We start from the raw sequence: 43746 nt of genomic DNA, 5'->3' as shown, positions 1-43746 counted from the left end.
GCCCGCCACGTCTCTCAGCCCCGGGTGAGCATGCTGCGGGCGAAGAACCGCAGGTTGGCCGGCTTCTCGGCCAGGCGACGCATGAAGTAGCCGTACCAGTCGGTGCCGTAGGCGGTGTAGACGCGCATGCGGTGCCCCTCGGCGGCCAGTCGCAGGTGCTCGTCGCTCCGGATGCCGTACAGCATCTGGAACTCGTACTCGTCCAGCTTGCGCCCGGCCTTGCGCGCGAGCTCCTGGCCGATGGAGATGAGGCGCGGGTCGTGGGACCCGATCATCGGGTACCCCTCGCCCTCCATCAGGGTGCGCAGGATCCGGACGTACGCCTTGTCGATCTCGTGCTTCTGCTGGTACGCGACCTCGGCGGGCTCCTTGTAGGCGCCCTTCACCAGCCGGACCCGGCTGCCGCTCGCGGCGAGCCGGCGGGCGTCGGCCTCGGTGCGGAACAGGTAGGCCTGGATGACACAGCCGGTCTGCGGGAAGTCCTTCCGCAGCTCCTCGTGGATGGCGAACATCGAGTCGAGGGTGGTGTGGTCCTCGGCGTCGAGGGTGACGGTGGTGCCGATGGCGGCGGCGGCCTCGACGACCGGGCGCACATTGGCCAGGGCCAGCTCGTGGCCGGCCTCCAGCGCCTGGCCGAACATCGACAGCTTGACGGACATCTCGACCCGCTCGCCGAGCTCCAGCTCCGCGAGCCGGTCGATCAGCGTCAGGTAGGCGTCCCGGGCGGCGGCGGCCTGCTCGGGGGTGGTGATGTCCTCGCCGACGACGTCCATCGTCAGCTCCAGCCCCCCGGCGGTGAGCTCCTCCACGATCGGGACGACGTCGTCGACCGTCTCACCGGGGATGAAGCGGTCCACGACCTGCTTCGTCACCGGAGCCGCCGAGATCAGGCGTCGCATCCGGTCGCTGCGCGAAGCGGCGAGAATCACGGGACCCAGCACGGGGCACCTCCACATACCAACCCATACGAGGCCGCTGCCCGACGATCGGGGAACGGCACGGAGAACCACCGTGAAACCTAAGGATCCCTCCGATCGTGGGCCATCGACAGCTGTCACGCATCCGTGCCGCGGATCTCAGACAGATGTATGAAGGGGGCGAGGAGATGCGGGAGAATGCCCGGGTGACAGCCGATTACCAGGGTGACCACCAGGAGCTCGTCGACGAGATCTCCGAGCTGCTCGGCGCTCCCGCGACCCTGGAGAACCGGGATTTCGAGCTGATCGCCTTCGGCGCCTACGACAGCGAGGGCGAGCTCGACGCCTCGGCGCTGGATCCGGTGCGCACCCGCTCGATCCTCACCCGGCGCTCCACCAGCGCCGTCCGCACCTGGTTCGAGGGCTTCGGCATCACCCGGGCGACCGGACCGGTCCGGATCCCGCCGACCCCGGAGGCCGGGGTGTACCGGGGGCGCGTCTGCCTCCCGGTACAGCACCGGGGGGTCGTCCTCGGCTATGTCTGGCTGCTCGACGACGACCCCGGGCCCTCGGACGCCCAGCTGGCGGCGGCGATGGAGGTGACCGGCCGGATCGGCGCCCTGCTCGCCGACGAGGCCCAGCACGGCGCGGACCTCACCCGGGAGCTGCGGGCGGTGCTGACCGCGCAGCAGGACTGGCAGCGGGACATGGCGGTGGCGGAGCTGCGCACCGCGCTCGGCGCCCGCGCGGACGGCCCGCACACGGTGGTGTGCGTGACGCCCTGGCCGTCCGCCGACCCGGACGACGCACCCTCGCTGCGCACGCTGCCGGGGGCGACGGCACTGTGCACGGTCCCGTGGGGCACGGAGTCCCAGTCCCTGGCCCTGTTGGTCCGCCTGCGCTCCGCGGACACCCTCACCCCGGCGACGACGGCGGCGGCCCGGCTGCTGGAGCGGGCGGGAGAGTCCGCCGCGGGTGTGGCCGCCGGGCGGGCCGGCCTCGCGGAACTCGGCGCCGCCTGGCGGGAGGCGTCGGCGTCGGCGCGGGCGGCGCTGGCGGAGCCCGGCCTCGGCCCGGTCGCCCGGTGGGCGTCCATCGGCCCCTACCGCCTGCTGACCGCCCTGCCCCGGGAGACCGCCCAGGACCCCGCCGTACGGACCCTGTTGACCCCCGCCCACCACGAACTCGCCCGCACGGCCGAGGTGTACCTCGACTGCGCGGGCCAAGCGGGCCGCACGGCAGCCGAGTTGGGAATCCACCGGCAGACCCTCTACTACCGGCTGTCGCGGGTGGAGCAGCTGACCGGCCTGGATCTGGACGACGGCGAGGACCGGCTGCTCCTGCACATGACCCTCAAGGCGGCCCGGCTGCCCTGAGCCCCACTCCGGGCCCGCCCGGACGGCCCGGACGGCCCGGACGGCCCGCCAGGGTCAGCCCTTGGTGGCGCCCGCGATCACCCGGCGCAGTCCCTCGGTGAGCTGTGCCGCGTCGGTCGCCGAGTCCGGGTCGAAGAGCCACTGGACCATGAGCCCGTTGAGGAGGGTCTGGTAGAAGCGGCCCTCCGTGTCGACGGTCTCCTTGTCGAGCTCGGCCTCCGGGACGCCGTTGAACATGGGCACGATCCCCGACCTGCCCTCCTCCTGCGCCTCGGCCAGCAGCTTGCGCACCTCGGGGAGCCGGTCGCCCTGGAGGATGAGCTCGAAGCTCAGCAGCCAGATGGCCCGCGTCCGCGGCACCGAGCCGATGATGCTCGCCCACACCTCCTGGAAGCGCTCCAGCGACCCGGCGGCCGCCGTCATCTCGTCCCCCGCGCCCCACCCGGGGTCGAACTCGTCGCCGGCGCCCTCGATCAACGAGACGTACGCCTGCACCAGCAGCGCGTCCTTCGACCCGTAGTGGTAGCCGATGGACGCCAGGTTGGTCCCCGACTCCTTGACGATGTCCCGCGCGGTCGTACGCAGGAACCCCTTCTCCAGCAGGCAGCGCTTGGCGCCTTCGAGCAGATCCTCACGGTGTCCCATGTCCGCCACCCTACCCCGATCCATACAACCGTCCTATACGCATGACTTATACATTCGTTCTAGACAACCGTTTAAGACGCTCGTACAGTCACCGTCATGACCAACTCGACGAACGCGAACCCGAACCCGACGGACTCGGTGGGCGCCCCCGCACCCCCGGCAGGCCGCGCCGGCCGCCGTGAATGGACCGCGCTGGGCGTCCTGATGCTTCCGCTGCTGCTGGTCTCCATGGACGTCTCCGTCCTCTACTTCGCGATCCCGGCGATCAGCGCGGACCTCCGGCCGACCGGCACCCAGCAGTTGTGGATCTTCGACATCTACGCCTTCGTCCTGGCCGGCCTGCTGATGACGATGGGCTCGCTCGGCGACCGCGTCGGCCGCCGAAGGCTGCTGCTGATCGGTGCCGCCGCCTTCGGCGCCGCCTCACTGATCGCGGCGTACGCGAACAGCGCCGAGACCCTGATCGCGGCCCGCGCGGTCCTCGGCATCGGCGGCGCGACCCTGATGCCCTCGACGATGGCCCTGATCCGCACGATGTTCACCGACCCGGCCCAGCGCGCGAAGGCGATCGGCCTGTGGTCCGCGGTGATGACGGGCGGCATCGCGCTCGGCTCGGTGATGAGCGGCCTGCTGGTCCAGTACTTCTGGTGGGGCTCGGTCTTCCTGGTCAACCTGCCCGCGATGGTCCTGCTGTTCGTCCTCGGCCCGGTCCTGCTGCCGGAGTCCCGCGACCCCGCCCCCGGCCGCTTCGACTGGCCGAGCGTCCCCCTGTCGATGGCCGCCGTACTGCCCGTGGTCTACGGCCTCAAGGAGATCCCGTCCGACGGCTGGCACGTGGAGTACGTCGTCTCGGTCACCGTCGGTCTGCTCTTCGCGGTCCTCTTCGTCCACCGCCAACGCACCGCGGCCTCACCGATGATCTCCCCGGCCCTGTTCCGCGGCCACGGCTTCACCCCCGCCCTCGCCCTCAACCTGGTGTCCGCCTTCGGCATGCTGGGCTCGGCGTTCTTCACCACCCAGTACCTCCAGTCGGTGCTCGGCAAGAGCGCGCTGGAAGCGGCCCTGTGGGCCCTTCTCCCCTCGGTGCCGATCGGCGTGGCGGCCCCGGTCGCGACCTCGCTGGTCCAGAAGGGCGTCAACCGCGCCTACGTCGTGACGGCCGGCTTCGCGATCGGGGCGAGCGGCTACGCGCTCCTCGCCTTCGCCGGTACGGACTCGATGTGGCTCGTGCTGACCGCCTGCGCGGTCCTGGCCTGCGGGATCGTCATGGTCCTGTCCCAGATGACGGACCTGGCGATGAGCGCGGCCCCGGTCGAACGCGCGGGCTCCGCGTCCGCCCTGCTGGAGACCGGCACCGAGTTCGGCGGCGCCCTCGGGATGGCCGTCCTCGGCTCCATCGGCACGGCGATCTACCGCCACGACATCCCGGCCACGGCCCCGGCGGAGGCCCGCGAGACCCTCGGCGGCGCCCTGGCGGTGGCGGGTCGGCTCCCGGGGCGCACGGGAGACGCCCTGGCGACGACGGCACGCGAGGCGTTCACCAGCGGGATGCAGGGCGCGGCGATCGCCGGGGCGGTCCTGCTCGCCGGAGCGGCGGTGGCGGCTTCGGTGACGCTGCGCAGGATCCGGGTGCAGTGACACGAACGACAGGAGCCGGGCGGGCTGGAGTGATCCAGCCCGCCCGGCTCCTGTCATCAGCCACGTTCAGTGCATCCAGCCCGTCCGGCGCTTGAGGACTAGCCCGTTCAGGGCGAACGGGGGCCTGGGGGGCGGAGCCCCCAGAGGGTGCGGCACCCTCAGACGAGGTTCACCGCACGCGCGGACGTCGCGCCGATCTCCTCGGCGACCTCCGTGAGCACTGGGGCGGGCACCGTGTCGTCAACCGTCAGAACGGCCAGCGCCTCGCCACCCACAGCCGCGCGGGCGACCTGCATACCGGCGATGTTGATCCCCGCCTCGCCGAGGATCCGGCCCACGGTGCCGACGACACCCGGACGGTCCTCGTACTTGAGGACGACCATGTGATCGGCGAGCGCGAGGTCGACGTCGTACTCACCGACCGCGACGATCTTCTGCAGGTGCTTCGGACCGGCCAGCGTGCCGGAGACCGACACCTCCTCGCCGTCCGAGAGCGTGCCGCGCACGGTGACGACGTTACGGTGGTCGGCCGACTCGGAGCTGGTGGTCAGCCGCACCTCGACGCCGCGCTCCTGCGCGAACAGCGGGGCGTTGACGTAACTGACGGTCTCGTCGACGACGTCCTCGAAGACGCCCTTGAGAGCCGACAGCTCCAGCACCTTCACGTCGTGCTGGGTGATCTCGCCGTACACCTCGACGTCGAGGCGGACCGCGACCTCACCGGCGAGCGCGGTGAAGATCCGGCCGAGGCGCTCGGCGAGGGGCAGACCGGGCTTGACGTCCTCGGCGATGACACCGCCCTGGACGTTGACCGCGTCCGGCACCAGCTCACCGGCGAGGGCGAGCCGCACCGAACGCGCGACCGCGATACCGGCCTTCTCCTGGGCCTCGTCGGTCGAGGCGCCCAGGTGCGGGGTGGCCACGACCTGGTCGAACTCGAAGAGCGGGGAGTCCGTGCAGGGCTCCTTCGCGTACACGTCGAGGCCGGCGCCGGCGACGCGGCCCTCCTTCAGCGCCGAGTACAGCGCCTCCTCGTCGACGATCCCGCCCCGCGCGGCGTTGACGATGCGCACGCTCGGCTTGACCTTGCGCAGCGCCTCGTCGCCGATCAGACCGACCGTCTCGGGGGTCTTGGGCAGGTGGACGGTGATGAAGTCGGAGACCTCGAGCAGCTCGTCCAGCGACAGGACCTTCACGCCCATCTGCGCGGCGCGCGCGGGCTGGATGTAGGGGTCGTACGCGACGACCTTCATGCCGAAGCCGGACATGCGCTGAGCGACCAGCGCGCCGATCCGGCCCAGGCCGACGACCCCGAGGGTCTTCTCGGCGAGCTCGACGCCCGTGTACTTGCTGCGCTTCCACTCGCCGTTCTTCAGCGCGGCGTTGGCCTGCGGAATGTGGCGGGCGGTGGCGAGCAGGAGACCGCAGGCCAGTTCGGCGGCGGTCACGATGTTCGAGGTGGGGGCGTTGACGACCATCACGCCGGCCTTGGTGGCGGCGGGAACGTCGACGTTGTCCAGGCCGACGCCGGCTCGTGCGACGACCTTCAGTTTCTTCGCGGCGGCGATCGCCTCGGCGTCCACCTTGGTGGCCGAGCGGATCAGGATCGCGTCGACGTCGGCGATGGCCGGGAGCAGTTCGGCCCGGTCCGCTCCGTTGGCGTGCCGGATCTCGAAGTCCGGGCCAAGCGCGTCCACAGTCGCGGGCGACAGCTCTTCAGCGATGAGTACGACAGGTTTCGAGCTCACGTGAGTCCTCACAAGTCCAAAGCGTGCGGACGGCCGTCCCGACGGCCGCAGGCGGAGGAGGGGCTAGCCGCGTGGAAGACGCACGACGCTGTGGGCCTGACGCGTATGTAGTGCAGCAGTCTAGTGCTGCGACGGAGGTCGCCTCACGCCTCCGCGGAAGGATCACCCGTCCGGGGTTGGACGGGATGGACAACGGGGGCCGGAGCGATCTGCTCCGGCCCCCGTCCCGAGGCCTTACGCCTCTTCGTTCACCCAGCTCATCAGCTTGCGCAGCTGCTTGCCGGTGGTCTCCAGCAGGTGCTCGGAGTCCGCGTCCTTGTACTCGTTGTACTTCTTCAGACCGCCGTGGTACTCGTCCATCCAGTTCTGGGCGAAGGTGCCGTCCTGGATCTCGGCGAGAACCTGCTTCATCTCGGCCTTGGTGGCGTCGGTGATGATGCGCGGGCCGGTGATGTAGTCGCCCCACTCGGCGGTCTCGGAGACGCTCCAGCGCATCTTCTCCAGGCCGCCCTCGTACATGAGGTCCACGATCAGCTTCAGCTCGTGCAGGCACTCGAAGTAGGCGATCTCCGGCTGGTAGCCGGCCTCGACCAGGGTCTCGAAGCCCGCCTTGACCAGCGCGGAGGTGCCACCGCAGAGGACGGCCTGCTCACCGAACAGGTCGGTCTCGGTCTCCTCGGTGAAGGTCGTCTTGATGACGCCGGCGCGGGTGCCGCCGATGCCCTTGGCGTACGACAGGGCCAGCGCGAAGGCGTTGCCGGTCGCGTCCTGCTCGACGGCGGCGATCGCGGGGACGCCGCGACCCTCCTCGTACTGGCGGCGCACCAGGTGACCCGGGCCCTTCGGGGCGACGAGGGCGACGTCGACACCGGCCGGGGCCTTGATGAAGCCGAAGCGCACGTTGAAGCCGTGGGCGAAGAACAGCGCGTCGCCGTCCTTCAGGTTGTCCTTGATGGACTCCTCGTAGACCTGGGCCTGGATCGGGTCCGGGATGAGGATCATGATGACGTCGGCCTCGGCGGCGGCCTCGGCCGGGGTCACCACGCGCAGGCCCTGCTCCTCGGCCTTGGCCTTGGACTTGGAGCCCTCGTGCAGACCGACCCGGACGTCGACACCGGAGTCACGGAGCGACAGGGCGTGGGCGTGGCCCTGGCTGCCGTATCCGATGACCGCGACCTTGCGGCCCTGGATGATGGACAGGTCGGCGTCGGCGTCGTAGAACAGCTCGGCCACTTTGGGTTCTCTCCTTGGGTGCAGGTGTTGCGTCCCACCGTATGACGGCGGGCGGAAGGGAAGTCTCGGGGTCTCGGTATACGGGCGATCGGCGATCACCGACCGCCCGGATCCGTTCGTACGAAGACCGGTTACGTACTTACGCCGACCGGTCGAGAGCGCGCAGCGATCGGTCCGTGATCGAACGGGCGCCGCGGCCGATGGCGATCGTGCCGGACTGGACCAGCTCCTTGATGCCGTACGGTTCCAGCATCTTCAGCATGGCGGACAGCTTGTCGTTGCTGCCGGTGGCCTCGATGGTCACGGCCTCCGGGGAGACGTCGACGGTCTTGGCGCGGAACAGCTGGACGATCTCGACGATCTGCGAGCGCGTCTCGTTGTCGGCGCGCACCTTCACCAGAACGAGTTCGCGGTGAACGGCCTGTCCCGGCTCCAGCTCGACGATCTTCAGCACCTCGACGAGCTTGTTGAGCTGCTTGGTGACCTGCTCCAGCGGCAGGGCGTCGACACTCACCACGATCGTGATCCGCGAGATGTCGGCGTGCTCGGTGACGCCGACGGCGAGCGAGTCGATGTTGAAGCCCCGGCGGGAGAACAGGGCGGCGATCCGGGCCAGGATGCCCGGCTTGTTCTCCACCAGGACGGAGAGCGTGTGCTTGGACATGTCTTCTTACGTCTCTCTCGCTCAGTCGTCTTCGTTGTCGCCGAAGTCGGGGCGGACGTCCCGGGCGGCCAGGATCTCGTCGTTGGAGGTGCCGGCGGCGACCATCGGCCACACCATCGCGTCCTCGTGGACGATGAAGTCGACGACGACGGGACGGTCGTTGATGGAGTTCGCCTCCGCGATGACCTTGTCGAGGTCGTCCGGGGACTCGCAGCGGATCGCGTAGCAGCCCATGGCCTCGGACAGCTTCACGAAGTCGGGGACGCGGGTACCGCGGGCGTCCGGGTTGACGTCGTTCGGGCCGGAGTGCAGCACGGTGTTGGAGTAGCGCTGGTTGTAGAACAGCGTCTGCCACTGGCGGACCATGCCGAGGGCGCCGTTGTTGATGATGGCGACCTTGATCGGGATGTTGTTCAGGGCGCAGGTGGTGAGTTCCTGATTGGTCATCTGGAAGCATCCGTCGCCGTCGATGGCCCAGACGGTCCGCGCGGGCGCACCGGCCTTGGCGCCCATCGCGGCCGGGACGGCGTAGCCCATGGTGCCCGCGCCGCCTGAGTTCAGCCAGGTGGCGGGCTTGTCGTACTGGATGAAGTGGGCGGCCCACATCTGGTGCTGACCGACGCCCGCGGTGAAGATCGTGTCCTCCGGGGCGAGCTGTCCGATGCGCTCGATGACCTGCTGCGGGGAGAGCGAACCGTCGGCGGGCTGGTCGTAGCCGAGCGGGTAGGTGTCGCGCCAGCGGCTCAGGTCCTTCCACCAGGCGGTGTAGTCGCCCTGCTGGCCCTCGCTGTGCTCCTTCTGGACCGCCTGGACCAGATCGGCGATGACCTCACGCGCGTCACCGACGATCGGCACGTCGGCGGCGCGGTTCTTGCCGATCTCGGCCGGGTCGATGTCCGCGTGGACGATCTTGGCGTGCGGCGCGAAGCTGTCGAGCTTGCCGGTGACGCGGTCGTCGAAGCGGGCGCCGAGGGCGACGATCAGGTCGGCCTTCTGCAGACCGGTCACGGCGGCCACCGAGCCGTGCATGCCCGGCATGCCCAGGTGCTGCGGGTGGCTGTCGGGGAAGGCGCCCAGCGCCATCAGCGTGGTGGTGACGGGCGCGCCGGTCAGCTCGGCGAGGACCTTCAGCTCGGCGGTGGCGCCGGCCTTGAGGACACCGCCGCCGACGTACAGGATCGGTCGCTTGGCGGCGGTGATCAGCTTGGCGGCCTCGCGGATCTGCTTGGCGTGCGGCTTGGTCACCGGGCGGTAGCCGGGCAGGTCCATGACCGGCGGCCAGGAGAACGTGGTCTTCGCCTGGAGGATGTCCTTGGGGATGTCCACCAGGACCGGGCCGGGGCGGCCGGTGGAGGCGATGTGGAAGGCCTGCGCGATCACCCGGGGGATGTCCTCGGCCTTGGTGACCAGGAAGCTGTGCTTGGTGATCGGCATGGTGATGCCGACGATGTCCGCCTCCTGGAAGGCGTCCGTGCCGATCGCCTTCGACGCCACCTGGCCGGTGATCGCCACGAGCGGCACCGAGTCCATGTGGGCGTCGGCGATCGGGGTCACCAGGTTGGTGGCGCCCGGCCCCGAGGTGGCCATGCAGACGCCGACCCGGCCGGTGGCCTGCGCGTATCCGGTGGCTGCGTGACCCGCACCCTGCTCGTGCCGGACCAGGACGTGGCGGACCCTCGTCGAGTCCATCATCGGGTCGTAGGCGGGCAGGATCGTGCCGCCGGGAATGCCGAATACCGTCTCGGCGCCGACCTCCTCGAGAGAACGGATGAGGGACTGCGCACCCGTCACGTGCTCGACGGACGCGGAGTGCTGTCCTCCGGATCGGGGCCGCGGCTGCGGATGGGCCCCGGTGGCCTGCTCGGTCATCGGCATTCTCTTCTCGATGCTGAGGGTTTTACTGAGGGTCTTACTGAGGGTTTTTCAGGGCTGCGGCACGAATGCCGCGGCGGGTTTTGTGCAACAAAAAACCCCTCGTGCCAAAAGGCAAGCGAGGGGAGCGCGCCGGGTGTGGGTCGCTGGGAGTTCCGGGTCCGTCCGGAGCGTCACCAACTTCAGCCGACGCGCTTTCCAAGTACGAGAATTCGGGTGCGCATGGCATTGACCCTCCCCCCGGCGCGCACCGACTGTCAAGTGGGTGGGACGGGAGTCTCATTATGTGAGCGAAGGACACTTCCGCTCCCCAGGACGGCCGTGACACCGCCGGCGACGCCACCGGCGTGGACACCACTGGTGTACACCCCCGCGCCACCGCCGGCGAACGCGGGCTCGGCCGGCCCGTGCGGCACCGGATAGCAGCCGGTCGCGAGGGCCCGGCGCAGCCGGTACTCGTCGAGCGGCCCGGAGAACGCCATGCCCTGGCCGTGCGTACAGCCCATCGCGCGCAGGGCGACCACCTGCTCGGGCAGATCCACGCCCTCGGCGACGGACTGGAGCCCGAGGTCGGTGGCGATCCGCAGCAGACCGCTGGTGATCTTGTGCAGCCGTGCGGACTCGACGACCCCCTCGACCAGCGAACGGTCGAGCCTGAGTACGTCGACGGGGAGCCGCCGCAGCGCCGTGAGGGCCGCGTAACCGCTGCCGAAGCCGTCGAGGGCGATCCGCACGCCGAGACGGCGCAGCGCCCCCAGGCGACGCTCCAGCTCGTCCAGCGGCACCCGCGGGTCGGTGTCGGACAGCTCGACCACCAGGGATCCCGACGGCAGGCCGTGCCGCGTCAGCAGTGCCTCCACGGAGCCCAGCGGCATCGACCGGTCCAGCAGCCGTCGGGCGCCCACCCGCACGACCACGGGCAGGGTGAGCCCGCCGGCGGCCCGGTCGGCGGCCTGTTCGACGGCCTCCTCCAGCATCCAGCGCCCCAGCTCGGCCGTCTTGTCGCTGTCCTCCGCCACCCGCAGGAACTCGGCGGGTGTGAACAGCACTCCCTGGGAGGAGCGCCAGCGGGCCTGCGCGGCGACCGACGAGATCCGGCCGTCCTCCAGCCGCACCACGGGCTGGTGCAGCAGCGCGAACTCGCCGTCGTGCAGCGCGGCACGCAGCCGCGTGGCCAGCTCCGCCTTGCGTACGACGTCCTGCTGCATCTGCGGCTTGTACAGCTCCACCCGACCCTTGCCGCCCGCCTTGGCGCGGTACATGGCGAGGTCGGCGTTGCGCAGCAGCTCACCGGTGCCCAGACCGGCTTCCGCGAAGGCGACGCCGATGGAGGCGGCGACACGGACCTGGTTGCCGTCGATGAGGTACGGCTGCGACAGCGTGAGCCTGAGGCGGTCGGCGAGGTCCACTATGTGGCGTTCCCGGGCGGCACGGTCGCGGGTGCCGTCACCGACGATCAGGGCCGCGAACTCGTCGCCGCCCAGCCGCGAGGCGGTGTCTCCCTTGCGGACCGCGTCCTGGAGCCGGCGGGCGGCCTGGACCAGCAGTTCGTCGCCGGCCGCGTGGCCGATCGTGTCGTTGACGGCCTTGAAACCGTCGAGGTCGATGAAGAGGACCGCCGTGTTGCGCAGGGCGGGGCCCCGGTCGGAGCTGCGACGGCCGGACAGGGCCTGCTGGACGCGCCGGGTGAACAGCGCGCGGTTGGGCAGGTCGGTCAGCGGGTCGTGTTCGGCGTTGTGCTGGAGCTGTGCCTGGAGCCGCACCCGCTCGGTCACGTCCCGGCTGTTGAAGATCAGGCCGCCGTGATGGCGGTTGACGGTCGACTCCACGTTGAGCCAGCCTCCCCCGCTCCCGGCATCTCCCCCAGCCTCCGGCCGGGAGGCGCCCCCGTCGCCGGAGCGGAAGCGGCACTCGATGCGCGTGGTGGGTTCCTCCGAGGGGGAGGCGGCGAGGAAGCGGCGCACCTCGTGCACCACGCAGCCCAGGTCCTCCGGGTGGATGAGGTCGGCCAGTTCGGTGCCCACCAGGGCCTCGGCGGGCCGGCCGTAGACCCCGGCGGCGGCCGGGGAGACGTAGCGCAGGACGCCGCTGGGCGCGGCGATCATGATGACGTCGCTGGAGCCCTGCACCAGGGAGCGGAAGTGGTTCTCCTGCTGGGCCAGTTCCTGGGTGAGGGTGATGTTGTCGAGCAGCATGATCGCCTGCCGCACCACGAGGGCGAGCACGACCGTGCCGCCGGTCAGCAGCACCACGCGGTCGACGCTGCGGCCGTTGAGGACGTTGTAGAGGATCCCCAGGGTGCAGACGGCGGCGGCGAGATAGGGCGTGAGGGCGGCCAGGGAACCGGTGATGGGCCGGGTGACCGGGTACCTGCTGTGATCGCCCTCCTGGGGAGGCGCCTGGTCGGACGTCTGCACGGGCGTGTGCGCGGACGTCTGCGCGGTCGCGGCGGCCGCCGTGCGCGACGGCCCGTGGGGGCGCCCGGCGGGACGCTTGCCGGGTACGTGTTCGTGCACCACACGCGTGTGCCCCTCATCCGCGGCCGACCGCTGTCGGCGGGAGGCGGCCCAGGGCGCGTACGCCAGGAGCAGCGAGCCCGCGAACCAGCCCGCGTCGAGGAGCTGGCCCGAGCGGTAGTTGTTGTGCAGCAGCGGCGAGGTGAACAGGGCGTCGCACATGACGGTCAGCGCGAGCGCGCCGACGGCCGTGTTGACCGCCGTGCGGTTCACCGACGTGCGCCGGAAGTGCAGCACCAGCACCATGCTCACCAGGGCGATGTCGAGCAGCGGGTACGCGAGCGACAGCGCGGCGTGCGCCACGCTCGGTCCGTCGAACTTCGCCGCCTGGGCCAGCGCGAGGCTCCAGGACAGGGTGAGCAGCGAGCCGGCGATCAGCCAGGCGTCCAGGGCCAGGCAGACCCAGCCCGCCTTCGTCATGGGCCGGGCGGCGAGCACGAGCAGCCCCACGATGGCGGGGGGCGCGAAGCACAGGAAGAACAGGTCGGCGAAGCTGGGGCTGGGCACGGGCCGTCCCAGGACCACTTCGTACCACCCCCAGACCAGGTTGCCGAGGGCCGCCATCGCCGAGGAGATCGAGAACAGCAGCCAGGCGGGTCGAAACCGGACGCGGCGGCTGCGCGAGTAGAGGAAGCAGGACACGGCCGCGGTGCCCGCCGCCGCGGTCAGCCCGAAGTCGCCCATGATCAGCGCGAGTCGGTCCGAGCCCCAGCCGAGCGCGGAACCGGCGGCGTATCCCGCGCACAGGAGGGCGAGCAGCAGTTGGTGGACCAGGTTCGTGCCGGGGCCGCCGGCGGACGGCGGCGCGGTGCGCGGTGTCCCCGTCGACGGCTGTGTGCGCGGCGCTCCGTCGAGGAGGGGCGTGGAGGTCGGCGGCGGACTCACCAGGTCCTCCCGGTCCGCGTCACTCCCGGATCCCTCGGGTCCCGGGCCGCCGGTGGCGCGTGCTTCTCGTGACCGCCGCACCTGTGGCGCTGAGGGTCGGGGTGAGTGCCGTGACCGTGTCGGCGCGTGGTGGAGCGCCAGGGTCGCCGCCGGCGGTTCTGCCGCGTCGGATCGTTCGTCCATAGGCCGTGCATCGCCCGTCGCCCCCCTCGCAAGTCTGAAATGTCCATCCCTGACGCCGAACATGCGCGGCGTAGCCCCTGTCGGGACGATACACCAGTCTCGTCACTCAGGGACATAGTTCCTCTACGCTGCGTGACGATCATCGGCATATGCGCCCGGATGGGGTACGGACCGCGTCCGGAGGACTGCGGAGGGTGCTCGAACCGGACTACAGGAGCGCCCCGGCCGTCACGATCCGTTCACCGTGCCCGTAGTGAGGATCACGTTCCGCAGTGGCTCCCGGTTCACGAAGCGGCCCAACTGGTCCACCAGCAGGCGCACGGCGCGGGGCAGGAAGGCGGAGGTGGGGCCGCCGACGTGCGGGCTGACGAGGACGCCGGGCGCGCTCCACAACGGGTGGCCGGGAGGCAGGGGCTCGGGGTCGGTGACGTCCAGCGCGGCGGTGAGGCGGCCGCTCTCCACTTCGGTGAGCAGGGCCTTGGTGTCGACGACCCCGCCGCGGGCCACGTTCACGAGCAGCGCGCCGTCCTTCATCCGGGCCAGGAAATCGGCGTCGACCAGGCCGAGGGTGCTCTCGTTCAGGGGCGTGCAGAGGATCACGACGTCCGCGTCGGGGAGCAGGGCGGGGAGTTCGGCGATCGGATGCACGGGACCGCGCGCCGTCGTGCGCCAGGAGCGCGCGACGCGCGCCACCCGCGCCACCTCGAAGGGCACGAGCCGGTCCTCGATGGCGGATCCGATGGAGCCGTAGCCGACGATGAGCACGTTCTTGTCGGCGAGCGCGGGCCGGAACCCGCCGAGCCACTCCCCCCGGTCCTGGGCCCGGACGAAGTCGGGGATCCCGCGCAGGGACGCGAGGATCAGGGTGAGCGTGAGCTCGGCCGTGCTCGCCTCGTGCACCCCCCGCGCGTTGCACAGCCGCACACCCGGCCGCAGCGACGCGAGGGCCGGCACCACGTGGTCGATGCCGGCGGACAGGGTCTGGACGACCTCCAGCGAGGTCATCGCGGGCAGCGGTCGCTGCCCGAGGCCGGCGGGCTTCATGTAGGGGACGACGTAGAAGACGCAGTCGGCCGGGTCCGCCGGAAAGTCCTCCTCACCGTTCCAGAAGCGATAGTTCGGTCCCTGCGGGAGGCCCTCGATCTCCTCCGGGGGGATGGGAAGCCAGACGTCAGCGCTCATGGCCAGGAGGCTATGTCAGGTACGCGCGCGTGCAGAGGTTAGGTTGGGGGCTCGGGAGAGGGAGGGTCACGGGCAGGTGGAGCGCAGGACGATCGGCGCGGGGGCGCTCGAGGTGGGTGCCGTCGGTCTCGGGTGCATGCCGATGAGCTGGGCGTACAGCGGGTCGCGGCAGCGGGGCGACGAGTCGCTCCGGGCGGTGCACCGGGCGCTGGACGCGGGTTCGTCCCTGCTGGACACCGCCGACATGTACGGCCCGTTCACCAACGAGCTGCTGGTGGGGCGGGTGTTGAAGGAGCGGCGCGAGGACGCGTTCGTGTCGACGAAGGTCGGTCTGCTCGTCGGTGAGCAGCACATCGTGGCCAACGGCCGCCCCGGGTATGTGAAGCGGGCCTGCGACGCCTCGCTGCGACGCCTCCAGACGGACGTCATCGACCTCTACCAGTTGCACCGGGCCGATCCCGAGGTTCCGGTCGAGGAGACCTGGGGCGCGATGGCCGAGCTCGTCCGCGCGGGGAAGGTGCGGGCACTGGGGCTGTGCGCGGTGGGGGCCCGGGGTGGTCGCCGGTCGGGCGGGCTGTACGACGGAACGATTCGGCAGTTGCGGCGCGTCCAACAGGTCTTCCCGGTGAGCGCCGTGGAGGCCGAGCTGTCGGTGTGGTCGCCCGAGGCGCTGGACACCCTGCTGCCCTGGTGCGACGCGCGTGGCGTGGGCTTCCTGGCGGCGATGCCGCTCGGAAACGGCTTCCTCACCGGCACCCTCACCCCCGGCCAGGGCTTCGAACCGGACGACATGCGCGCCCGCCACCCCCGTTTCACCGCCGAGATGATGGCCGCGAACCAGCCGATCGTCGCCGGTCTGCGCCGGGTCGCCGCCCGGCACGGCGCGGCCGTGACGGCGGCGCAGGTGGCCCTGGCCTGGGTGCTGGGACAGGGCCGGCACGTGATCCCGGTCCCGGGCGCCAAGCGGGAACGCTGGGTGACGGAGAACGCGGCGGCGGCCGGCCTGCGTCTGACGTCACAGGATCTGACGGAGGTGGCGGAGCTCCCCGCGGCCCGGGGATCGTGGGAGTAGTGCCGCTTTCGGGTCGCGATGGCCGGGATCGGGAACCCGTGAGGCCCTGGCGGCGTAGGACAGGTGTAGCCCGCCGCAGGAACCGCCGTGTCGAAGGGACCGTGATCGTGCAACGTCGAGCTGTTTCAGCCGTGTTGGCCGCGAGTGCTCTGCTGCTGACGGCCGGCTGCTCCTCCGACGCCGGGGGGTCGTCGGGCGCCTCCGCCAGCGCGTCCCCGAGCCGTACGGCGGCGCAGAGCTCCCCGGCCGCCGAGGAGACCCCGCCCGCGAAGGGCACGGTCAAGGTGGTGCGCACGGTCGCCGAGGGTCTGAACACGCCCTGGGGCCTGGCGCCCCTCCCCGAGGGCGGCCTCCTGGTCGCCTCGCGCGACGAGGGCACGATCACCCGGGTGGACACGGAGACGGGCGAGAAGACCGAGCTGGGCGAGGTGCCGGGGGTCTCGGCGGCCGGCGAGGGCGGCCTGCTGGGCCTCGCCCTCTCCCCCGACTACGCGTCGGACCGCATGGTCTACGCGTACTTCACCTCGGCCTCGGACAACCGCGTCGTCCGGATGATCTACGACCCCGCGCGGCCCGCCGGCGACCAACTGGGGGCGCCCGACACGGTCTTCAAGGGCATTCCCAAGGGCATGATCCACAACGGTGGCCGGATCGCCTTCGGTCCCGACCGGCTGCTCTACGTCGGCACCGGCGAGAGCGGCGACCGGGGCCTGGCCCAGGACAAGAAGTCCCTCGGCGGCAAGATCCTGCGGCTGACCGCGGAGGGCGAACCGGCCCCCGGCAACCCGTTCCCGGACTCCCCGGTGTACTCGTACGGACACCGCAATGTGCAGGGGCTGGCCTGGGATTCCAAGCAACGCCTGTTCGCCGCGGAGTTCGGCCAGGACACCTGGGACGAACTGAACGCGATCGTGCCGGGCGCCGACTACGGCTGGCCGACGGCCGAGGGGAAGTCCGAGGACACGAAGTTCCGGAACCCGACAGCCCAGTGGCACACGGACGACGCCTCGCCCAGCGGCATCGCCTACGCCGAGGGCTCGGTCTGGATGGCGGGGCTGAAGGGGCAGCGCCTGTGGCGCGTCCCGCTGAAGGGCACGGCGGCCTCGGCGGATCCGCAGGCCTTCCTCCGGGGCGAGTACGGCCGGTTGCGCACCGTGGTGTCGGCGGGCGGCGACAAGTTGTGGGTCACGACCAGCAACACGGACGGCCGGGGCGACCCGGAGCAGGGGGACGACCGGATCCTGGAGCTACAGGTGAGCTGAGCGGCGGCGTCACTCGCCCCGCGCCTGCGCGTCCGTCTCCTCCGGCTTCTCCGGTTCCTCGAGCTCGGTCGGCCGCACCACGACCTTTCCGGACGCGAGGTCTATCGGCCCGCGCCCGGGATCGCCGTCGCCGACGTCCTCCCGGGTCAGCTCCAGCCGGTTCTGCTCGTCCCGCGTGTGCTTGCGGCCCGGCGCGAACAGGTCCTCGAATGCGTTGAACATCGTTCTCCCCTGCCGGGCCGGATCACGGTCGGTGGCCTGTTCGGCTCCTCCCTGGTGACTTGCCCCATTATCGCGCGATCAGCCGTTCCTCGGCCGTCGGCGGGAACAGCCCCAGCCGGTGGGCCACCGCCGCCGCCTCGCCACGGCCCGAGACCTCGAGCTTGGACAGGATGTTCGAGACGTGGACGCTCGCCGTCTTCGGGGAGATGAAGAGCACCTCGGCGATCTGGCGGTTGGTGCGGCCGGCCGAGACCAGCCGCAGGACGTCGCGCTCCCGGCTGGTCAGGCCCAGCGTCGTCAGGGGGTCGGTGGGGTCGGCCGGGGCGCCCGGCGGGCCGGCGGCGGGGGTCAGGTTCAGCCGGGCGCGCCGGCCGAGAAGGGTGACGGCTTCGGTGAGGGGACGGGCGCCGAGGTGGGCGGCGACCGCGTGGACGAGGCGCAGCAGCTCGGCTGCCCGGTCGCGTTCGTCGTCGCCGCCGACGGACAGGAGCGCCTCGGCCAGACGGTGCCGGGTGCGGGCGAGGTCGTAGGGCCGTTCCAGGCACTCGAAGGCGGCGACCACCTCGGACCAGTCCTCCGGGTCGGTGCGGCCCTCGGCGCGCAGGAGTTCGGCGTGGACCCAGCGTTCGTGGGCCTGCCAGACGGGAGCGATCGTGGCGAGCCTCTTGGCCGCTCCCCGGATGCGGTCGAGGAGGTCGGCCCGGCCCGGGTCCGCGGCCGGCAGCGCGCGGGCGTCGCCCTCGGCGGAGGCGGCGGCGAGCAGGAGGGGCCAGGCGTAGCGCTGGGTGCCGGGCCGGAAGTCCCGTTCGAGCGCGCCCGTGAAGTGGGCGCGGGCGTCCAGCGGGCGGCCCTGGGCCGCGGCGAGTCCGATGGCGAGGCGGGTCAGGGGGAGGTGGTTCTGCGGGGCGTGTTCGAGGGAGTCGAAAAAGCCCTGCGCCGAGACCAGTTGGCGGTCGGCCTCGGTGAGGTCGCCGCGGCCGAGGGCGAGTTCGGCGAGGAGGGCGGCGTGACCGCCTCGGACCGCCACGCCCTGGCCCACCCTCCCCCACTGCCTGAACGGCGTGGGGGGACCCCCAGCGGCGGCGCAGGCGCGGTCGGCCTCGTCCCAACGGCCCAGCGAGAGGAGGGACTCGGCGAGGTTGCTCCACACCCAGGCCTCGATGTCGGGCGGTCCGTGCCGCTTGGCGAAGGCGAGGCCCTCCTCCAGGATCGGGACGGCCTCCCGGGAGCGGCCGATCGCCTCCAGTTCGGAGGGAAGGTTGACGTAGGCGCTCAGTGCGACCGAGGGGGTGTTCTCGGCGAGCGCCTGTTCCCTGACCTCGTGCAGCTCCGCGAGGCCGGCCTCGATATGGCCGGCGTCGACCATGAGGACGCCGAGAACCTGGCGGGCGTCGAGCTCGATCTCGCGGGCGCCGATCATGCGGGCGTACTCCACAGCCCGCTCGGCGGCCCGGTAGGCCTCGGGACCGGGTTCGTGGACCAGGGACCAGCAGGCGACGTGGGTCAGCACCTCGGCGTGCACCTCACTGGGCGGGAGGCCGCGCAGCAGCTCCTGCGCGGTGGCCAGTTCCTCGCGGCCGCCACCCCGGCCCAGGGAGTGCACCAGCCGGGAGCGCTGCACCCAGAACCAGGCGGCGCGCAGCGGATCGTCCTCCTCCTGGAGCAGACGCAGCGCCCGCTTGGTGATCTTCAGGGCGCGTTCGCGTTCCCCGCAGTAGCGGCCGGCGACGGCGGCCTCGGCCATCAGGTCGAGGTAGCGCAGCGGGGTGGGGGCCGGATCGCGGCCGCTGGAGGTCCCGCCACGCCGTTCAGGCGGTGGGGAAGGATAGGCCTCCGTGCCGTCGACGGGACGCAGTGCGGCCCTGATGTCTTCGGGCACGGCCTCCCACAGCTCCATCGCCCTTTCCAGGAGCCGTAGTTGCTCGCTGTAGGCGCGCCGGCAGCGGGCCTCGACGGAGGCGTCCAGGACGGCGGGGAGGGCCTTCGCCGGGTCGTGGGCGTGGTACCAGTAGCTCGCCAGCCGCATGACGCGCTCGTCGGCGGGGACGAGGGTCGGGTCGCTCTGGAGGGCTTCGGCGTAGCGGCGGTTGAGGCGGGAGCGTTCGCCGGGCAGGAGGTCGTCGCTCACGGCCTCGCGGACCAGGGAGTGGCGGAACCGGTAGCCGTCGCCGTCGGGGGTGGTGAGCAGGATGTTGGCGCCGACGGCGGCGCGCAGCGCCTCGAGAATCTCGTCCTCGGCGAGCCGGGCGACGGCGTCGAGCAGGCGGTACTCGACGGTGGAGCCGCCCTCGGCGATGATCCGGGCGACGTTCTGGGCGCTCTCGGGCAGCGCCTCGACGCGGACGAGCAGCAGGTCGCGCAGAGTGTCGGTGAGGCCGGTGCAGCAGCCTTCGTGGGCCGCCACGGCCAGTTCCTCGACGAAGAAGGCGTTGCCGTCGGAGCGTTCGAAGATGTCGTCGACCTGGGCGGGGTCGGGTTCGGCGGCGAGGATGCCGGCGATCTGGCGGCAGACCTCGTCGCGGGTGAAGCGGGCGAGTTCGAGGCGCCGGACGGTGCGCAGCCGGTCGAGTTCGGCGAGCAGGGGGCGCAGCGGATGGCGGCGGTGGATGTCGTCGGCGCGATAGGTGGCGAGGACGACGAGCCGGCCGGTGCGCAGGGTGCGCAGCAGATAGGACAGCAGGTGGCGGGTGGAGGCGTCGGCCCAGTGCAGGTCCTCCAGGACGACCACGACCGTGCGCTCGGCGGCGACGCGCTCCAGGAGACGGGCGGTGAGTTCGAAGAGGCGGGCCATGCCCTCCCCGTCGTGGCCTCGTCCGGGGGCGCTCTCCCGCAGTTCGGGCAGCAGCCGGGCGAGTTCCTCCTCCTGGCCGGCCGCGGCGGCGGCCAGTTCGTCCGGCAGGGCTCGGCGCAGGGCGCGCAGGGCGGTGGAGAACGGGGCGAACGGCAGTCCGTCGGCGCCGATCTCGACACAGCCGCCGAGCGCGACGACGGCGCCCCCGCGGTGGGCCGCGGCGGCGAACTCCTCGACGAGTCTGGTCTTGCCGACCCCGGCCTCACCGCCGATGAGCAGCGCCTGTGGCTCTCCCGCGGCGGCGCGGGCGAGCGCGTCCTTCAAGGTGTGCAGCTCGTCGGCGCGACCGACGAAGACGGGGCTGACGGACCTGGTCTCCACGGGGGCGAGCATCGCACGCGGGTGCGACGACGGCCCAGCGGATATCGCCGGGGCCCCGGCGGGAGGGCGGCCGACCCCCGTGCGGCCGCCCTCCCCCGCCCCCGCGTTCACGCCGGCCGGGCGAACCGGAGCCGATGGAGGAGATGGGTATGCGACTCGCTCCCGGCGCCGCCCTCCGCCCGCTCGACGGCGGCGCGTTCGGCGGCCTCACGACGGGCGGCGCGGCGGCTGCGGACGACCTGGCGGGCCTGTCGCTCGTCCTCGGCCCGGCGGCGCAGTTCGGCGGAACGGGCCTGCTGCAACTCGTACTCGTACATGGTGTGTCCCCTGAGAGGTCGTTGTTTCCGGCTCGCTTGTCGCGATGCCTCAACCTTCGTCTCCCAGGGGGGTCCGCCACATCGGGAGAGTTCCGCATCTTCGGCGGCGGACGGCGCCTTAGACGCGACTGAGGGGCCTTAGGACGTCCGTGAGTGGCTCACGGTCGTCTAAGACCCCTCGTGACCTGCGGGTGCTAGCTCGCGGACGGCAGTCCGAGCAGGGCGTCGGTGTACTTGAGGACGGCCAGCAGCAGGCCGATGACGCCGAGCGCGACGCCGGCCCAGGACACGGACTTGATCCAGGGGGCCTGCGGCCCGGCGGGGGCGCCGAAGGCGGGCCGGGCCAGGACGACCACACCGATGATCAGCGCGACCAGCGCGAACAGGCCGGCCCAGAGCGCGGTGGTCTGCCAGGCATCGCCGTAGACCTCCTTGATCTGGGTGGCGACACCGGCGCTCGACGAGGTCTGGAGCTGACCGACCAGCGTCTCGCGGGCGGCGGCGACGGTGCCGATCCAGCCGCCGGTGAGCGACACGACGCCGAGCGCGACGGAGACGACGGCGCCGGCGCCCTGGCCGACCCCGGTGGAACCGGCCGCCCGGTCGGCGGTCTCCTCGGCGATGACCTCGTCACCGTCGTCGGTGGCGTCATCGGTGACGTCGTCGGTGGCGTCCTCGACGGCCTCCGCCTTCGTCCCGGTCGCTTCGTCCGGCGCCTCGGTCTTCGTGACGTCCACCTTCTCCTCGTCGCGCTTCGCCTCGGTGCCGGATTCCGTGCCGGCCTCGTCCACAGTCTTCGTTCCCATACCTCGCACCGTACGGACGCTCTCTGAGAGGTCCCTTAATGATCGTTGTGAGCGCCGCGCGCGCGTGCGTCGCGCCACTCCTGGGCGAGCACGGACCACACTTCGAGGTCGTGCCGCACCCCACGATAGGGGTAGGACTGCCGGCGTACGCCGTCGCGGGTCATTCCCAGCCGCCGGGCCACGTCCAGGCTGGGGGTGTTGCCCGCGGAGGCGACCCATTCGATCCGTTGCATCCCGCGCTGATCCACCGCGAAGTCGATCAGCACCCGCATGGCCCGGGTGACCAGGCCGCGCCCGGTACCGGCGGGTTCCAGCCAGCAGCCGACCTCGCAGTTCGCGTCCTCGGCGTCGAAGTTCAGGAAGAGCACGCCGCCCACGAGCGTGCCGTCCAGCCACAGGCCGTGCAGCGAGCCGGTGTCGGCGGCGCGCATGTCGGCGTACCTCTGGAGCGCCTCCCGCGCGGTGGCCACGTCGGTGGCCTTCGAGCCGAAGGGGACGTACTGGTTGATGAACTCCCTGCCGCGCTCGAGATGCGCCAGGAACTCCTCGGCGTGCCAGGGCTCCAGCGGGCGCAGTTCGGCCCCGTCGTCACCCAGCGATATCGCGTACATCCGGCCGCTGCTCCTTCTCCAGTGCCTCCACTGCCTCGGTGAGCCTCTCATGGGCGGCACGGCACTCGGGCGGCTCGATGCTGATCCGCGGCAGGTACCGGTCGAGCCGGCGGGGCAGCCACCAATTGGCGCTGCCGAGCAGGTGCATGAGGGCGGGCACCAGCAGCGTCCGCAGGACGAAGGCGTCCAGGGCGACGGCGGCGGCGAGGGCGATGCCGAACATGGCGATCACCCGGTCGCCGCTGAGCACGAAGGCGAGGAAGACCGAGATCATGATGACGGCGGCGGAGTTGATCACCCGGCTGGTCTCGGCGAGGCCCACCCGGACGGCGCGCCGGTTGTCGCCGGTCTCCAGCCACTCCTCGTACATCCGGCTGACCAGGAAGACCTGGTAGTCCATGGAGAGGCCGAACAGCACCGACACCATGATCACGGGGAGGAAGGGCTCGATGGGCCCCGCGCGGCCGAGCCCCAGCGACTCGCTGCCCCAGCCCCACTGGAACACGGCCACGACGATCCCGAAGGCGGCGGCGACGGCGGCCACGTTCATCACGGCGGCCTTGAACGGTATGCCGACGGACCTGAAGGCGAGCAGGAGCAGCAGACAGCCCAGGCCGATGACGACGCCGACGAACAGCGGGAGTTTGCCGACGATGACGTCCGCGAAGTCGTCGTATCCGGCCGTCACCCCGCCGACGTGCACGTCGAGGGAGGTGCCCGTCTCGGCGCGGGGCAGCACCTCGGTGCGCAGCCGGTCGACGAGCTCGCTGGTGCGCTGCGACTGCGGGGCGGACTCGGGAACGACGGTGAGGTACGCGGTGCGGCCGGCCGAGTCGAAGGTCACCGGTGTCACCGAGGCCACGCCCTCGGTGGTGCGCAGGGCGGTGTCGAGATTGTCGAGGGCGAGCCGGTCCTCGGCGCCCCCGACGCGGGTCGCCAGGGTCAGCGGACCGTTCACGCCGGCGCCGAAGTTCTCGGCGAGGAGATCGTAGGCCTGCCGGGTGGTGGCCGATTCGGGGGCGTTGCCCTGGTCGGAGGTGCCCAGACGGAGGGAGAAGGTGGGCAGGGCCAGGACGGCGATGACGACGAGGGCGAGCGCGCCGAGCAGCTTGGGACGGCGCTCCACGAACGCCGACCAGCGGGCGGCGAGCCCGGTCGGCAGCTCCGGCCGGGGTCCGTGCTCGGCGAGCCGGCGGCGTTCGCGGCGGCTGAGGGCGCGCATGCCGATGAAGGACAGCAGGGCGGGCAGCAGCGTCACGGAGGCGGCGACCGTCAGGACCACGGTCAGGGAGGCGGCGATCGCCACGCCGTTGAGGAAGCTCAGCCGCAGGATCAGCATGCCGAGGAGGGCTATGCACACCGTGGCGCCCGCGAAGACGACCGCGCGTCCGGTGGTGGCGACGGCACTCGCGGCGGCCTCGGGGACCGTGAGCCCCCGCTTCAGTCCGCGCCGGTGCCGGGTCACGATGAACAGCGCGTAGTCGATGCCGACGCCGAGCCCGATGAGCAGGCCGAGCATGGGCGCGAAGTCGGCGACGGTCATGGCGTGTCCGAGGAGCACGATGCCCGCGTACGCGGTGCCGACGCCGACCAGGGCGGTGGCGATGGGCAGGGCCGAGGCGGCGAGCGAGCCGAAGGCGAGGAACAGCACGACCGCGGCGACGACCACGCCGACGATCTCGGCGAGATGCCCGCCGGAGGACTCGGTGAGGCCGATCGCGGAGCCGCCCAGCTCCACCTGGAGGCCGTCGGTCTCGGCGGCTTCGGCGGCGTCGACGACGGCCCGCGCCTCGCTCTCGTCGACGTCCTCGGCGCGGTCCTCGAAGGTGACGGTGGCGTACGCCGTGTGGCCGTCCTTGCTGATCCGCGCCTTGCCCTGGCCGTCATAGGGGCCGGCGACGGAGGCCACGCCGGGCAGGTCGGCGATCTTCTCCAGCGCGCGGTTCACGGTCTGTTCGACGTCGGCGGCGCGCACGGAACCCGAGGCGGTGTGCCAGACGACGGTGTCGCTGTCGCCGCCGAGGCCCGGGAAGCCCTCCGTGAGCAGCCGGGTGGCGCGGCCGGACTCGGTGCCGGGGACCTCGTAGTCGTTGGAGTACGCGGAGCCGACGGCGAGCGCGGCGGTCGCGGTGCCGCCGAGAGCGAGCAGCCAGATCAGCACCGTCATGAGGCGGTGGCGAACACACCAGCGTGCGAGGGCTGCCACTTGACGTGCTCCCGGAGGGTGAATTGTGGATCTTTGACCGGGAACAGTCGTGCCTGACCTGAACAGCCCGCAAAGAACGTATGAGCGATGTGGAGCCACTCTTGCAGGCGAAGTCGATCGATTGCGGCGTTCGTGGGGCTTTTCACAGGAGTGGGAGGCAGCTCACAGGACAATAACAACCCCTGTGTCAGGCCTCGTCGGGCACGTGTCAGTCGGCCTGGTCGCCGATCGCCATCACCATCACCCCGGCGATCAGCAGCCACAGCGCGCGCCGGGTACGGCCGCGGGACCCCAGGAAGGCGGCGAGGGCGCAGACGGCGGCGCCGAGGGCGTAGGCCGCCGGGACGAGGGCGGGGGCGGAGCCGGTGAGGCGCATGAGGGACGCGGCGAGTCCGGCGAGGGTGAGCAGCACTCCGGTGCCGATCGCCGTCCAGCGGGCCCGGCGGGCGTCCTCGGGGCCGTGTTCGTCGTCCGTCTCGGCGTCGGCGTCCGTGTCGGCGTCCGCTTCGTCGGCCTGCTCGGTCGCGGCGGCGGCTTCAGTCCTGCCGGCCGCGCCGGTCGGGCCGGTCGTTTCGGCCTGCGGGCCGTCGTGTATGTCGTCCTGCGTGTCGGAGTCGGTTCGTGCCCTCATGGCGGGCGAGCGTAGCGCGTCGCGCCGAGAAGAGAGACGCCCAGGGGGGATGCGCCGGTGCGGCGCATCCCCCCTGGGCGCGAGAAGAACGGTGGGCTCAGCCCTCGCTGACGCCCAGCTTCTCCAGGATCAGCTCCTTGACGCGGGCCGCGTCGGCCTGCCCGCGCGTAGCCTTCATCACGGCGCCGACCAGGGCACCGGCCGCGGCCACCTTGCCACCGCGGATCTTGTCGGCGATGCCCGGGTTGCCGGCGATGGCCTCCTCGACGGCGGTGGTGAGCGCGCCCTCGTCGGAGACGACCTTCAGACCGCGCTTGTCGACGACCTCGTCCGGGGTGCCCTCGCCCGCGAGGACGCCCTCGATGACCTGACGGGCCAGCTTGTCGTTCAGATCGCCCTTGTTCACCAGCTCGGTGACCCGGGCGACCTGCTCCGACGTGATCGCCAGCTCGTCGAGCGGGACGCCCGACTCGTTGGCGCTGCGGGCCAGTTCGCCCATCCACCACTTACGGGCGGAGGCCGCGTCGGCGCCGGCGTCGATGGAGGCGACGATCAGGTCCAGCGCACCGGCGTTGGTGATCGACTGCATGTCGGCGGGGGCGATGCCCCACTCGGCGAGCAGCCGGTTGCGGCGGGCCAGCGGCAGCTCCGGCAGACCGCCCCGGATCTCCTCGACCCATTCGCGGGACGGGGCAATCGGCACCAGGTCGGGCTCCGGGAAGTACCGGTAGTCCTCGGCCTCCTCCTTCACGCGGCCCGAGGTCGTCGACCCGGTGTCCTCGTGGAAGTGGCGGGTCTCCTGGATGATCGTGCCGCCGCTGTCGAGCACGGCGGCGTGCCGCTGGATCTCGAAACGGGCCGCGCGCTCCACGGACCGCAGCGAGTTCACGTTCTTCGTCTCGGACCGGGTGCCGAACTTCTCCCGGCCGTGCGGGCGCAGCGACAGGTTCACGTCGCAGCGCATCTGGCCCATCTCCATGCGGGCCTCGGAGACGCCGAGCGCCTTGATGAGCTCGCGCAGCTCACGGACGTACGCCCGCGCGACCTCGGGGGCGCGCTCGCCGGCCCCCTCGATCGGCTTGGTGACGATCTCGATGAGCGGGATGCCGGCGCGGTTGTAGTCCAGCAGGGAGTGGGACGCGCCGTGGATACGGCCGGTGGCGCCGCCGACGTGCGTCGACTTGCCGGTGTCCTCCTCCATGTGGGCGCGCTCGATCTGCACCCGGAAGGTCTCGCCGTCCTCCAGCTGTACGTCGAGGTAGCCGTCGAAGGCGATCGGCTCGTCGTACTGGGAGGTCTGGAAGTTCTTCGGCATGTCCGGATAGAAGTAGTTCTTCCGGGCGAAGCGGCACCACTCGGCGATCTCGCAGTTCAGCGCGAGACCGATCTTGATCGCCGACTCGATGCCGATCGCGTTGACGACCGGAAGCGCGCCGGGCATGCCGAGGCAGGTGGGACAGGTCTGCGAGTTGGGCTCGGCGCCCAGCTCGGTCGAACACCCGCAGAACATCTTCGTCTTGGTGCCGAGTTCGACGTGGACCTCGAGGCCCATGACGGGGTCGTACGACGCCAGCGCGTCCTCGTACGACACCAGGTCGGTCGTGGTGGTCACGGTGAAACTTCCCTCTCAGCCCAGCAGGACGTCGTCGTCGCCCAGCCGCTTCAGCTCGCGGTAGAGGATGGCGAGGCCGGTGACGATGGCGACGGCGGACACGGTGGCGTCGATCAGGACCAGGGTGTCCTTCTCGGCGCGGGCCTTCTTCAGCCGCTTGGCGACGCCGAACGCGCCGAACGCGGTCCCGGCGATGGACAGGTACGTACCGGACTTGGACTTCTTGAAGCCCTTGGCCTTGTTCAGTGCGCTCACAGCGACGGAGCCTCCTCGAGAAGCGGGTGACCCCACCTTTCCACGAAGGCGGCCTCGACGGCGGCGCCGACCTTGTACAGCCGGTCGTCCTTCAGCGCCGGGGCGATGATCTGCAGACCGACCGGGAGGTTGTCCTCCGGGGCGAGACCACAGGGCAGCGACATGGCCGCGTTGCCCGCGAGGTTGGTCGGGATGGTGCACAGGTCGGCCAGGTACATCGCCATCGGGTCGTCGGCGCGCTCGCCGATCGCGAAGGCGGTGGTCGGCGTCGTGGGCGACACGATCACGTCGACCTGCTCGAAGGCCTTCTCGAAGTCCCGCGTGATGAGCGTGCGGACCTTCTGCGCCGAGCCGTAGTACGCGTCGTAGTAGCCGGAGCTCAGGGCGTACGTGCCGAGCATGATGCGGCGCTTGACCTCGGGGCCGAAGCCCGCCTCACGGGTGAGGGAGGTGACCTCCTCGGCCGAGTGGCTGCCGTCGTCGCCGACCCGCAGGCCGTAGCGCAGGCCGTCGAATCGGGCGAGGTTGGACGAGCACTCGGACGGCGCGATCAGGTAGTACGCCGACAGGGCGAGGTCGAAGGACGGACAGTCCAGCTCGACGATCTCGGCGCCCAGCTCCTTCAGCAGCGCGACGGACTCGTCGAACCGCTGGATGACGCCGGCCTGGTAGCCCTCACCGCGGAACTGCTTCACGACGCCGACGCGCATGCCCTCGACGCTGCCGTTGCGGGCGGCCTCGACGACCGGCGGGACGGGCGCGTCGATGGACGTGGAGTCCAGCGGGTCGTGCCCGGCGATGACCTCGTGCAGCAGCGCCGCGTCCAGGACCGTACGGGCACAGGGGCCGCCCTGGTCGAGGGAGGACGAGAAGGCGACCATGCCGTACCGCGAGACAGCGCCGTACGTCGGCTTCACGCCGACCGTGCCGGTGACGGAGGCCGGCTGGCGGATGGAGCCGCCGGTGTCGGTGCCGATGGCCAGCGGCGCCTGGAAGGAGGCGAGCGCGGCGGAGGAACCGCCGCCGGAACCGCCGGGGATCTTGGTGAGGTCCCAGGGGTTGCCGGTCGGCCCGTAGGCGCTGTTCTCGGTGGACGACCCCATGGCGAACTCGTCCATGTTGGTCTTGCCGAGGATGACGACGTCGGCGGCCTTCAGTCGCTTGGTGAGCGTCGCGTCGTACGGCGGGATCCAGCCCTCGAGGATCTTCGAACCGACGGTCGTCGGGATGCCCTCGGTGGTGAAGATGTCCTTGAGCGCGAGCGGGACGCCGGCCAGCGGGCCGAGCTTCTCGCCCCGCTCCCGCTTCTCGTCGACGGCGCGCGCCTGGGCCAGCGCGCCCGCACGGTCGACGTGCAGGAAGGCGTGGACCTTCTCGTCGACGGCCTCGATGCGCGCCAGGTGCGCCTCGGTGACCTGGACGGCCGTGAGCTCGCCGGAGGCGATCTTCGCGGCGGTCTCGGCGGCCGTGAGCTTGATGATGTTGACGTTGTCCGACATGGCGGTTAGTCCTCCCCCAGGATCTGCGGCACCTTGAAACGCTGCTGCTCCTGGGCCGGGGCGCCGGAGAGCGCCTGCTCGGGGGTGAGCGACGGACGGACCTCGTCCGCCCGCATGACGTTCGTCAGCGGGAGCGGGTGCGAGGTCGGCGGTACGTCTTGGTCGGCGACCTCGCTGACGCGGGCGACCGCGCCGATGATGTCGTCCAGCTGTCCCGCGAAGTGTTCGAGCTCTTCGGGCTTCAGCTCCAGACGCGCCAGCCGGGCGAGGTGGGCGACCTCCTCGCGCGTGATGCCAGGCATGCAGCGTTCCTCTGGGGTGGAGTGAGTGTGTGGTTTGGGCCCAATCCTAGGGTGCGGGGCACTGAACCCGTGACACGGATACTCCGGGGCTCCTCGGGGTGGGGCCGGGGCGGGGCTACTCGTCCGACGCCGCCGCCGGAAGTGCCGCCGCGGGGCGCTGCCAGCCGCGTGAGCCGCGGGCCCGCAGCCAGGCCGTCGTCTCCTCCGGGGGCATCGCCGCGGCCACCAGCCAGCCCTGCACCGCGTCGCAGCCCAGGTCGCGCAGCCGCTCCCAGGTCTCGTCGTCCTCGACGCCCTCGGCGACCACCAGCAGACCCAGCGAATGCGCGAGGTCGACCGTGCAGCGCACTATCTCCGCGTCCTCGGTGTCGATGGCCAGCCGGGCCACGAAGGAGCGGTCGATCTTCAGCTCGCTCACGGGGAGCCGGCGCAGGTGCACCAGGGAGGAGTAGCCCGTTCCGAAGTCGTCCAGCGACATCTTCACGCCGTGCCCGGTCAGCGCGTTGAGAGTGTCGGCGGCTCGCTGCGGGTCCTCCAGCAGGACGTGTTCCGTTATCTCCAGTTGGAGCGCTCCCGCGGGCACTCCGTGCCGGGCCAGCCGGGCCGCGACGGAGCCGGCGAAGCCCGGCGTGTGCACGTCACGGGGGGAGACGTTGACCGCGACCGGCACGTACAGCCCCTGGGCCCGCCACTTGGCGACCTGGCCGAGCGCCGTCTCCAGCACGTACTCCGTCAGATGGGGCATCAGCCCGGACGACTCGGCGATCGCTATGAACTCGTCCGGCGGTACCCTCCCGCGCTCCGGGTGCACCCAGCGGACCAGCGCCTCCAGCCCCGCCACCTGCCCGTCGAAGCGGACCTTCGGCTGGTAGTGCAGCTCGACCTCGTGCGCGTCGAGCGCCCGCCGCAGATCGCCCAGCAGTCCGAGCCGGTCGGGGGTGTTGGAGTCGCGCTTGGACTCGTACACCTCCACGCCCGTACGGTCCCGCTTGGCCTGGTACATCGCCACGTCGGCCCGGCGCAGCAGGCCCTCCGCGTCGAGGGCGTGGTCGGGGTAGACGGCGACGCCCGCGCTGGCCTCCAGGACGAGGGTGAGCCCGTCGAGGTCGAGCGGCGAGCCGAGGTCGGAGACCAGCCCGCGGGCGACCCGCGACGCCGAGGTCGTGGAGTCGGCGACGGGCAGTAAGACGGCGAACTCGTCCCCGCCGAGCCGCGCGACCTCCGCCCCGCGCGGCAGGGCGAGCTTGAGCCGCTCGGCTATCTGGAGCAGCAGCCGGTCACCGGCGAGATGACCGAGGGTGTCGTTGACCGAGCGGAAGCGGTCCAGGTCGATCAGCATCAGGGCGGCCCGGGCGCCGATGCGCTCCGCGTCGTCCAGGGCGGTCCAGATGCGCTCCAGCAGCCACTGGCGGTTGGGCAGCCCGGTCAGCGGGTCGCGCAGCTGTTCCTCGGCGCGGGCGCGGGCCATCCACAGGGTGGAGTCGAGGGCGATGAGCGGGATGGCGAACAGCGGCAGCAGGATCGGCTTGGCCACGGCCACCACGCAGATCAGCGGCGCGATGCCCAGCAGGGCGACCGCGACCAGGCCCTGTCTGACCAGGGCCGTGCGGGCGACGGTGGGCAGTCCGCCGGAGCGCGGGGCGTGCAGGTACCAGAGCAGGACGCGGGTGACCGCGAGGTAGGCGACGGCCACCAGGACCACCTGGGGGCCGGTGTAGACCGTCCAGCTGTCGGGGGTCCAGGGGTGCTCCACGGACGGTATCCGGCCGCAGGCGGCCAGCAGCAGCGCGCCCGCGCCGATGCCGAGGATGTCCACCGCGCCGTGCAGGATGCCCTGCCGCCAGCGGTGGCGCCTGGCTATGCCGACCAGGACGACGACGGTGAGGCTGACCAGTCCGGCCGCCACCCAGCCGTACAGCAGCAGGACGGCGAGGGTGAGGGCGGCGCCGGAGCCGGTGCCGCCCCACCAGCGGGCGCGGCCGAGCAGGACCAGGTGGCCGACGATGACGCCGGCCAGTACGGCCAGGGCCCAGCCGGCCGTGCCGGACGGGAAGAGCGCGTGGTGGCCGGTGAAGGCGCGGTAGAAACCGGCGCCGAGCGCGAAGGCGGCGGCGGAGACGACCGAGGCGGGCAGCGCGGGCCAGGACAGCTGCCGGTCGGCCTCGGGGTCGGGCAGCCCCGGATGCGGGGCGGTGGCGACGCGGAGGTCGGGAGCGGGATGCGGCGTCGCGTACGGCGCGGTGTGCGGCACGTAGGCCTCGGCGCCCGGAGGCCGCTCGGAGCGCGCCGTCCACCAGTTCCCCCACCAGACGCCGGCGACCCGGCGTCGGCGCAGCCGTTCGTCCGGGGCGGCGCTCTCGGTCGGTTCCATTCCCGTCCCTCTCACAGCCGGCGGTGCCCACGCCACGCGACCCGTCGCCCGACAACCCCGGGCGGCGCCGCGTTGGAGAACCCTTCCCCCTGCTCACCAGGAGCACGAGGGTGCCCCGACCGCAGCTGGGCACGGCAGGCGCACGTCTCAACAGTAGGCCGCGGAAGGCTTCCACGGGCAGCGGTCGTCGACGGTTGCCCGAATGCGCCCCGGCCACCCGTATGCATCTGGTATGCGCCGATCGGGTGACCTTCAACCGCCACTCTTCGCTACTCCTCGGTCGGAAGGGCCACTTCGGCCGCCGCCTCGGGTCCCTGTTCCAGCAGGACGGTGAAGCCGTCCTCGTTCAGAACCGGCACCTTCAGTTGCATCGCCTTGTCGTACTTCGATCCCGGATTGTCACCCACAACGACGAAAGATGTCTTCTTCGAAACCGAACCGGTCACCTTCGCCCCTTGGTTCTGCAGGGCGTCCTTGGCGCCGTCCCGGGTGAAGTGCTCCAGGGTGCCGGTGACGACGACCGTCAACCCTTCGAGGGCACGCGGTCCCTCGTCCTCCCCGGAGCCCTCCTCCTCCATGCGGACGCCGGCGGCCCGCCACTTGCGCAGGATCTCCTGGTGCCAGTCCTCGGCGAACCACTCCTTGAGCGAGGCCGCGATGATGGCGCCCACCCCGTCCGTGGCCGCGAGCTCCTCCTGCGACGCCTGCTCGATCCGCTCGATCGAGCGGAACTCGCGAGCCAGCGCCTCGGCCGCGACCGGTCCGACGTGACGGATCGACAACCCGGTGAGGATGCGCGCCAGCGGGCGTTCCTTGGCGGCGGCGATGTTCTCCAGCATGGCGAGCGCGTTCTTCTTCGGCTCCCCCTGCTGGTTGGCGAAGACCGTGGCGATCTTCTCCTCGCCCGTCTTCGGGTCCCGCTTGGGCAGCCCGCTGTCCTGGTCGAGCACGTACGCCTTGATGGGCAGCAGCCGGTCGATGGTGAGGTCGAAGAGGTCGCCCTCGTCCCGCAGCGGCGGGTCGGCCGGCTCCAGCGGGTTGGTGAGGGCGGCCGCGGCCACGTAACCGAACTGCTCGATGTCCAGCGCCTTGCGGCCGGCCAGGTAGAACACCCGCTCGCGCAACTGGGCCGGACAGGAACGGGCGTTGGGGCAGCGCAGGTCGATGTCCCCCTCCTTCATCGGCCGCAGCGCCGCACCGCAGGCCGGACACTCGGACGGCATCACGAACGCGCGCTCGCTGCCGTCGCGCAGGTCGACCACCGGGCCGAGGATCTCCGGGATCACGTCACCGGCCTTGCGCAGCACCACCGTGTCGCCGATCAGGACGCCCTTGGCCTTGACGACCTCCTGGTTGTGCAGGGTGGCGAACTCGACCTCGGAGCCCGCCACCGTGATGGGCTCCACCTGGGCGTACGGCGTCACGCGGCCGGTACGGCCGACACCCACACGGATGTTGACGAGCTTGGTGTTGACCTCCTCGGGCGCGTACTTGTAGGCGATCGCCCACCGGGGGGCACGGGCCGTCGAGCCGAGCCGCCCCTGGAGGCGGATCTCGTCGAGCTTGACGACCACGCCGTCGATCTCGTGCTCCACCGAGTGCCGGTTCTCGCCGTAGAACGCGATGAACGCCCGTACGCCGTCGAGGTCGCCGACCACCTTGTTGTGCGGGGAGGTGGGCAGGCCCCAGGCCTTGAGGAGGTCGTAGGCCTCGGAGAGGCGGGTGAGGCCCTCGTAGCCCTCCAGCGCGCCGATGCCGTGCACGACCATGTGCAGCGGGCGGGAGGCGGTGACGCGCGGGTCCTTCTGGCGCAATGAACCGGCCGCCGCGTTGCGCGGGTTGGCGAAGGGCTTGTCGCCCGCCTCGACCAGCCGGGCGTTCAGCTCCTCGAACTTCTCCATCGGGAAGTAGACCTCGCCCCGGATCTCCACCAGGGTCGGGACCCCGTCGCCGTCGAGGCGGTCGGGGATCTCCGCGATGGTGCGCACGTTGGGCGTGATGTCCTCGCCCGTGCGGCCGTCGCCACGGGTCGCCGCGCGCGTGAGACGGCCGTTCTCGTACGTGAGGTTGACGGCGAGGCCGTCGACCTTGAGCTCGCACAGGAAGTGGTACGCGGAGCTGCCCACGTCCTTGTGGACGCGCTCGGCCCACGCGGCGAGCTCCAGGTCGTCGAAGGCGTTGTCGAGGGAGAGCATGCGCTCGCGGTGCTGGACGGCCGTGAACTCCGTGGCGTACGCGCCCGCGACCTTCTGGGTCGGCGAGTCGGGCGTACGCAGCTCGGGATACTCATCCTCCAGTGCCTCCACGGCGCGCAGGAGCCGGTCGAACTCGGCGTCGCTGATGACGGGAGCGTCCTTCACGTAGTACCGGAAGCGGTGCTCCTCGATCTGCTCAGCCAGCTGCGCGTGCTTCTCCCGTGCCTCGCTGGGCACCGCCGTCTCCGCTTGCCTGTCGCCGGCCACCGTGTCGTCCTCCCGTTACTCTGGGTTGTCCGCGAGGGATCTCGCCGCCTGGACGCAGTGGGCGAGTGCCTGGCGCGCGTACGCGGGGGAAGCTCCCGCGAGGCCGCACGACGGCGTGAGCGTGACCGCCTCCGTGAGCAGCCCCGGTTGCAGCCCCAGCCTGCGCCACAGCGTCCTGACACCCATGACGCTACCGGCAGGGTCCGACAATGGGGCGTCCACGCCCGGCACGACACCGGCGAACAGCCGGGTACCTCCTTCGACCGCCTCGCCGATCACGTCGTCGTCACGCTCGGTGAGCAGCGAGAAGTCGAAGGAGACCGCTGCCGCGCCGACCCGGCGCAACAGGGCGAACGGGACGTCCGGCGCGCAGGAGTGGACCACGACGGGGCCGTCGCCGTGCACCCCGACGACGTCCCGGAGCGTGGCCTCCACGACCTGCCGGTCGACGGCGCGGTGGGTGTGGTAGCCGCTGGCGGTCTTCACCTGGCCGCGCAGGACGGGGGTCAGGGAGGGTTCGTCGAGCTGGAGCACGAGCTGCGCGCCGGGTACCCGGCGCCGCACCTCGTCGAGGTGGAGGCGCAGACCCTCGGCGAGGGAGCCGGCGAGGTCGCGGCGGGCGCCGTGGTCGGAGAGCACCGACTGACCGTTCTTCAGCTCCAGCGCGGCGGCCAGGGTCCAGGGCCCGACGGCCTGCACCTTCACCTGGCCCTCGTAGCCCTGCGTGAACTCCTCCAGCGCGTCGAGGTCCTCCCCCAGCCAGGACCGGGCCCGTTTGGTGTCCCGGCCCGGCCGGTCGCCGATCCGCCAGCCGCTGGGCTCCACGCGCGCGAACAGCTCGACGAGCATCCCCGCGGTGCGGCCGATCATGTCGGCGCCCGGGCCGCGGGCCGGCAGCTCGGCAAGGAACGGGAAGTCCTCGAAGGACCCGGTGGCGGCCCTGGCGGCCTCGCGGGCGTCACCGCCGGGCAGGGAGCCGACGCCGGTGGCGGGGCCGAAACTGAAATGTGCGTTCACGGGTGAAGCCTACGTAGGCGCGGGGGCGCGGCTCGCCGCCGCCGGCGGTCTCACCGCCCCGGACGCACCGTCAGGTCGTTGACCTCCGCGTCCCGGGGCAGGTCGAGGGCCATCAGGATCGTCGTCGCGACCGACTCCGGGTCGATCCACTCCCCCGGGTCGTACTCCTTGCCCTCCTGCTGGTGGACCTTGGCCTGCATGGGGCTGGCGGTGCGGCCGGGGTAGACGGAGGTGACGCGGACGCCGTTGCCGTGCTCCTCGGCGCGCAGGGCGTCCGCCAGCGCCTTCAGGCCGTGCTTGGAGGCGGCGTACGCGGACCAGTCGGCGCTCGCCCGCAGCCCCGCCCCGGAGTTCACGAAGACCACGTGTCCCCGGGTGGCCCGGAGCTGGGGCAGGAAGTGGCGGGTCAGCTCGGCCGGGGCGATCAGGTTGACGTCGAGCTGGTGGCGCCAGGCCTTCGGGGTCAGGTCGCCGACCGGGCCCAGGTCGACCACGCCGGCGACGTGGAGGAGGGAGTCCACCCGGTCGGGGAGCGTCTGGTGGGAGAAGGCCCAGCTCAGCTTGGCGGGCTCGGCCAGGTCGCCGACCAGGGTCCGGGCCCCGGGAAACTCCGCCGCCAGCTCCTTCGCGCGGCCCGCGTCGCGCGCGTGCAGCACGAGTTCGTCCCCGCGCGCGTGCAGACGGCGGGCGACGGCCGCGCCGATGCCGGAACCGGCTCCGGTGATCACATGAGTAGCCATGCCCGTCATGCTCGCATCACCGGCACGTCACTCGATGCCCTGGCTCTCTTCCAGGCAGGCCAGCGCGCCCACCGCCTCCTCGGCGAAGAACACCAGGTCGGTGAGGGGGACGGGCAGGAAGCCCTCGTCCTCCATGCGCCGGAACTGTTCCTTGAGGCCGTCGTAGAAGCGCGCGGTGTTGAGCAGCACGACCGGCTTGTCGGTGTGCCCGTGCTTCTTCAGCTCGAGGATCTCGGTCGCCTCGTCGAGGGTGCCCGTTCCGCCGACCATGACCACCACCGCGTCGGCCTTCTCCAGGAGCAGCCTCTTGCTCCCCCACTGCCTCAAGGGCGCGGGAGGTACCCCCAGGCGAGATCACGCGCGATGACCATTTCCTCGACCCCGGCCCGCGCCGTGGCCGCGAGGAAGTCCACCGACACCCCGCACAGCCGGCCGCCCGCCTCCTGCACGCCGTCCGCGACCACCTTCATCAGGCCGACGTCGGAACCGCCCCACACGAGGGTGTGACCGCCCTTGCCGAGCAGTTCGGCGAACTCGCGCGCGGGGCGGGTGTAACGCTCGTCGAGGTCGGCGGCGGAGAGGAAGACGCAGATACGCATGCGGCCGCCGTACGCGGGAAGAACCCGGGGCCCGCGGGCGCTGTTCCGACATGACCCGAGGACACACGATCACGATCGAGCGGGACGGCCGGCACATCAGGGTCGTCCACGGCGGCCAGGTGCTGGCCGAGACCGACCAGGCGCTCGCCCTGCGCGAGACCGGCTGTCCGGTGCGGTACTACATCCCCGCCGAGGACGTACGGCTCGACCTCCTGACCCCCTCCGACACCCACACGTACTGCCCCTTCAAGGGAACGGCGTCGTACTGGTCGCTGCCCGACGCGGCGGACCTCGTCTGGGGCTATCCCGATCCCAAGCCCGATGTCGCCGAGATCAAGAACCACCTCTGCTTCTACGAAGTGGAAGTCGCGCAGGCGGAAGTCCCGTAAGCGGAGGTGTCGCAGACCGATGACCGCCGTGCCGTGCGGCAGTCTGCATGAGCATGGACAAGAAGACCATTTCGCGCGACGGCACCGAACTCGCGTACGCACGCGCCGGCGAGGGGCCCGCGGTCATCCTGGTGAGCGGGGCGATGTCCACGGGCGGCACCATGGCGCCCCTGGCCGGCCTGCTCGCCGACCGCTTCACGGTTCTCCGGTACGACCGCCGGGGCCGCGGCGAGAGCGGCGACACGGCACCGTACGCGGTGGCACGCGAGGTCGAGGACCTGGCGGCCCTCATCGACGCGGCGGGCGGCGAGGCGGCGCTGTACGGCATCTCCTCGGGCGGCGCGCTGGTGCTGGAGGCGGCGGCCGCCGGCCTGCCGGTGCCGCGGGTGGCCGTGTACGAGACGCCGTACGCCCTGGACGAGGAGAGCGCGCGGGGACGCGCCGCGTACACGGCGAACCTCACCGAGGCGCTCGCGCAGGGGCGGCGCGGGGACGCCGTCGAACTGTTCCTGCGGCTGACGGGGCTGGCCGAGGAGATGATCCGGGGCGCCCGTCAGTCACCGATGTGGGAGGGGATGGAGGCCGTCGCGCCGACCCTCGCCTACGACGACGCCGTCATGGGCGGCGGGACACCGCCCCGGGAGCGGCTGGCCTCGATCGGCGTGCCGGTGCTCGCCGTGGCGGGCGAGGCCAGTCCGCCGTGGCTGCAAGAGGCCACGCGTGCCGTCGCGGACGCGGTCCCGGACGGCGCCTACCGCGCCCTCGACGGCCAGACCCACATGGTGGACCCCAACGTCCTCGCGCCGGTGCTGGCGGAGTTCCTCGGGTCGCGCGGCTGAGGGTCAGGCCACCCCGGCCGTCGCCCGCACGGTGGTCGCGATCGTCGCCGAGCCCACCACGCGCGTGTCGTCGTACAGCACGATCGCCTGGCCGGGGGCCACGCCCCGGACGGGCTCCGTGAAGGTGACCTCCAGGGAGCCGTCGACGAGTTCGGCCCGCACCTCGGTCTCGCCGCCGTGGGCGCGCAGCTGGGCCGTGTAGGTGCCGGGGCCGGTCGGGGCGGCGCCGCACCAGCGGGGCCTGATCGCGGTCAGGGCGCCGACGTCCAAGGAGGCGGCCGGGCCGACCGTCACCGTGTTGTCCACCGGGGAGATGTCGAGGACGTAGCGCGGCTTGCCGTCGGCGGCCGGGGTGCCGATGCGCAGTCCCTTGCGCTGGCCGATGGTGAAGCCGTACGCGCCCTCGTGGCTGCCCACCTTCACACCGGACTCGTCGACGATGTCGCCCTCCGCCCGGCCCAGCCGGTTCGCGAGGAAGCCCTGGGTGTCGCCGTCGGCGATGAAGCAGATGTCGTGGGAGTCGGGCTTCTTGGCGACCGCCAGGCCCCGGCGCTCGGCCTCCGCGCGGATCTCGTCCTTCGTCGTCACCGTGTCGCCGAGGGGGAAGAGCGCGTGGGCGAGCTGCCGGTCGTCGAGGACGCCGAGGACGTACGACTGGTCCTTGGCCATGTCGGAGGCGCGGTGCAGCTCGCGCGTGCCGTCCTCCCGGACCAGCACCTTCGCGTAGTGGCCGGTGCACACCGCGTCGAAGCCCAGGGCGAGCGCCTTGTCGAGCAGCGCGGCGAACTTGATCTTCTCGTTGCAGCGCAGACAGGGGTTGGGGGTGCGGCCGGCCTCGTACTCGGCGACGAAGTCGTCGACGACGTCCTCGCGGAAGCGGTCGGCGAGGTCCCAGACGTAGAACGGGATGCCGATGACGTCGGCGGCACGGCGGGCGTCGCGGGAGTCCTCGATCGTGCAACAGCCCCGCGCGCCGGTGCGGAACGACTGCGGGTTCGCGGAGAGCGCGAGATGGACGCCTGTCACGTCGTGGCCGGCTTCCGCGGCGCGGGCGGCGGCCACGGCGGAGTCGACCCCGCCGGACATGGCGGCGAGTACGCGAAGGGGGCGGGAACGCTGCGAGGTCTCAGTCATAACCCTTCCAGGGTACGGGTCGCCGGGAACCGGAGCCCGCGAGTATGCGTTGACGATCACGAGGGGCGAGGAAGGGCACGTACATGGGGGCGAAGAAGAGCGACTCCGACCGGCGGATCGGGCGGCGCGCCCTGCTGATCGGCGGGGCGGCGGCCGCCGTCGGCACGGGCGTGCTGGCGCGTGACGAGCTGGCGCGGCTGTACTGGCGGCTGCCGGGCGTGCGCAGGCAGCGGACGGAGGGGGCGGTGGACTTCCGGGGCGCTCGGTGGGTGGCAGCGTCGGAGGCCAACTTCCGCTGGGCGGACCGGCCGGACGACTACGGGATCGACATGGTCGTCGTCCATGTCACGCAGGGCGACCTCGACAGCGCGGTGAAGGCGTTCGAGGACCCAAGACACAAGGCGGCCGCGCACTACATCGTCGGCAAGGACGGGCACGTCACCCAGATGATCCGGGAGCTGGACGTGGCGTACCACGCGGGCAACCGGGCGTACAACGAGCGCAGTGTCGGCATCGAGCACGAGGGCTTCGTGGACCGGCCGCGGGACTTCACCGACGCGATGTACGCCGCCTCCGCCCGGCTGACCGCCGCGATCTGCCGGCGGTACGACATAGCCGTCGACCGGGAGCACATCATCGGGCATGTGGAGGTGCCGGGCACGGATCACACCGACCCGGGCGAGCACTGGGACTGGGATCGGTATCTGCGGCTCGTGCGCGAGGCGTCGACCTCGACCGCCTGAGAACCGGCAATGTGATAAAGGTCACATGTACTCAAAACCGTGAACAATTGATGAGAGCCGTCCGTCCGTTGTGTCCCGCGCCCCGAACATGACCTGCGCTCCACCAACTTGGCTTTTCTTCAAGGGAGTTGGAGAACAGGGCGGTCGCACAGCCTCCTCGGCTCACTCCTAAGTTCGGCTCAGTCTTCACATAGGCCTTACCTCAAAGCTCCACGGCCATGACCCACACCACAGATCCCGCGTCCGGCGCGGGACGGCAGAGCAAGGGTGCCCACGCGCGAAGCGAGCGGGCCGCCAAGGACGAGCGCCACACGAAGAGCGGTGAGACCAAGAGCGGGCACGGCAAGGGCCTGCACCGGCGGAAGTTCCTCGGTGGCATGGCGGGCGCGGCCGGGCTGGCCGCCGTCGGGACCGCCGGGGTCACCTTCTCCCTGCTGACGGGCGGCAACAGCAACAAGGCGTCGGCCGCCGACGCCACCGGCGCCCTCACCATCCCCGACCTGCTGGAGGCCACCACCACCGACGGCGCCACCACCTACACCCTGACCGCGAAGACCGGCACCGGCGAGGTGCTCAGCGGCGTCACCAGCACCACGGCCGGCTACAACGGCTCGTACCTCGGCCCGACCTTGAAGTGGACCAAGGGCGAGACGGTCCTGATGAACTTCACCAACAGCCTGGGCGCGGACACCTCGGTCCACTTCCACGGCGCCCACATCCCGCCCAAGATGGACGGCGGCCCGCAGAACGCCTTCGCGGACGGCGTGACCTGGTCGCCCACGTTCGAGGTCCTCGACGAGGCCAAGACCCTCTGGTACCACCCGCACGCCTTGGGCACCACGGCCGAGCAGGTCGTCCACGGACTGGCCGGGATGATCATCGTGGAGGACGACTCGGCCGCCTCGGCCGCGCTGCCGAGCGAGTACGGCGTCGACGACATCCCGATCATCCTCCAGTGTCTGGCGGTCGACAGCGCCGGCGACATCAAGTACGAGGCCACCGGCTACCGCAGCTCCGGCGTCAGCTTCCCCGTACTGGTCAACGGCACCAACGTCGACGCCACCACCCTCGGCTTCACCGCCACCAAGAAGCGCACCCGCTTCCGGGTCCTCAACGCCTCCCCCGCCGACATCATGACCGTCCAGCGCGGCGACGGCGGGACGCTCACCCAGATCGCCACCGACCAGGGCTACCTCACCGAGGCCACCGAGGTGACCACGATCCGGCTGGTGGCCGGCGGCCGCGCCGAGTTCGTCCTCGACCTCGAGGACGCGGTCACGCTCCAGGCCGTCGTCACCACCGGCTGGATCCGCGGCGGAAGCGGCACCTACGACTTCCTGACCGTGACCCCGGACGCCACCGACACCCCGGCCGCCCTGCCGAGCACGCTCAACACCATCACCCGGTACGACACGAGCGCCTTCACCGCGCGGACGATCACCCTCGGCCAGGGCGCCGGCGGGACCATGACCATCAACGGCTCGGTGGGCACCACCATGGCCGGGATGGCGATGATCAGCACCACGCTGGACGCCGAGGAGATCTGGACGATCACGAACAGCACCCAGCTCGAGCACTCGTTCCATCTGCACGACGTGCCCTACCAGGTGATCGAGATCAACGGCGAGACGCCGACCGGCGTCGACCTCGGCTGGTTCGACACCTTCGAGGTGGTCGGCGGCGGCTCCATCAAGATCGCGATGAAGTTCACCGACTTCACCGACGACACGTACATGTACATGCTCCACTGCCATCTTCTCCAGCACGAGGACGAGGGCATGATGGCGTCCCTCATGGTCACGGAGAGCTAGCCAGGCCCCCGCGGGCCAGTCACTCCAGCCTCCTGAGCAGGCTGCCGCCGGCAGTGGAAGTGCCGGCGGCAGCCCCTGGCCCGGCGCACCCGGGCCGAGTCCATGGTGGCGGCGGTGGCTGGCAGACGCCTTTGAACAGAGCTCCTCCCCGACGGCGGTCTCCCACGGGGCGTCCGGCGCCGCCGCCGAGGATCGTCGGCGTTACGTCAGTCCGGCCGCGCGGGCCCGCTCCACCGCCGGGCCGATGACCTTGGCGACCGCCTCGACATCGGCCTCGGTGGAGGTGTGGCCGAGGGAGAAGCGAAGGGTGCCGCGGGCCAGGTCGGGTTCGGTGCCGACGGCCAGCAGGACGTGGCTGGGCTGGGCGACGCCGGCGGTGCAGGCGGAGCCGGTGGAGCACTCGATGCCCTGGGCGTCGAGCAGCAGCAGCAGGGAGTCGCCCTCACAGCCCGGGAACGTGAAGTGGGCGTTGGCCGGGAGCCGGTCCACCGGGTCCCCGCCGAGGATCGCGTCCGGGACGGCCGTACGGACCGCGTCGATCAGCGTGTCGCGCAGGGCGCCGATCTCGCGGGCGAACCACTCGCGCTGCTCGGCGGCGAGGCGTCCGGCGACCGCGAAGGAGGCGATGGCGGGGACGTCGAGGGTGCCGGAGCGGACATGGCGCTCCTGGCCGCCGCCGTGCAGGACGGGCACGGGGGTGTGCTCACGGCCGAGGAGAAGGGCGCCGATGCCGTACGGGCCGCCGATCTTGTGGCCGGAGACCGTCATCGCGGCGAGGCCGGAGGCGGTGAAGTCGACGGGGACCTGGCCGAAGGCCTGGACGGCGTCGGCGTGCAGCGGGACGTCGAACTCGGCCGCCACGTCCGCCAGTTCACGGACCGGCAGGATCGTGCCGATCTCGTTGTTCGCCCACATGACGGTGGCCAGGGCCACATCGTGAGGGTTGCGGGCGATGGCTTCGCGGAGCGCCTCGGGGTGGACCCGCCCGTAGGAGTCGACCGGCAGGTATTCGACCGTGGCGCCCTCGTGCTCGCCGAGCCAGTGCACGGCGTCGAGGACCGCGTGGTGTTCGACCGGGCTGGCCAGGACGCGGGTGCGGGCCGGGTCCGTGTCGCGGCGGGACCAGTACAGGCCCTTGACCGCGAGGTTGTCGGCCTCGGTGCCGCCGGAGGTGAGGACGACCTCGCTGGGACGGGCGCCGAGCGCGTCCGCAAGGGTCTCCCGGGCTTCCTCGACCGTGCGGCGGGCCCGCCGGCCGGCCGCGTGCAGGGAGGAGGCGTTGCCGGTGACGCCCAGGTGCGCGGTGAGTGCCTCGACCGCCTCGGGGAGCATCGGCGTGGTCGCGGCGTGGTCGAGGTATGCCATGGTGGCGCCGATTCTACGGGGGCCGGGTGGCACGTCTCGCTGGCAGGTGAGTGCGGGCGGTCAGAAGCTCCAGGAAACCGTCGAGTCCGCCTGCATGAACGCCACCAGGACCAGCAGGTCGGCGATGCCCAGACCCAGTCCGAGGAAGGCGCGCCCGCGGCGGGCCGTGCCGCGCCAGAGGGCGACCGTCGCCAGGACGATGGCGATCGGGCCGAGGAAGACGTTGAGGACGAGCAGGCCGAGGAGGCCGAGGACGAAGGACGCGACGGCCATTCCGTCGGTGTCCCGGATGCCGGTGGGGCGAGTGCCGGTGGGGCGGGTGGCCGGTGCGGTGAGTTGCATGGCGGGTCAGCTCCTGTGGATGACGGTGCGACGGGTCAGTGGGTCGAGGTGTGCCGGCGACGGCCGTGGCGCTCGCGGAGCGCGAAGACGCCGAGCCAGGCGGCGATCACGGCGGCGGCGACGAGGGTGAAGGCGAACGGCGCGTGGGCCACGGTGCCCATGACGACGCCGAACAGCAGCAGGGCCGCAACGAGGAACAGCATGGGATCGGATCCCCCTCCGTAAAGTTTGGGTGAACAGTTGTGGTTACACTTGTTCACTGACTTTCGAGTCTAGCGTGTACCCCGGCTTTCCAATTCCAGAGAACAGTTGTTAACTGGATGATATGAGTCACACCCTCGGCATCCGGCAGGCCCAGAAGCAGAAGACCCGGCAGGCGCTCATGGACGCGGCCTTGGTGCTGCTGGAGGAGCAGAGCCTGAGCAGCCTGGGGCTGCGCGAGGTCACCCGTGCCGTCGGGGTCGCCCCGACCGCCTTCTACCGCCACTTCCGCTCCACCGCGGATCTGGGCGTGGCCCTGGTCGAGGAGGCGCTGGGCAGCCTGCACCCGATGATCCGCACCACCGTGACCACGGCCGGCTCGAGCGAGGAACGCATCACGCGCGCTGTCGAGTTGATCGCCGGTCATGTGACCGCGTACCCCGCTCCCGTCCGTTTCATCGCCCGGGAGCGACATGGCGGGGTACAGCCGGTGCGAGAGGCGATCCGGGACCAACTGGCCCGGTTCGCCGAGGAGGTGAAGACCGAGCTGGCCAAGGACGCCGAGGCCGAGGGCTGGAGCGACGACGACCTGCTGATGCTCTCGCATCTCTACGTCGACCAGATGCTCGTCACGGCCTCGCTGTTCCTGGAGGCGCTGGAGTCCTCGCCGGAGGAACAGGAGCGGGTCAACCTGCTCGCCGCCCGCCAGATGCGGCTCATCAGCATCGGCCGCCGGCACTGGCTGGACTGACGGTCCCGCGGCCCACCCGTACGCCACAGGGGCGGGGGGGGGGGGGGCGGGGGGGGGGGGGGCGGGGGGGGGGGGGGGGGGGGGGGGGGGGGGGGGGGCAGGCCGAGCCTTGGGAGGCGCTGCGCGCGCGGCGTGGTCCTGCCGGGGGTTGCGGGG

The 43746-nt window shown here is 71.6% G+C and carries 36 protein-coding genes and 1 pseudogene; 9 read left to right on the top strand and 28 right to left on the bottom strand.

What is annotated here, in order from left to right; genetic code table 11:
• Nucleotides 1-14: 14 nt before the first annotated feature.
• Entirely contained in the window at nucleotides 15-941 is a 927-nt protein-coding gene (locus ACIRPU_RS23355; RefSeq protein WP_403870333.1) for a proline dehydrogenase family protein, read from the bottom strand.
• A gap of 164 nt (nucleotides 942-1105) precedes the next feature.
• Between ACIRPU_RS23355 and ACIRPU_RS23350 the strand changes: the two genes are divergently transcribed.
• Nucleotides 1106-2293 (top strand): PucR family transcriptional regulator, encoded by a 1188-nt coding sequence (locus tag ACIRPU_RS23350; RefSeq protein ID WP_403870330.1) that lies wholly within the window; start codon nucleotides 1106-1108, stop codon nucleotides 2291-2293.
• A 54-nt stretch (nucleotides 2294-2347) separates the two neighbouring features.
• Here ACIRPU_RS23350 and ACIRPU_RS23345 read toward each other — a convergent pair whose 3' ends face one another.
• The gene (locus ACIRPU_RS23345) at nucleotides 2348-2938 is read right to left on the bottom strand and encodes a TetR/AcrR family transcriptional regulator (protein ID WP_403870327.1); all 591 of its coding nucleotides are present in this window, start codon (nucleotides 2936-2938) and stop codon (nucleotides 2348-2350) included.
• Between the two features lie 96 nt (nucleotides 2939-3034).
• Here ACIRPU_RS23345 and ACIRPU_RS23340 point away from each other — a divergent pair, with 96 nt between their 5' ends.
• Complete coding sequence (locus tag ACIRPU_RS23340; RefSeq protein ID WP_403870324.1) at nucleotides 3035-4576, top strand: MFS transporter; 1542 nt, start codon at nucleotides 3035-3037, stop codon at nucleotides 4574-4576.
• A gap of 158 nt (nucleotides 4577-4734) precedes the next feature.
• On the opposite strand, the gene serA is transcribed toward ACIRPU_RS23340, so the two are convergent.
• The 6 genes from serA to ACIRPU_RS23310 form a co-directional block, all read right to left on the bottom strand.
• Entirely contained in the window at nucleotides 4735-6324 is a 1590-nt protein-coding gene (gene serA / locus ACIRPU_RS23335; RefSeq protein ID WP_403870321.1) for a phosphoglycerate dehydrogenase, read from the bottom strand.
• Nucleotides 6325-6558: 234 nt separating this feature from the next.
• Nucleotides 6559-7557 (bottom strand): ketol-acid reductoisomerase, encoded by a 999-nt coding sequence (gene ilvC / locus ACIRPU_RS23330; protein WP_054239796.1) that lies wholly within the window; start codon nucleotides 7555-7557, stop codon nucleotides 6559-6561.
• 139 nt (nucleotides 7558-7696) lie between these two features.
• Nucleotides 7697-8221, bottom strand: coding sequence for an acetolactate synthase small subunit (gene ilvN / locus ACIRPU_RS23325; RefSeq protein WP_020131429.1), 525 nt, complete (start codon nucleotides 8219-8221; stop codon nucleotides 7697-7699).
• 21 nt (nucleotides 8222-8242) lie between these two features.
• Nucleotides 8243-10090: an acetolactate synthase large subunit gene (locus ACIRPU_RS23320; protein ID WP_355709637.1), complete on the bottom strand. Its 1848-nt coding sequence runs from the start codon at nucleotides 10088-10090 to the stop codon at nucleotides 8243-8245.
• 260 nt (nucleotides 10091-10350) lie between these two features.
• Nucleotides 10351-13494: a putative bifunctional diguanylate cyclase/phosphodiesterase gene (locus ACIRPU_RS23315; RefSeq protein ID WP_403870316.1), complete on the bottom strand. Its 3144-nt coding sequence runs from the start codon at nucleotides 13492-13494 to the stop codon at nucleotides 10351-10353.
• A gap of 411 nt (nucleotides 13495-13905) precedes the next feature.
• Nucleotides 13906-14859, bottom strand: coding sequence for a 2-hydroxyacid dehydrogenase (locus ACIRPU_RS23310; protein WP_403870313.1), 954 nt, complete (start codon nucleotides 14857-14859; stop codon nucleotides 13906-13908).
• A 76-nt stretch (nucleotides 14860-14935) separates the two neighbouring features.
• Between ACIRPU_RS23310 and ACIRPU_RS23305 the strand changes: the two genes are divergently transcribed.
• On the top strand, nucleotides 14936-15931 hold the full coding sequence (locus tag ACIRPU_RS23305; protein ID WP_403870310.1) for an aldo/keto reductase: 996 nt from the start codon (nucleotides 14936-14938) through the stop codon (nucleotides 15929-15931).
• 101 nt (nucleotides 15932-16032) lie between these two features.
• Entirely contained in the window at nucleotides 16033-17193 is a 1161-nt protein-coding gene (locus ACIRPU_RS23300) for a PQQ-dependent sugar dehydrogenase (RefSeq protein ID WP_403870307.1), read from the top strand.
• A gap of 9 nt (nucleotides 17194-17202) precedes the next feature.
• Here the strand turns inward: ACIRPU_RS23300 and ACIRPU_RS23295 are convergent, their stop codons facing one another.
• The 16 genes and pseudogenes from ACIRPU_RS23295 to ACIRPU_RS23220 form a co-directional block, all read right to left on the bottom strand.
• Nucleotides 17203-17415 (bottom strand): DUF6191 domain-containing protein, encoded by a 213-nt coding sequence (locus tag ACIRPU_RS23295; RefSeq protein ID WP_403870304.1) that lies wholly within the window; start codon nucleotides 17413-17415, stop codon nucleotides 17203-17205.
• A 67-nt stretch (nucleotides 17416-17482) separates the two neighbouring features.
• Entirely contained in the window at nucleotides 17483-20599 is a 3117-nt protein-coding gene (locus ACIRPU_RS23290) for an AAA family ATPase (protein ID WP_403870301.1), read from the bottom strand.
• A gap of 95 nt (nucleotides 20600-20694) precedes the next feature.
• A complete protein-coding gene (locus ACIRPU_RS23285) occupies nucleotides 20695-20904 on the bottom strand; it encodes a hypothetical protein (RefSeq protein ID WP_403870298.1) in 210 nt (69 codons plus the stop codon).
• Between the two features lie 194 nt (nucleotides 20905-21098).
• On the bottom strand, nucleotides 21099-21710 hold the full coding sequence (locus tag ACIRPU_RS23280) for a hypothetical protein (RefSeq protein ID WP_403870295.1): 612 nt from the start codon (nucleotides 21708-21710) through the stop codon (nucleotides 21099-21101).
• A gap of 35 nt (nucleotides 21711-21745) precedes the next feature.
• Entirely contained in the window at nucleotides 21746-22321 is a 576-nt protein-coding gene (locus tag ACIRPU_RS23275; protein ID WP_403870292.1) for a GNAT family N-acetyltransferase, read from the bottom strand.
• The gene (locus ACIRPU_RS23270) at nucleotides 22299-24527 is read right to left on the bottom strand and encodes an MMPL family transporter (protein WP_403870289.1); all 2229 of its coding nucleotides are present in this window, start codon (nucleotides 24525-24527) and stop codon (nucleotides 22299-22301) included. Before ACIRPU_RS23270 ends, ACIRPU_RS23275 begins: the two co-directional genes overlap by 23 nt.
• A 208-nt stretch (nucleotides 24528-24735) precedes the next feature.
• A complete protein-coding gene (locus ACIRPU_RS23265; RefSeq protein ID WP_403870286.1) occupies nucleotides 24736-25158 on the bottom strand; it encodes a hypothetical protein in 423 nt (140 codons plus the stop codon).
• A gap of 97 nt (nucleotides 25159-25255) precedes the next feature.
• Nucleotides 25256-26770 (bottom strand): Asp-tRNA(Asn)/Glu-tRNA(Gln) amidotransferase subunit GatB, encoded by a 1515-nt coding sequence (gene gatB, locus ACIRPU_RS23260; RefSeq protein WP_403870283.1) that lies wholly within the window; start codon nucleotides 26768-26770, stop codon nucleotides 25256-25258.
• 15 nt (nucleotides 26771-26785) lie between these two features.
• The gene (locus tag ACIRPU_RS23255; RefSeq protein ID WP_020131415.1) at nucleotides 26786-27025 is read right to left on the bottom strand and encodes a hypothetical protein; all 240 of its coding nucleotides are present in this window, start codon (nucleotides 27023-27025) and stop codon (nucleotides 26786-26788) included.
• Complete coding sequence (gene gatA, locus ACIRPU_RS23250) at nucleotides 27022-28524, bottom strand: Asp-tRNA(Asn)/Glu-tRNA(Gln) amidotransferase subunit GatA (RefSeq protein ID WP_355709610.1); 1503 nt, start codon at nucleotides 28522-28524, stop codon at nucleotides 27022-27024. Before gatA ends, ACIRPU_RS23255 begins: the two co-directional genes overlap by 4 nt.
• Before the next feature lie 5 nt (nucleotides 28525-28529).
• On the bottom strand, nucleotides 28530-28826 hold the full coding sequence (gatC, locus tag ACIRPU_RS23245; RefSeq protein ID WP_007384860.1) for an Asp-tRNA(Asn)/Glu-tRNA(Gln) amidotransferase subunit GatC: 297 nt from the start codon (nucleotides 28824-28826) through the stop codon (nucleotides 28530-28532).
• Nucleotides 28827-28941: 115 nt separating this feature from the next.
• The gene (locus ACIRPU_RS23240; RefSeq protein ID WP_403870278.1) at nucleotides 28942-31197 is read right to left on the bottom strand and encodes a putative bifunctional diguanylate cyclase/phosphodiesterase; all 2256 of its coding nucleotides are present in this window, start codon (nucleotides 31195-31197) and stop codon (nucleotides 28942-28944) included.
• Nucleotides 31198-31466: 269 nt separating this feature from the next.
• Nucleotides 31467-33659 (bottom strand): NAD-dependent DNA ligase LigA, encoded by a 2193-nt coding sequence (gene ligA / locus ACIRPU_RS23235; protein WP_403870275.1) that lies wholly within the window; start codon nucleotides 33657-33659, stop codon nucleotides 31467-31469.
• A 15-nt stretch (nucleotides 33660-33674) separates the two neighbouring features.
• Nucleotides 33675-34676: a methionine synthase gene (locus tag ACIRPU_RS23230; RefSeq protein ID WP_403870272.1), complete on the bottom strand. Its 1002-nt coding sequence runs from the start codon at nucleotides 34674-34676 to the stop codon at nucleotides 33675-33677.
• Between the two features lie 50 nt (nucleotides 34677-34726).
• The gene (locus tag ACIRPU_RS23225) at nucleotides 34727-35416 is read right to left on the bottom strand and encodes an SDR family oxidoreductase (RefSeq protein ID WP_403870269.1); all 690 of its coding nucleotides are present in this window, start codon (nucleotides 35414-35416) and stop codon (nucleotides 34727-34729) included.
• Between the two features lie 27 nt (nucleotides 35417-35443).
• Nucleotides 35444-36015 (bottom strand): annotated as a pseudogene (locus ACIRPU_RS23220) (LOG family protein).
• A gap of 50 nt (nucleotides 36016-36065) precedes the next feature.
• On the opposite strand from ACIRPU_RS23220, the gene ACIRPU_RS23215 reads away from it, so the two are divergent.
• Nucleotides 36066-36404: a DUF427 domain-containing protein gene (locus ACIRPU_RS23215; protein WP_403870266.1), complete on the top strand. Its 339-nt coding sequence runs from the start codon at nucleotides 36066-36068 to the stop codon at nucleotides 36402-36404.
• Between the two features lie 53 nt (nucleotides 36405-36457).
• Nucleotides 36458-37243, top strand: coding sequence for an alpha/beta fold hydrolase (locus tag ACIRPU_RS23210; RefSeq protein ID WP_403870263.1), 786 nt, complete (start codon nucleotides 36458-36460; stop codon nucleotides 37241-37243).
• 3 nt (nucleotides 37244-37246) lie between these two features.
• Here the strand turns inward: ACIRPU_RS23210 and mnmA are convergent, their stop codons facing one another.
• A complete protein-coding gene (mnmA, locus tag ACIRPU_RS23205; RefSeq protein WP_403870259.1) occupies nucleotides 37247-38377 on the bottom strand; it encodes a tRNA 2-thiouridine(34) synthase MnmA in 1131 nt (376 codons plus the stop codon).
• Nucleotides 38378-38460: 83 nt separating this feature from the next.
• Here mnmA and ACIRPU_RS23200 point away from each other — a divergent pair, with 83 nt between their 5' ends.
• Nucleotides 38461-39120, top strand: coding sequence for an N-acetylmuramoyl-L-alanine amidase (locus ACIRPU_RS23200; RefSeq protein ID WP_403870256.1), 660 nt, complete (start codon nucleotides 38461-38463; stop codon nucleotides 39118-39120).
• A 218-nt stretch (nucleotides 39121-39338) separates the two neighbouring features.
• On the top strand, nucleotides 39339-40931 hold the full coding sequence (locus tag ACIRPU_RS23195; RefSeq protein WP_403870253.1) for a multicopper oxidase family protein: 1593 nt from the start codon (nucleotides 39339-39341) through the stop codon (nucleotides 40929-40931).
• A gap of 201 nt (nucleotides 40932-41132) precedes the next feature.
• Here the strand turns inward: ACIRPU_RS23195 and ACIRPU_RS23190 are convergent, their stop codons facing one another.
• Genes ACIRPU_RS23190 through ACIRPU_RS23180 form a run of 3 tightly spaced genes read right to left on the bottom strand, consistent with a single transcriptional unit; the run spans nucleotide 41133 to nucleotide 42841 of the window.
• Nucleotides 41133-42296 carry a cysteine desulfurase family protein gene (locus ACIRPU_RS23190; protein ID WP_403870250.1) on the bottom strand — a complete coding sequence of 388 codons (1164 nt, stop codon included), beginning with the start codon at nucleotides 42294-42296 and terminating at the stop codon, nucleotides 41133-41135.
• A gap of 60 nt (nucleotides 42297-42356) precedes the next feature.
• On the bottom strand, nucleotides 42357-42638 hold the full coding sequence (locus ACIRPU_RS23185; protein ID WP_355708790.1) for a DUF4190 domain-containing protein: 282 nt from the start codon (nucleotides 42636-42638) through the stop codon (nucleotides 42357-42359).
• Nucleotides 42639-42673: 35 nt separating this feature from the next.
• The gene (locus tag ACIRPU_RS23180; protein WP_199824938.1) at nucleotides 42674-42841 is read right to left on the bottom strand and encodes a hypothetical protein; all 168 of its coding nucleotides are present in this window, start codon (nucleotides 42839-42841) and stop codon (nucleotides 42674-42676) included.
• 122 nt (nucleotides 42842-42963) lie between these two features.
• On the opposite strand from ACIRPU_RS23180, the gene ACIRPU_RS23175 reads away from it, so the two are divergent.
• Nucleotides 42964-43590 (top strand): TetR family transcriptional regulator, encoded by a 627-nt coding sequence (locus tag ACIRPU_RS23175; protein ID WP_403870246.1) that lies wholly within the window; start codon nucleotides 42964-42966, stop codon nucleotides 43588-43590.
• Nucleotides 43591-43746: the final 156 nt, after the last annotated feature.

Origin of the sequence: Streptomyces sp. NPDC102259 (assembly GCF_044766465.1) — a bacterium.
Lineage (GTDB): Bacteria > Actinomycetota > Actinomycetes > Streptomycetales > Streptomycetaceae > Streptomyces.
This window is presented reverse-complemented; position numbering and strand designations above follow the sequence as displayed.

Coding starts and splice junctions, on each gene's coding strand:
- gatA (WP_355709610.1), bottom strand. CDS start 28,524: ATGTCGGACAACGTCAACATCATCAAGCTCACGGCCGCCGAGACCGCC.
- ACIRPU_RS23265 (WP_403870286.1), bottom strand. CDS start 25,158: ATGAGGGCACGAACCGACTCCGACACGCAGGACGACATACACGACGGC.
- ACIRPU_RS23280 (WP_403870295.1), bottom strand. CDS start 21,710: ATGGGAACGAAGACTGTGGACGAGGCCGGCACGGAATCCGGCACCGAG.
- ACIRPU_RS23195 (WP_403870253.1), top strand. CDS start 39,339: ATGACCCACACCACAGATCCCGCGTCCGGCGCGGGACGGCAGAGCAAG.
- ACIRPU_RS23190 (WP_403870250.1), bottom strand. CDS start 42,296: ATGGCATACCTCGACCACGCCGCGACCACGCCGATGCTCCCCGAGGCG.
- ACIRPU_RS23290 (WP_403870301.1), bottom strand. CDS start 20,599: ATGCTCGCCCCCGTGGAGACCAGGTCCGTCAGCCCCGTCTTCGTCGGT.
- ACIRPU_RS23210 (WP_403870263.1), top strand. CDS start 36,458: ATGGACAAGAAGACCATTTCGCGCGACGGCACCGAACTCGCGTACGCA.
- mnmA (WP_403870259.1), bottom strand. CDS start 38,377: ATGACTGAGACCTCGCAGCGTTCCCGCCCCCTTCGCGTACTCGCCGCC.
- ACIRPU_RS23180 (WP_199824938.1), bottom strand. CDS start 42,841: ATGCTGTTCCTCGTTGCGGCCCTGCTGCTGTTCGGCGTCGTCATGGGC.
- ACIRPU_RS23295 (WP_403870304.1), bottom strand. CDS start 17,415: ATGTTCAACGCATTCGAGGACCTGTTCGCGCCGGGCCGCAAGCACACG.
- ACIRPU_RS23345 (WP_403870327.1), bottom strand. CDS start 2,938: ATGGGACACCGTGAGGATCTGCTCGAAGGCGCCAAGCGCTGCCTGCTG.
- ACIRPU_RS23310 (WP_403870313.1), bottom strand. CDS start 14,859: ATGAGCGCTGACGTCTGGCTTCCCATCCCCCCGGAGGAGATCGAGGGC.
- ACIRPU_RS23285 (WP_403870298.1), bottom strand. CDS start 20,904: ATGTACGAGTACGAGTTGCAGCAGGCCCGTTCCGCCGAACTGCGCCGC.
- gatC (WP_007384860.1), bottom strand. CDS start 28,826: ATGCCTGGCATCACGCGCGAGGAGGTCGCCCACCTCGCCCGGCTGGCG.
- ACIRPU_RS23225 (WP_403870269.1), bottom strand. CDS start 35,416: ATGGCTACTCATGTGATCACCGGAGCCGGTTCCGGCATCGGCGCGGCC.
- ACIRPU_RS23350 (WP_403870330.1), top strand. CDS start 1,106: ATGCGGGAGAATGCCCGGGTGACAGCCGATTACCAGGGTGACCACCAG.
- ACIRPU_RS23340 (WP_403870324.1), top strand. CDS start 3,035: ATGACCAACTCGACGAACGCGAACCCGAACCCGACGGACTCGGTGGGC.
- ACIRPU_RS23200 (WP_403870256.1), top strand. CDS start 38,461: ATGGGGGCGAAGAAGAGCGACTCCGACCGGCGGATCGGGCGGCGCGCC.
- ACIRPU_RS23320 (WP_355709637.1), bottom strand. CDS start 10,090: ATGACCGAGCAGGCCACCGGGGCCCATCCGCAGCCGCGGCCCCGATCC.
- ACIRPU_RS23175 (WP_403870246.1), top strand. CDS start 42,964: ATGAGTCACACCCTCGGCATCCGGCAGGCCCAGAAGCAGAAGACCCGG.
- ACIRPU_RS23240 (WP_403870278.1), bottom strand. CDS start 31,197: ATGGAACCGACCGAGAGCGCCGCCCCGGACGAACGGCTGCGCCGACGC.
- ACIRPU_RS23275 (WP_403870292.1), bottom strand. CDS start 22,321: ATGTACGCGATATCGCTGGGTGACGACGGGGCCGAACTGCGCCCGCTG.
- ACIRPU_RS23215 (WP_403870266.1), top strand. CDS start 36,066: ATGACCCGAGGACACACGATCACGATCGAGCGGGACGGCCGGCACATC.
- ilvN (WP_020131429.1), bottom strand. CDS start 8,221: ATGTCCAAGCACACGCTCTCCGTCCTGGTGGAGAACAAGCCGGGCATC.
- ACIRPU_RS23185 (WP_355708790.1), bottom strand. CDS start 42,638: ATGCAACTCACCGCACCGGCCACCCGCCCCACCGGCACTCGCCCCACC.